This is a genomic window from Pseudonocardia sp. N23, assembly GCF_002583555.1.
In the GTDB taxonomy this organism is placed as follows: Bacteria; Actinomycetota; Actinomycetes; order Mycobacteriales; family Pseudonocardiaceae; genus Pseudonocardia.
Genome location: NZ_BEGX01000077.1, coordinates 1 through 55,820 on the forward strand (window position 1 = coordinate 1; position 55,820 = coordinate 55,820).

Below are 55,820 nucleotides of genomic sequence, written 5' to 3' on the forward strand. Positions count from 1 at the left end.
TGAAATTCAGGGGAATGGTTTCGGACTTCGGTCCGGAACCATTCCCCTTTTTTTGTGCCCATTTTCAGGGCTACTGATCATTCGCGGCGGTCCGAGATCGGCGGCCGGGGACCTCGCCGGTGCTGTCCAGCGTGGGCCTGCAGGGCTCTCCAGGGCCGCGCAACGTGGTGGGCGGCGGGACGCCAACAGCGAATTGTATTCTGAACGGCATGAGTATCGCGGATGGTTCCGACGATAACCGTCCGCGACGCGAGCGTCGGGACGACGGCCGGACAGGTTCCGGGCGAACGTCGGGTAGTGATCGTCGAGAAGGTTCCAAGCAGGGGCGCGGGCAGAGCCGCGTCGGGTCGGGCTGGGGTGGTCGCGACGACCGCCGCGACAAGGGGAGCGACGGCGCCCGCCGGGACGACCGGCCCCGCAGTGACCGTCCCCGTGGCGACGACCGGCCTCGCAGTGACGACCGGCCTCGCAGTGACTCCCGCGGCCGCGACGGTGACCGTCGCGACGACCGCCGCACCGGTACCGACCGGCCGGCGCGTGACGACCGCGGCAGCGGCAGCTGGTCGAAGGACCGCCCCAGCCGCGGCTCCGACGACCGCGGCTCCAGCCGCTCCGGCGGATACGGTGGGGGCCAACGGGATCGCGATGGCGGTCGTGGACGTCCGGACCGTGCCGGCAGCGGCGGCGGTCGCTGGGAGGACCGCAAGCGCGACAGCGCCTCGGGCCCCCGGCGCGACGACCGCGACTCCCGCGGCGATTCGCGTGGCACCCGCAGCGATGCGCCGCGCTACCGGCGCGACAACGACGACCGCGGCCCGCAGCGTGACCGCCCGCAGACCGGCGGATGGCGCCGTGACGACCGGGACGGCGACCGGGGTGGGTCCTCGAGCGGCGGCTGGCGTGGCAACGACCGCGGCGACCGCACCGACCGCGGCGGCGACCGTCGCGGCGGTTACTCCGGTGACCGCCGCAGCGGTGGTACCGGCACGGGTGGACCCCGCCGCGACGACCGCGACTCCCGCGGACCGCGCCAGGGTGGCTACCGCGACGACCGCGGCGGAGAACGACGCACCTACAGCGGCGACCGCGGCACCGACCGTCCGCGCGATGACCGTGGAGGTGAGCGCCGCACGTACGGCGGGGACCGGGCACGCGACGGCGGATGGCGTCGTGACGACCGTGACCGCAAGGACGACGGCGCCCGCCGCGACGACCGTGGAAGCCGGGACGACCGTGGAACGCGGGACGACCGTGGCTCCCGTGACACCCGGCCCTCCAGGGACGACCGCGGTTCCCGTGACGAGGGTGCTCGTGGGGGCTGGGAGCGGCGTGACCGCTCCGACGACCGTCGCCCGCAGTCCGGTGGCGGGTTCCGCGACCGCGACCGGCAGGACGGTCGTGGGCGCTACGAACGCCGCGACGACCGCAGCGGCTCCGACCGCAGCAGCTCCGCGCGTGGTGATGAGGGCTGGAAGCGTCGCGACGACCGGGACTCCCGTCCCCAGCGCAGTGACGGCGACCGTCGCCCGGCCCGCCGCGACGACACCGCAGGTGGCCGCGGCCGAGGACCGATGGGTGGCGCCGACTTCGCCCGCCGCGAGTCGGACAGCGCCTCGACGTCGTCGGAGCACCCCGACGCCCGCCCCGGTACGGACGAAGTCCCGACGCCCGGCACGCCCACGACCGACGCCGCCTCGACGGCCGACGCCACCGGCGACGCCTCCGAGGCGGCTGTGCGCACGACCGGTTCCCGAAACACCGGCTCCCGGGACATGGGTTCCCGGGACACCGGCTCCCGGGACACCGGGGACCGTCGCGAGTACCGCCCGCGGCAGGACCGTCCGAGTGAAGGTGGGTTCCGTCGTGACCAGGGCTCGTCCCGGCGTGACGGCGACCGCCGCGACTCGGGTGGATCGTGGGACCGTGACGGCGCTCGTCCGGGCCGCGGCCGGGACGACAAGCGCGACGTCCACCGCACGGGCCGGCGTGACGACCGTCGTGACGAGGAGCGCGTGCACGTCACCGCGCCGCCGCTGACCGACGAGATCTCGGCGTCGGACCTCGACTCAGAGGTCCGCCGCGACCTGCGCGGCCTCCAGAAGGACACCGCCGAGACGGTGGCCCGTCACCTCGTCGCGGCCGGATCCCTCCTCGACGACGACCCCCAGCGTGCCCTCGAACACGCCCGCTACGCGCGCCGCAGGGCGTCGCGGATCGCGGTCGTGCGTGAGGCATCGGGCATCGTCGCCTACCACGCGGGGGAGTGGGCGGAGGCGCTCGGGGAGCTGCGTGCCGCCCGCCGCATGGGCGGCGGCCCCGGCCACCTGGCTGTCATGGCCGACATCGAACGAGCGCTCGGGCGCCCGGAGCGGGCCATCGAGATCGCGCGTGGCCCCGAGGTCGCCGACCTCGACGCCGCCGACAAGATCGAGCTGTCGATCGTCGCGGCGGGAGCCCGTCGTGACCTCGGCGAGCTCGACGCCGCGATCGTGGGCCTGCAGATCGCCGACCTCGACCCGGCGCGCCGCGACCCGTGGAGCGCACGGCTGTTCTACGCCTACGCCGACAACCTGCTGGCCGCGGGCCGTGAGGCCGACGCCGTGCAGTGGTTCGTCCACGCCCACGACGCGGACTCCGAGGAGGAGACCGACGCCGCGGCGCGCGTCGCCGAGCTGACCGGCGACGAGCTCGGTACCGAGGACGACGTCACATTCGGCGAGGAGGAATACCCCCTCGACGCCCACTCCACGGGTGACGCCGAGCCCGCGTCCGCCGGTGATGATCGCGGCGGCGCCGAACCCGAGGACGGGGCCGGCGACAACACCCACGGCGACACGAACGCCGAAGACGCCGCCGACGAGGCCGACGCCGACGAGTCCGACGCCGACGAGTCCGACGCCGACGAGGCCGACGCCGACGAGGCCGACGACGAGGCCGACGACGAGGCCGACGACGAGGCGCAGGATTCGGACGCGCAGGATTCAGCGGAGAGCCCTGCCGGCGAGACGAAGACGTCCGCCGCCTCCGGGTCCGGTCCCGCGGCGGAGGACGCCGCGACGACAGGAGACACCGACGTGAACCCGGCACCGACCATCGACGAGCAGCAGGACGGCGACGCCCGATGACCTCGCTGCTCGACCGGCACGACGTGCTGCTCGCCGACCTCGACGGCACCCTCTACGCCGGCCACGACGCCATCCCGCACGCGGTCGACGCGGTCGTCGACGCAGCCGCCCGCGGCGTGCGGACGGCCTACGTCACGAACAACGCGTCCCGGCGCCCGGCCGAGGTCGCGGCGCACCTGACCGAGATCGGCTTCCCGGCGACGACCGACGACGTCATGACCAGCTCGCAGGCCGGCGCGGCCCTGCTCGCCGAACAGGTCGCGGCGGGCGCGACGGTCCTCGTCGTCGGCACGGAGGCGCTCGCCGAGGAGGTCACGCTCGTCGGCTTGAAGCCGGTCCGCGAGGCGCCGGGTGCGGTCGCCGTCGTGCAGGGCCACAACCCCGACACCGGATGGCGGATCCTCGCCGAGGCATCGATCGTGCTGCGTGCAGGCGGGGTCTGGGTCGCGACCAACACCGACCTCACCCTGCCGACCGAGCGTGGCCCGTTGCCGGGCAACGGCGCGATGGTCACGGCGCTGAAGGTGGCCACGGGCCGGGAGCCGCAGGTCGCGGGCAAGCCCGGGCTGCGGCTCATGCAGCAGGCCGTCGAACGAACCGGGGCCACGGCGCCGCTCGTGGTCGGCGACCGCCTCGACACCGACATCCAGGGCGGGTACACGGCCGGGCTGCCGACGCTGCACGTCCTCACCGGCATCAGCCGGCCCGCCGAGGTACTGGCGGCCGTCCCGGACCAGCGCCCGACCTACGTCGCGGCCGACCTGACCGCGCTGCCCCGCGACGCCGACGAGCTCTCGACAGCGGCGGCCCGGCCGGGCTGGAGCGTCGAGGTCACCGGCGACGGCGGGCTCGTCCTGTCCGGCGACGGGCACGGCTCACCCGAACCGGGTCTCGACGCGCTGCGGTCGCTGTGCGCGGCGCACTGGGCGGCCGGGGGTGGGCCGTTCCGGCTCCGCACCGTCGGCGACGCCGCCGGTGCGGCGGCCGCCGAGCTGGGCCTGGCCACCACGGGCGCCGACAGCGTGGCCGTGAGCACGGGGGCCTGACGGCGGCACCGCCGACCACCCGGCCGGACGCACGGTCCGGACGGGTCCGGTCACCGGCTACCGTGACGGCATCCGTTGCCGTCCCGGGAGCCAGACAGACATGACACACCCGTCGCCGGAGCGACCGCGGCCCGTGCCGGGGCCGCCGCCCGGTGATCCACGTCCGGTTCCACAGGCCCACCCGGCCGGCGCCCGACCGCTCGACGCGGTCCGGGCATCGGTCGGTGCCGCGATGGCCGCACTCGGCGACGTGGCCGCCCGGCCCGTCGCCGACCACGTCGCGGCCTTCGAGGCCGTGCACACCGCGCTGGGCGACGCGCTGGCCGCCGGCAACCCCGCCGGTCCCGCGTCCCCCGAGCGGCGGTGACCCGGGTGGCAGGCCGGTTCCGGCTCGACGCCGAGATGGTGCGTCGTGGCCTCGCCCGTTCCCGCGGCCAGGCCGCGGAGATGATCGAGCAGGGGCGCGTCGTCGTCCGGGGGGTGCCCGCGGGAAAACCCGCCACGCAGATCGACCGGGACACCCCCGTGCTGGTCGCGGAGACCACCGGACGTGAGTGGGCCTCCAGGGGTGCCGCGAAGCTGCTCGGCGCGCTCGACGCATTCGACGTCGCCGTCGACGGGCTGCGCTGCCTCGACGCGGGCGCGTCGACGGGCGGGTTCACCGACGTCCTGCTCGACCGCGGCGCCGCGCAGGTCGTCGCCGTCGACGTCGGTTACGGGCAGCTGATCTGGCGGCTGCGCAACGACGACCGCGTGCAGGTCCACGACCGTACGAACGTCCGTGCGCTCACCGCCGACGACATCGACGGTCCGGCGGCGCTCACCGTCGCCGACCTGTCGTTCATCTCGCTGCGGACGGTGCTGCCCGCCCTGGTCGCCTGCACGGAGCCCGGCGGCACGCTGCTGCCCATGGTGAAGCCCCAGTTCGAGGTGGGCCGGGCGCGGCTCGGCGCCGGCGGGGTCGTGCGCGACGAAGGCCTGCGTCTCGCGGCGCTGACCGACGTCGCGGAGACGGCCCGCGGGCTCGGCCTGGTCGTCGTCGACGCCACGGCGAGCCCCCTGCCGGGCCCGTCGGGCAACGTCGAGTACTTCCTGCGGCTGCACGCCCCGGCCGGTGCCGGGACGGCGGCCGCGGATGCGGGCGACGACGTGCTCGCCCGCGCGGTCGAGGAGGGACCCCGATGACGGGCACGTCGCGCGAGGTGCTGCTCGTCATGCACACCGGACGCCCCACGACGCGTCGCACGGCCGCAGCGGTGGCCAAGCGGTTCGCGGCCGAGGGCATCAGGCTGCGCATGCTCGAGGACGAGCGCGACCGCCTCGAGCTCGACCTGCCACCGGGCTTCGAACCCGTCCTCGTCCCCGAGGAACCGGGCCGGGCCGAGGGCTGCGAGGTCATCCTCGTCCTCGGCGGCGACGGGACGCTGCTGCGCGGCGCGGCGATCGGCCGGATGTGCGGGGTCCCGGTGCTCGGGGTCAACCTCGGGCACGTCGGCTTCCTGTCCGAGGCCGAGGAGGACTCGCTCGACATGGCGGTGGACGCGATCATCGCGCGCGACTACAACGTCGAGGAGCGCATGACGATCGACGCCGTCGCCCGCATGGGTGATGTCGAGCTGGGCCGGACGTGGGCGCTCAACGAGGTGTGCGTCGAGAAGGCCAGCCGGGAACGGATCCTCGAGGTCACCCTGGAGGTCGACGGTCGGCCGGTGTCGAGCTTCGGCTGCGACGGCGTGCTGTTCGCGACGCCCACCGGGTCGACGGCGTATGCGTTCTCGGCGGGCGGGCCGGTGGTGTGGCCGCAGGTCGAGGCGCTGCTGCTGGTGCCGAGCAACGCGCACGCGCTGTTCGCGCGGCCGATGGTCGTCGCCCCGGACTCGAAGCTGGCCGTCGAGGTGCATCCGCACGGCTCCGAGGCGATCCTCGACTGCGACGGCCGGCGCACGATCGCATTGCCGCCCGGTGCGCGCGTCGAGCTGTGCCGCGGCGAGCTGCCGGTGCTGATGGTCCGCCTGGACGGGCGCCCGTTCGCCGACCGGCTCGTCCGCAAGTTCGACCTGCCGGTACGGGGCTGGCGCGGTTCCCGGCTGCCCGGCGACGACCGCGGCGACGACGACTGACCCGGTTCTGTCCACAGGCGGACGTTGCGGAACGTTCCGCGGGGTGCGACGCGCCGACCTGTGGATGGCCGCGCACGCCGCGTCGGTGGTCGGCCGTACGCTTCGCCCCATGCTGGCCGAGATGCGGATCCAGGGCCTCGGCGTGATCGACGACGCCACGCTGGAGCTCGACCCGGGCCTGACCGTGCTCACCGGGGAGACGGGCGCGGGCAAGACGATGGTGGTCACGGGGCTGACCCTGTTGGGCGGCGGCCGCGCCGAGGCGTCGCGGGTGTCGGAGGGCGCGAAGCGCGCGGTCGTCGAGGGCCGGTTCGCGGCCGGGCCGGCTGCGCTCGCGCTGGCCGAGGAGGTCGGCGCCGAGTCCGACGAGGGCGAGCTCATCGCCGTGCGCACCGTCTCCGCCGACGGGCGCTCACGCGCGCACCTGGGCGGACGATCCGTCCCGATCGGGGTGCTGGGCCGGCTCGCCGAGGCGTCGCTGGCGGTGCACGGCCAGAACGACCAGCTGCGCCTGTTGCGCCAGGCCGACCAGCGCGCCCTGCTCGACCGTTACGCCGGTGACGCCGTGGCGGGCCCGTTGCAGGCCTACCGGTCGGTGCGCGCGGAATGGCTGAAGGTGGCGGCCGAGCTGGTCGAGCGCCGCGACGGTGCCCGCAGGCTCGCCCAGGAGGCCGACCTGCTGCGCCACGGCGTCGCCGAGATCGAGGCGGCCGCACCGCTGCCGGGGGAGGACCGCGAGCTCGTCTCCCAGGCCCGCCGCCTCGCCGCCGCCGACGACCTGCGGGAGGCCGCGTCCGCCGCCCGCGCCGTCCTCGCCGGCGCCGACGACGCGGCCGACGCGATGGACACGCCCGGCGCGGTCGGCCTGGTGGGCGAGGCGCGGCACCGGATCGCCGCGGCGGGCGATCCCGAGCTCACCGCGCTCGACCCGCGGCTCGGCGAGGCGCTCGCCGTCCTCGACGACGTCGCCGCCGAGCTCACCGGCTACCTCGACCGGCTCGACGCCGACCCCGAGCGGCTCGCTGCGGTGCTGTCGCGGCAGGCCGAGCTGAAGTCGCTGACCCGCAAGTACGCCGCCGACACCGACGGCGTCCTGGCCTGGGCGGCCGATGCGCGCTCACGCCTGGACAACCTCGACACCTCCGACGAGGCCCTCGCCGCGCTGGCCGTCCGCCGCGACGAGCTCGGCGCCGAGCTGGCCGGGCACGCCGCCGCCCTCACCGCCGCCCGCACGGAGGCGGCGGGCCGGCTCGCCGCGGAGACCACGGCCGAGCTCGCGGGCCTCGCGATGCGCGACGCGTCGCTGACCGTCGGGGTCGCGCCGCGCGCGGCGACACCCGAGGCGGTCGAGGCGGGGGAGGCGATCGTCGTCGGCGGCAGCCCCCGTGTCGCGGGCGGCTCGGGCACCGACGAGGTCGAGCTTCGGCTGACCCCGCACGCGGGCGCGTCGCCGCAGCCACTGCACAAGGGCGCCTCCGGCGGCGAGCTCTCCCGCGTCATGCTCGCGCTCGAGGTCGCCCTCGCCGACGCCGACCCCGTGCCGACGATGGTGTTCGACGAGGTCGATGCCGGCATCGGTGGTCGGGCCGGCGTCGAGATCGGGCGCAGGCTGGCCCGGCTCGCGCGCAGCCACCAGGTCGTCGTCGTGACGCACCTGGCGCAGGTCGCGGCCTACGCCGACCGGCACCTGGTGGTGCACAAGGCGGGCACCGGCGGGGTGACCCGCAGCTCGGTGCGCACCCTCGACGACGACGAGCGGGTCGTCGAGCTCGCCCGGATGCTCGCGGGTCTCGACGACACCTCGTCGGGCCGCGCGCACGCCGAGGAGCTGCTGACGACCGCCGCGACCGACAAGACGGCGGCCGGCAGGACCGCCTCAGGCGAAGGACAGGCAGCGAAGCCGGCCGCCAGGAGCCGCCGGAAGGCGCGCTGACCCACACACCCCGACCCACACACCCCGACCCACACACCCCGACTCACACACCCCGACTCACACGCCCCGACCCACACGCCCCGACCCGCGTCCGGCGACCAAGCGTCACCGTGGCGCGGCCGCAGGCCCTCGTGCACCCGGCGCCGACACGCCACGGAGTGCCCCGGGACACCCCTGCGACCCGGACGTCACCGGTCGCGCCGTCCCGAACGGGTGACGATCACCGACCGGCGCCCACGGCGTGCCTGCGTCGCAACATCCGTCCCGGATGTCACAGTGCGTGCATGAAGCTGTCCGGCCTGCTGAACCGCTCGCGACCCGAGCTGCCAGGGCTCGCCGCGACCGCCCGCGTCGATCGGCGCACCGACGCCCTGCTGCGGCGGGTACGCCCGGGTGAGATCGCCGTCATCGACCAGATCGACATCGACCGCGCGACCGCGGACGCGCTCGTCGCCGCGCAGGTCGCGGCCGTGGTGAACGCGTCGCCGTCGATCTCGGGGCGGTTCCCCAACCTCGGCCCGGAGGTTCTCGTCGGGGCCGGCATCACCCTCGTCGACCGTGTCGGCGAGGAGGTGCTGCGCGCTGCGAAGGACGGCAGCAGGCTGCGGCTGCACGACGGCGTCCTGTACTCCGGGGACACCGAGATCGCCCGCGGCGACGTGCAGGACGCCGACTCGGTCGCCGACGCGCTCGTCGAGGCCAAGTCGGGCCTGACCCACCAGCTCGAGGCGTTCGCCTCCAACACCACCGAGTTCATGCGCCAGGAGCGGTCCCTGCTGCTCGACGGGCACGGCGTCCCCGAGGTGGAGGTCGACCTCGCCGGCCGGCAGGTACTCGTCGTCGGCACCGGGTTCGACCACACCAAGGAGCTGACGCGGCTCAAGGACTACATCCGCGAGTACCAGCCGGTGCTCCTCGGTGTCGGCGCGGGCGCCGACGAGCTGCTGGCGGCCGGGCACCGTCCGCACCTGATCGTCGGCGACCCGGCCGAGGTGTCGACCGAGGCGCTGACCTGTGGTGCCGACGTCGTCGTCCCCGCCTACGCCGACGGGCACGCCCCCGGCCTGCACCGGGTTCAGGACCTCGGTGCGAGCGCGGTGACGTTCCCCAGCACCGCGAACCCCGAGGACCTCGCGCTGCTGCTGGCCCACCACCGCGGCGCGTCGATGATCGTGACGGTCGGGCTCGGCGCCAGCATGGCCGAGTTCCTCGACCGCGGCCGGTCGGGCAGCAACGCCTCGACGTTCCTGACGCGGCTGCAGGTGGGCGGCATCCTCGTCGACGGGCGGGTGATCGCGGCGCTCTACCGCAGCCGCATCTCCGCCGGGGCGATCGTGCTCATGATCGTGGCCGCCGCCGTCGCGGTCGTCGCGGCGCTGGTCGTCTCCCAGGCGGGGGAGGCCGTGCTCGACACGCTCGTGCAGGCGTGGCGGTCCGTCGTCGGTTGGGTCAAGGACGTGTTCGGGTGATCTCCCTGCGGTACCACGCGGTGTCCATCGCCGCGGTCTTCCTCGCGCTCGCCGTAGGGGTCTTCCTCGGCGCGAGCGGACTGTCCGACCGGGTGCTGTCGGCGGTGTCGACGACCCGCGACGACCTCGGCTCGCAGGTCGACCAGCTGACCGCGCAGCGGGACTCGCTGTTGGCGGAGCAGGCGTCGGCCGACCAGTTCGCGTCGCGGATCGGCCCGTCGGTCGTGAAGGGGCTGCTGCCCGGCCAGACCGTGGCACTGGTGACCATCGGCGCCACCGCCGCGGACCGCGACGCCGTCGCCGCGCTGATCGGGCAGGCGGGGGGCACGGCGACGGGCACCCTCGCGCTGACCGACGCCGTCACCGATCCCGCGCGCGCCGACCAGCTGCGCGAGCTCACCGCCCAGTTGCTGCCCGCGGGTGCGCAGCTGCCGGCGGCGTCGGACCCGGGGAGCCTCGCCGGTGGCCTCCTGAGCTCGGTCGTGGCGCTGCGCGACGGCAAGCCGCAGGCCGACCCGACCCAGATCCAGGCCGTGGTGTCGGGACTTGCCTCGGCGGGCTTCGTGACGCCCGGCCCGGTGCCGGCGCCCGCGAACCTCGTCATGGTCGTCACCGGCTCCACGTTCAGCGGTCCCGACGCCGGTGACGCGGCCGCCGTACCGGCCCGGATGGCCACCGAGCTCGACCGCGGCGCGGCGGGCGCGGTCCTCGTCGGCCGGTCCGGCTCCGCGGCCGCGACGGGCGCGGTGGGGGTGGCCCGCGCCGACCGCGCGGCGACGGCTGGCCTCTCGACCGTCGACGACGTCGACACCGGTTCCGGACGGGTCGCCGCGGTGCTCGCGCTGCGCGAACAGCTCGACGGGAAGGCCGGTGCGTACGGGTCGGGCCCGAAGGCCGACGCGAGCGTCCCGGCCTGACCCCGGAAGCGACCCGGTAGGGCTCCCACCAGGGGACGCGCCGCGGTGGCGGGGCTGCCGTCGACGAACCGGACGATCCCGGTAAGCTGAAACTCCGTGCAGCCTCGCGCCACGCGTCATCTTTTCGTCACCGGTGGGGTCGCCTCCTCACTCGGGAAGGGCCTCACGGCCTCCAGCCTCGGTCAGCTTCTGACCGCCCGCGGTCTGCGGGTCACCATGCAGAAGCTCGACCCCTACCTCAACGTCGATCCCGGGACGATGAACCCGTTCCAGCACGGCGAGGTGTTCGTCACCGAGGACGGCGCCGAGACCGACCTCGACATCGGGCACTACGAGCGGTTCCTCGACCGCAACCTCCACGGCCGCGCCAACGTCACGACGGGGCAGGTCTACTCCGAGGTCATCGCCAAGGAGCGCCGCGGCGAGTACCTGGGCGACACCGTCCAGGTCATCCCGCACATCACCAACGAGATCAAGGACCGCATCCTCGCGATGGCGGACCCGGACACCGACGGTGTCGTCCCCGACGTCGTCATCACCGAGGTCGGCGGCACGGTCGGTGACATCGAGTCGCTGCCGTTCCTCGAGGCGGCCCGCCAGGTCCGCCACGAGGTCGGTCGCGACAACTGCTTCTTCCTGCACGTCTCCCTGGTGCCGTTCCTGGCGCCGTCGGGCGAGCTGAAGACGAAGCCGACCCAGCACTCGGTCGCAGCCCTGCGCAACATCGGTATCCAGCCCGACGCGCTGGTCCTGCGTGCCGACCGGGACATCCCGGACGGGATGAAACGCAAGATCTCGCTGATGTGCGACGTCGAGCTCGACGGTGTCGCTGCGGCCGCGGACGCACCGTCGATCTACGACATCCCGAAGGTGCTGCACCGCGAGGGCCTCGACGCCTACGTGGTGCGCCGGCTCGGGCTGCCGTTCCGCGACGTCGACTGGACGGTGTGGGGCGGTCTGCTCGACCGCGTCCACCACCCGCGGGAGACCGTGCGGATCGCGCTCGTCGGCAAGTACGTCGACCTGCCCGACGCGTACCTGTCGGTCACCGAGGCGTTGCGCGCCGGCGGTTTCGCGCACCGTTCCCGGGTCGAGGTCGTCTGGGTGCCCTCCGACGAGTGCGACACCCCGCCGGGTGCCGCCGCGGCGCTGGAGGGCGTCGACGGCATCCTCGTGCCCGGCGGGTTCGGCATCCGCGGCATCGAGGGCAAGCTGGGGGCACTGACCCACGCCCGCACCCGCGGCATCCCGACGTTCGGCCTGTGCCTGGGCCTGCAGTGCATGGTGATCGAGACGGCGCGCAACGTCGCCGGCCTCGACGGCGCCAGCTCGACGGAGTTCGATCCCGAGACCCCGCACCCCGTGATCTCGACGATGGCTGAGCAGGTCGACGTCGTCGCCGGTGAGCGGGACATGGGCGGCACGATGCGCCTGGGCGCCTACCCGGCCACGCTGGTCGAGGGCGGTGTCATCGCCAGGGCGTACGGGACGACGCAGGTGTCCGAGCGGCACCGGCACCGTTTCGAGGTCAACAACGCCTACCGCGACCGGCTGGCGAAGGCCGGGCTGCGGTTCGGCACGTCGCCCGACGGCGGGCTCGTCGAGTTCGTGGAGCTGTCGGTCGACGAGCACCCGTTCTACGTGGGGACGCAGGCGCACCCCGAGCTGAAGAGCCGGCCGACGCGCCCGCACCCCCTGTTCGCGGCGTTCGTGCGGGCGGCGCTGGACTACCGGGCGGCCGAGCGCCTGCCCGTCGAGGTGCACGCGCCCGACGAGTCCGCCGCGCGGAACACTGCCGCACAGGACGCCGCCGCACAGGGCGCCGCCGCACAGGACGGCGCTGTGCAGGACGCCGCTGGGCAGGTCCCGGGCGGCGACGCGGTGACGGCGTGACCGACCGGCACGTCTTTCCCGTCGAGTCGTCGTCCGACGTCTACACCGGACGCGTCATGGCGCTGCGCACCGACCGGGTCGTGATGCCGGGCGGGCGCGTCGCGACCCGGGAGATCATGGAGCACCCGGGTGCCGTCGCGGTCGCCGCCGTCGACGACGAGGACCGCATCGTGCTGATCCTGCAGTACCGGCACGCCGTCGGCCGCCGGTTGTGGGAGCTGCCCGCGGGCCTGCTCGACATCGCGGGGGAGGACCCGGCGCTCACCGCGCCCCGTGAGCTCGCCGAGGAGGCGGGCCTGTCGGCGCGGGACTGGTCGGTGCTGGTCGACACGACTCCGTCGCCCGGGTTCTCCGACGAGGCGGTCCGCGTCTACCTGGCCCGCGGGCTCACCGACGTCGGCCGCCCCGACATGGGCGACGACGAGGAGTCCGACATCCAGGTGCGGCGGTTCCCGCTCGCCGAGGCGCTCGCGATGGTGCTCGACGGCACGATCGTCAACGCTGCCACCGTCGCAGGGGTGCTCGCTGTGCAGGCTCTGGGCGGCAGGGCGGGGCGTCCCGTCGACGCGCCGTGGCTCGACCGGCCGACCCGTTTCGCCGCCCGCGCGGACGGCTGAGACCGGCCGTCCGGAGGTCCGCGCCCCGACCGCCCCGACACCCCGCCGAGTTCGGCGTGGGACTGCTTCGACCATGATCGGAGCCAGTCCCACGCCGGACTCGGCGCGGGGTGTGATGCCCCGACGCCTCCGGCGGGCGGGTGCAGGCGGGATCAGGCCAGCGCGGGGACGACCTCGCGCTCGAACAGCTCGATGCCCGAGCGGTCGTAGGCGGCCTCGGGGAAGTAGAAGATGCCGTAGCCGAGGCCGCGCTTCTGCAGCCCCTGCAGGTTCTCGACGATCTGCTCCGGCGTCCCGTGGCCGGGCATGCCCTCGACGGCACGCATCTCCTTGGCGGCGCCGTCCTCACCCGCGGTCGCGACCAGCCGCTCCCGCAGGCGCGCGAGGCGGTCGGCGACCTCCTTCTCGTCCGCGCCGATCGTCACCATGTAGTTGGACGAGCGTGTGATCGCGTCGAAGTCGGTGCCGACGGCCGTGCAGTGCGCAGCGAGCAGCTCGGACTTTCGGGTGAAGCCCTCGGGTGTGCCGCCGAAGTTCGTGTAGTCCGCGTACCTCGCGGCGATCTTGAGCGTGACCTTCTCGCCGCCGCCGGCGATCCAGAGCGGGATCCCGCCGTCCTGCAACGGCTTCGGGAACACGAGCGCGCCGTCGACGGTGTACTCGCGCCCGGCGAGGTCGACCTTCCCGTCCGCCCACGCCTGCTTGAAGATCTGGACACCCTCGTCGAGCTGTCGCAGCCGCTGGGGCGCGTCGGGGAAGTCGTAGCCGTAGGCACGGAACTCGTGCTCGTACCAGCCCCCGCCGATGCCCATCTCGACCCGGCCGCCCGAGACGTGGTCGACGGTCGCGGCGATCTTCGCCAGGTGGACGGGGTTGCGATAGCCGATGCACGTGCACATCTGGCCGAGCCGTACCCGCTCGGTGATCGCGCCGAACGCGCCCGTCAGCGTCCAGGCCTCGTGCGTCGCCTCCTCGGTGGCGACGGGCGTGGTGTGGAAGTGGTCGTAGACCCAGATCGACTCCCACGCGCCGGCGTCGGCGTGCTGCGCCAGGCCCTTCATCACACCCCACTGGTCGGCGGGGTCGACACCGACGAGGTCGAGCCGCCAGCCCTGGGGAACGAACATGCCGAAGCGGAAACCAGACATGGCTCGACCCTATGTCCGACGACCGGGGTGCGCGGCGTGGTGCCGTCACCCCCGGGGGCGGGCAGGGCAGGATGGGCCGATGGCAGTGGCGACGGACCGGCTGGACGCGGTGGTGGACGCCTACCTGGCGCACCTCGCCGTCGAACGGGGAAGCTCGCCGAACACGTTGCGCGCCTACGGCAACGACCTGCGTCGCTACACCGGGCACCTGCGCGGGAGCGGCGTCGCGGACCTGGCGGCGGCCCGGGAGGCCGACGTCAGCGGGTTCGTCGTCGCCCTCCGCAGCGGGGAGACGCCGCTGGCGGCGTCGTCGACGGCCCGGGCGCTGGCGGCGGTACGTGGGCTGCACCGGTTCGCGGCCCGCGACGGCCTCGTCCCCGACGACGTGTCCCGCGCCGTCACCCCGCCCGCGGCGGCGAAACGGCTGCCGCGCACGCTGAGCGTCGACGAGGTCGAGCAGCTGCTCGCCGGCTGCATCGGCGACGGCCCGACCGGGCTGCGCGACCGCGCCCTGCTGGAGCTGCTGTACTCGACGGGCGCCCGCATCTCCGAGGCCGTCGGGATCGACGTCGACGACCTCGACACCTCGACACGGACGGTCCTGTTGCGCGGCAAGGGCGGCAAACAGCGCATCGTGCCCGTCGGCAGGCCCGCGCTCGCCGCCGTCGACGCCTGGCTGGTCCGCGGCCGCCCCGCGCTGTCGGCCCGCAGCCACGGCACCCCGGCGCTGCTGCTCAACGCCCGCGGCCGGCGGCTCTCCCGGCAGAGCGCGTGGCACGTGCTGCGCGGCGCCGCGGAGGTCGCCGGGGTGCGCACCGAGGTGTCGCCGCACACGCTGCGGCACTGCTTCGCGACGCACCTGCTCTCCGGCGGGGCCGACGTCCGGGTGGTGCAGGAGTTGCTGGGGCACGCGTCGGTGGCGACGACCCAGGTCTACACCCACGTCAGCGTCGACGCGCTCCGCGAGGTCTACGCGACGGCGCACCCGCGCGCCAGGGCGTGACCGGGCCCGGATCTCCAGTACCTTCCGGCGTCATGCACCGGAGCCGTCTGCTGCCGATCGTCGCGTTCGCGCTGGTCCTCGCCGGCTGCGGGAACGTGCAGTTCACCGGCAGCGGCTCCGGCGCGGGCGACACGAGTGCGCCGGGAGAGACCAGCACGCAGCGTCACGACGTCGCGGTCACCCGGGTCGACGTCGACTCGGACTCGGGAACCGTGCGGGTCGAGGCCGGGGCGGACGGGTCGGCCAGGGTCGACCGCACGCTGCGCTGGAGCGGCGACCGCAAGCCCGTCGTCACGGAGACGGTGGAGGGCTCGGTGCTGCGGATCACGGCGCGGTGCCCGGGCAGCGGCTCGGACCGGTGCGAAGCGGGACTCGTCGTGACGGTGCCGGCCGCCGCGGCGGCGACGGTGCAGCTCCGGGCCGGTGGCGTCACGGTCACCGGGCTGTCGGGCGACCTGGACCTGACCTCGAACGCCGGTGGGGTGACGGGGGAGCGGCTCGGCGCCACGACGGTGAAGGCCGAGACGTCGGCGGGCGGGGTCGACCTGGGCTTCGCGACCGCGCCACGCCAGGTGGACGCCCGTTCGAGCGCCGGGTCGGTGACGGTCACGGTCCCGGGCGGCCCTTACGCCGTCACGGCGGACTCGTCGGCCGGCGACGCCCGGGTGACGGTGCCCACGGACCCGGCAGCCCGGTCGCGGATCACGGCACGCAGCAGCGCGGGCGACGTGACGGTCACCGCGGGCTGACCGGCGCCCCAGCAGCCCCATCAGCCACCCCGGACCGTGAGGGTTGCTCCGGACGGCGTAGCGTGGCCGAACCGTCTCGCCCGCGCACGGCGAGCCGCGTTGCCGCACGTCGCACGGTTTTCCTACGCTGCGGCGAGGACCACCCCGACAGGGGCGCTCACGAGGAGACCGGAGCCCGCATGGACACACCGCGGCCCCTCGAACCCCGTCGTGACCCCGGCGACGACGAGGACTTCGACGTCGACGACGGCGCCTCGGTGGACGAGCCGGTGGCCGCACCGGGCCGCGGAGGGAGACACCGTTTGAGCCCGCCCGTCCCCGAGCCGTTGACCGAGCACGGTCCGGCGCGCGTCATCGCCGTCGCGAACCAGAAGGGCGGCGTCGGCAAGACGACGTCGACCATCAACCTGGGCGCGGCGCTGGCGGAGTACGGGCGGCGGGTGCTGCTGGTGGACTTCGACCCGCAGGGCGCGCTGTCGGTCGGGCTGGGCGTGCAGCCCCATCAGCTGGAGACGACGATCTACAACCTCCTCATGGAGCGCGGCGTCGAGGCCGAGGACGTGATCATGGAGACGTCGGTCGAGGGCCTGGACCTGTTGCCCAGCAACATCGACCTGTCCGCGGCCGAGGTGCAGCTGGTCACCGAGGTGGGGCGGGAGCAGGTGCTGGGCCGGGCGCTCAAGCGCGTCCTCGACCGCTACGACGTGGTGCTGATCGACTGCCAGCCGTCGCTCGGCCTGCTCACGATCAACGCGCTCGCCTGTGCCGACTCGGTGCTCATCCCGCTGGCCTGCGAGTTCTTCAGCCTTCGCGGCGTCGCGCTGCTGATGGACACGATCGACAAGGTCACCGACCGGCTCAACCCCGACCTCACCCTGCTCGGCGTGCTGCCGACGATGTTCGACCCGCGCACCCTGCACACCCGCGAGGTGCACCAGCGCGTCGTGGAAGCCTTCGGGGACAAGGTGTTCGAGGCCGTCATCAACCGGACGATCAAGTTCCCGGAGACGACGGTGGCGGGCGAGCCGATCACCAGCTGGGCGCCCACCTCGAACGGCGCCGAGGCCTACCGGCTGCTGGCTCGCGAGGTCATCGCCCGGTGACGGTGGTCGAGAACGACCCGATGCTCGGCCCGCCCGAGCGGCCCGGCAGGTTCCAGGTCCGGCTCCACAACTTCGAGGGCCCGTTCGACCTGCTGCTGCAGCTGATCGGCAAGCACGAGCTCGACATCACCGAGATGGCACTGCACCAGGTCACCGACGACTTCATCGCCCACCTCACCGCGCTCGGCGACGACGCGGACCTCGACGAGACGACGGAGTTCCTCGTTGTCGCCGCGACCCTGCTCGACCTGAAGGCGGCCCGGCTGCTGCCGGGCGGCGACGTCGAGGACGCCGAGGACCTCGCCCTGCTCGAGGCCCGTGACCTGCTGTTCGCGCGGCTGCTGCAGTACCGGGCCTACAAGCAGGTCGCGGCGATGTTCGTCGAGCTGGAGTCCACGGCGCTGCGCCGCTTCCCGCGTTCGGTGGCGCTGGAGGAACGGTTCTCGGCGCTGCTGCCGGAGGTGCTGCTCGGCGTCGAGCCGGAGGCGTTCGCGGAGCTCGCCGCGTCGGTGTTCCGGCCGAAGCCGCCACCGACCGTCGGGGTGGAGCACCTGCACGCCCCGCAGGTCTCGGTACCCGAGCACGCGGCGCTGCTGCGCGAACGGCTCGCGGAGCTGGGGGTCGCGTCGTTCGCCGAGCTCACGGCCGACTGTGTGGCGCCGTTGGAGGTGGTCGCCCGCTTCCTCGCGGTGCTGGAGCTGTACCGTGAACGCAGCGTGTGGCTGGAGCAGCCGGAGGCGTTCGGCGAGCTGACGGTCCGCTGGATCGCCGAGGGTTCCGGCGACGCGGCCATTCCACCGACGGCCGACCCCGAAGACGAGACGTGACCCAGTCCCACCCCCACACCACCGCAGGCGATGCGCCGGGCGGTGCGGCGGCCTACGGCGGCGACGGGGAACCGGACCGCGTCGGCGGGCGCCACGGGGTCGACGGTCCGGACGGCCCGGCCCCGGCGGACCGGCCCGAGGACCTCCCGGTCCTCGACACCGACACCGAGCTCGACGCGGCGCTCGAGGCGTTGTTGCTCGTCGTCGACGACCCGACCGAGGACGACGCGCTCGCCTCGGCGTTGGGGGAGCCCGTCGCCCGGATCCGCGGTGCGCTGCAACGGCTCTCGGCCGCCTACACCGCGGCGGGGCGGGGTATCGACCTGCGCCGCGTCGGTGGGGGATGGCGCTTCTACACCCGTGACCGGCACGCCCCGTTCGTCGAGCGCATGCTGCTCGACGGGCAGCGTGCCCGGCTCACCCGGGCCGCGCTGGAGACCCTCGCGATCGTCGCCTACCGCCAACCCGTCACCCGGGCCCGGGTGGCGGCGGTGCGCGGCGTGAACTGCGACGGTGTGCTGCGCACGCTGCTGACCCGCGGCCTCGTCGAGGAGGCCGGGGTCGACACGCAGACCCAGGGCACGCTGTTCCGCACCACCGAGCTGTTCCTGGAACGGCTCGGCCTCGACGCCGTCACCGACCTGCCGCCGCTGGCACCGTTGCTGCCGGACATCGACAGCATCGACGCCCTCGTCGACGGCATCGACGACCCCTGAAACCCCGATCCGGCTTCCCGAGATCGGTTCCCCGAGAACAGATCACAGAGCAACAGACGTGAGTGTGATGAGTACCCAGAGTCCCGACGGTGTCCGCCTGCAGAAGGTGCTGGCCCAGGCCGGTATCGCCTCCCGGCGGGCGGCCGAGAACCTGATCGCCGCAGGGCGCGTCAGCGTCGACGGCGAGGTCGTCCGTGAGATGGGCCGCCGTGTCGACCCCGACACCGCTGTCGTGCACGTCGACGGGGCGCGGGTCGTGCTGCGCGACGACCTCGTGTACCTGGCCCTCAACAAGCCGCAAGGCATGCTGTCGACGATGGCCGACGACCGTGGCCGTCTCTGTGTGGGCGACCTCATCGCCGACCGCGCCGAGCTGCTCAACCAGGCCGGCAGGCTGTTCCACGTCGGCAGGCTCGACGCCGACACCGAGGGCCTGCTGCTGCTCACCAACGACGGCGAGCTGGGCCACCGGCTCATGCACCCGTCGTTCGAGGTGGAGAAGACCTACGTCGCGGAGGTCGCGGGCCAGGTCGCGCGCGACCTCGGCAAGCGGATGCGGGCCGGGATCCAGCTCGAGGACGGGCCGGTCGCCGTGCACTCGTTCAAGCTCGTCGACTCCTCGGCCGGCCGCTCGATGGTCGAGATCGTGCTGCACGAGGGCCGCAAGCACGTCGTCCGCCGGCTGATGGACGAGGTGGGCTACCCGGTGCTGCGGCTGGTCCGCACCGGCATCGGCGACGTGCGCCTGGGCGAGCAGCGGCCGGGCAAGCTGCGACCGCTCAACCAGGTCGAGGTCGGTGCGCTCTACCGCGCGGTGGGTCTGTGACCGGGCCCTCGATCACGGGGTAATAGGGTGCGTGACATGGCTGTACGTGCGGTGCGGGGCGCCATCCAGGTCGATTCGGACACCAGGGACGACATCCTGGAGGGCTCCGCCGAGCTGGTGACGGCGGTGCTCGAGCGCAACGGGCTGGTGTCCGACGACATCATCTCGATCGTGTTCACCGCGACGCCGGACCTGACGGCCGAGTTCCCCGCGTACGCCGCCCGGCTGCTGGGCCTGACCGACGTGCCGCTCATGTGCGCGTCGGAGATCGCGGTGCCGGGTGCGATGCCGCGGGTGCTGCGGCTGCTGGCCCACGTCGAGACCACGCGGACGCGGGCCGACCTGCGGCACGTGTACCTGGGCGGAGCTGCGGCGCTGCGCACCGACCTGCCCCAGTAGCCGGGGGATCCCAGCAGCCGGCGCGAACCGGGCGCACGGCACAATGGTCGACGGCCCCGCGAGATGCGCCGGGTCCGGCCGGTCGAGCGGCGCGTGAGGCCGCGTCCCGACGGACGTGGCCCGGGGGAGGAGTCGGTGGCGGTGACCGGTCCGGGAACGCTGCGCGGTGTCGTGGCGATGGACGGCCCGTCGGGCACCGGCAAGTCGACGGTGTCGCGGCGGCTGGCCGCCGCCGTGGGCGCGGCCTACCTCGACACCGGGGCCACCTATCGCGCGGCCACGCTGGCGGCGCTGCGTGCGGGCCTCGACGGGTCCGCATCCGCCGAGCAGCTCGTCGCTGCCGCCAACGGTGCCTGTATCGAGTCCGGCACCGACCCGGACGGCCCCACGATCCGTCTCGACGGCGATGACGTCGCGGCCGAGATCCGCGGCGGCGCCGTGACGGCGTTCGTGAGTGCGGTGTCGGCGCTGCCCGAGGTCCGCGACCGGCTCGTGGCGGCCCAACGGGCCGTCATCACCGCCGCACTGGCCACGCACGGCGGCATCGTCGTGGAGGGCCGCGACATCGGCACGGTCGTCGCGCCCGACGCGCCGCTGAAGGTCTACCTGACCGCGTCCGACGAGGTCAGGGCCGCGCGCCGGGGCCGTCAGGACGCGCGCGCGGGCCGCGGCGGCGACGTCGCGACCGTCCTGGCCGACGTCCGGCGCCGCGACCGCCTCGACTCGACGCGCGCGGTGTCGCCGCTGCACAGGGCGACCGACGCGCTGCTCGTCGACACCGACGAGCTGTCCGCCGAGGCCGTCCTCGCCGAGCTGCTGCGGCTCGTGTCGGAGCGCGGGCTGCTGTCGTGACCGCCGCCCGCCAGTCGGCGCAGGCCGTCGCCGAGGGTGATCTCCCGGCGGGCGCGTCGCCACGGCTGACCGACGTCGCGCGGTGGGTCGGGACGTGGTGGTTCCGTCCGGTGTTCCGCGTGTACGTGCACCATCGCGAGCGGGTCCCGGCCTCCGGGCCGGTGGTGCTCGTCGCCAACCACAGCTCGATGGTCGACGGGCCGCTGTTGTACGGACTACTGGGGCGCCGCGCGGTGTTCCTGGTCAAACAGGAGATGTTCCGCGGCCCGATGGGCGCGGTGCTGCCACGGATCGGTCAGCTGGCCGTCCGCCGCGGCGAGGCCGACCGGAAGCCGCTGACCGCGGCGCTGGGCGTGCTCCGCGGCGGCGGGCTCGTCGGGGTGTTCCCCGAGGGCACCCGTGGCAGTGGCGAGGTCGCCGCCGCGCAGCAGGGTGCGGCGTGGCTGGCGCGGGCGTCGGGGGCGGTGGTGCTGCCGGTGGTGTGCCGGGGGACCTACCGCGCGCCGGGCGCGCCGCGACGGTGGCGGCCGCGGGTTGACCTGTGGGTCGGCGAGCCGATGGCGGCGCCGACCGGGAAGGGTCGCGCCGAACTGGCTGCGGCCACCGAGACGATCCGTGCCGCGCTCGCCGCGCTGGTGGCGGAGGTAGACGAAGTTCGGAGCAGGACGTGAACGAGACAGGGACCGACCGGGGAGACCGCGCGGCGATGGCCGCGCTGGGTATCGACCCCCAGGAGTTCGTCGCCGCCGACGACGAGTGGTCGGGCGGAGGGGCCGACGGGATCGAGGCCGCGCCGCCCGCGCCGACGCTCGCCGTCGTCGGCCGACCGAACGTCGGCAAGTCGACGCTGGTCAACCGGCTGATCGGGCGTCGCGAGGCGGTGGTCCAGGACATCCCGGGCGTCACCCGTGACCGCATCGCCTACGACGCGCTGTGGAACGGCCGCCGGTTCACCCTCGTCGACACCGGCGGGTGGGAGCCCGACGCGACCGGTCTGCAGGCGGCCGTCGCGGCGCAGGCCGAGATGGCCATCCGCTCGGCCGACGCGGTGATGCTCGTCGTCGACGCGTCGGTCGGCGCCACGAGCACCGACGAGGCCGTCGCCCGCGTGCTGCGCCGGGGCGACGTGCCGGTGCTGCTGTGCGCGACCAAGGTCGACGACGACCGGCTCACCTCCGACACCGCCGCGCTGTGGCGGCTCGGCCTCGGCGAGCCCTATCCGGTGTCGGGCCTGCACGGCCGCGGCTCCGGCGACCTGCTCGACAAGATCCTCGAGATCCTGCCCGAGTCGCCGCGCGACGACGCCGGCTACGGCACGGGCGGGCCCCGCCGGGTCGCGCTCGTCGGCAAGCCGAACGTCGGCAAGTCGAGCCTGCTCAACCGGGTGTCGGGGGAGGTCCGCTCGGTCGTGCACGAGGTCGCCGGGACGACCGTCGACCCTGTCGACTCCCTCGTCGACCTCGACGGCGAGGTCTGGCGCTTCGTCGACACCGCGGGCCTTCGCAAGCGGGTGAAGACGGCCAGCGGCATGGAGTTCTACGCCAGCCTGCGCACCCAGGCCGCGATCGAGGCGGCCGAGGTCGCCGTCGTCCTCATCGACGCGGGCGAGCCCATCGCCGAGCAGGACCAGCGCGTCATCACCATGGTCGAGGAAGCCGGCCGGGCGCTCGTGCTCGTGTTCAACAAATGGGACCTCGTCGACGAGGACCGCCGGCTCGCGATGAAGCGCGAGCTCGAGCGCGACCTGGTGCGGGTGCAGTGGGCGGAGCGGGTCAACGTCTCGGCGCTCACGGGGCGTTCCGTCACGAAGATCGCGCCCGCGCTGCGCACAGCACTGGCGTCGTGGGACCAGCGGATCCCGACGGGCCGGCTCAACGGCTGGCTGTCCGACGTCATCGCCGCGACCCCGCCACCGGTGCGCGGCGGCAAGCAGCCCAAGGTGCTGTTCGCAACGCAGGCCCAGACCCGCCCGCCGACGTTCGTGCTGTTCACGACGGGGTTCCTCGAGGCGGGCTACCGACGCTTCATCGAGCGCCGACTGCGTGAGGAGTTCGGGTTCGCCGGCTCGCCGGTGCGGCTGTCGGTGCGTGTCCGGGAGAAGCGTCAGCGCAAGCGCTGACCGCGCCCGGCCCGGAGCCGGCGTCAGGTCAGGCGGTGCGCGAGGCGCTCGAGCATCGCCCGCACGACGGGGGCGTCGTCGCCGAGCGCGGCGGTGACGTCCTGCTCGGCCTGCCCGACGGCGAGCGCGAGCCGCGTGTGCAGGTCCCGGCCGTGGTCGGCGAGCAGCACGAGCACCCGGCGCCGGTCCACATCGTCGGCTCGGCGGTGCACCAGCCCGGCGTCGACCATGCGGTCGACGATCTTCGTCAGTGTCGGGGCGGGGACCGCGACATGCGCGGCGATCTCGCTCATCGGGTGGCCGGCGTCGTCGGAGAGCAGGTCGAGCACCCGCCACTGGTCGAGGCTCGCCTCGCCGGCGAGTGCCGACTCGATGCGCCGGGAGACCGCACGCTCCAGCCGGTGCAGGAGCTGGCCGAACGCCAGCGCGCTGTGCACCTCCGATGCCGCCATCGCGAGTTCCCCTCTCCTCCACGCCGGACCGCGCACGTGCGCGTCGGTGACCGGCGGCCGTGTCGCTCGTGCCGGCGGCCGTCGCGTCGATCATGCCGTCGAACAGTGTCATCGTAAACACTGTCGTTCGGAAGGATCGCGGGTTCCGGCGACTTTCGGCCGTCGAGGTCTGGCGCCGGGCGAGTTCTGCGGGAACGCTGTGCGTCGCGGTCGGGAACACGGCCGTGCGGTTCCGAAGACCGCGGCGGTGATCAGGGGGTGGGGGTGTGGTCGCGTTCGTCCGCCGACGCCCCGCCCTCGACATCGCCTTCGTCGTGCCACGCAGTGGCCCGGCCGGAATCTTCGGACCGTCCTGCGAGGCGTGCGGCATCCTCGCCGTCGAGGAGATCAACGCCGCGGGCGGCCTGCTCGGCCGTGAGGTGCGGCTGCGCGTCGTCGACGGCGGGCGTGCGCCCGGCGAGGTCGCCGCCGAGGTCGGTGCGCTCGTCGACGCGGGGCTCGTCCAGGCCGTGACCGGCTGGCACATCTCGGCGGTCCGCCAGGAGATCGCGCCGCTCGTGTCGGGCCGGGTGCCCTACGTCTACACCCCGCTCTACGAGGGCGGCGAGCGCACGCCGGGGGTCTTCCTCGCAGGCGAGACGCCCGACCGGCAGGTCCGCCCCGCGCTCGACTGGATGGTCCGCGAGCGCGGTATCCGCAGTTGGTGCGTCGTCGGCGACGACTACGTGTGGCCGCGGGTCTCGGCCGCCGCGGCACGCCGCTACGCCCGCACGATGCCCGACGTCACGATCGTCGACGAGATGTACGTGCCGCTGGGCACCGAGAACTTCGCACCGGTGCTGCGTCGCATCGAGCGCAGCGGGGCCCGCGGCGTGCTGATGTTCCTCGTCGGGTCCGACGCGATCCGGTTCAACCGCGCGTTCGCCCGAGCCGGGCTCGACGCGCACCTCACCCGGCTGAGCCCGCTGATGGAGGAGAACATGCTGCTGGGGTCGGGCGCCGACGCCACCCGCGACCTCTATGCCTCCGCCGGCTACTTCGAGGCGCTGCCGACGGCGTCCGGGCTGGACTTCTCGGGCCGCTACGCCGACCGGTTCGGTGCTCGGGCACCGGCGTTGAACTCGCTGGGGGAGTCCTGCTACGAGGGGCTCGTGCTGCTGGGGCGGCTCGTCGGCGGCGCCGGTGAGCTGTCGACGGGCTCCCTCGAGCACGTCGGCCGGTCCCTGGTCTACGACAGCCCGCGGGGTGTCGTCCGGCTGTCGGACAACCACCTGCTCCAGAGCGTGCACCTGGCGGTGGCCGATGGGCTGGGGTTCGACGTCGTGGCCCGTCTCGTCGACGCTCCCGCTTGACCGGAACTTCCTGAGTGAATAGTTTCTGAGGACAGTATTTCGGAGCCCGGTCCTCGGGGAGGCCTCGTGCCCACGTACTCCTACCGCTGCCCTGTCTGCGGACCCTTCGACCTCGTGCGCCGCATGGCCGAGGTCGCCGGCGCCGCGGACTGTCCCGACTGCGGCCGCGCCGGCCCCCGCGTCTGGGGCGCACCCGCTCTGCGCGGACTCGACGACCGCCTGCGCCGGGCCCTCGACGCCGGCGAACGCAGCGCCGACCGGCCCGACGTCGTCGGCGCCGTCCCCGGCCGCTCCCGCAAGGCCACACCCGTCACCCGCGACCCACGTCACGCGAAGCTCCCCCGGCCCTGACCTCCACCGCACGACCCCCGACCGCACGACCCTGCTCGTACGACGAACGACCGTTCCCAACCGAGTGAGGTGCGCCATGCCCGACGTCGTGTTCAGTGTCGACCAGGCTCGATCCATGCGCGACCAGGCGGTCCCCGGCCACAACCGCTGGCATCCCGACATCCCGCCCGCCGCCACCGTCCGGCCGGGATCGTCGATCCGGATCGAATGCCGCGAATGGACCGACGGCCAGATCGGCAACAACGACTCCGCCAACGACGTCCGCGACGTCGACCTGTCCGGGGCGCACATGCTCTCCGGGCCGATCGCGATCGAGGGGGCCGAACCCGGCGACCTGCTCGTCGTCGACATCCTCGATCTCGGCCCCGTCCCGCAGGAGACCGGCGACGCGCCCGGCCAGGGCTGGGGCTACACCGGCATCTTCTCGACGTCCAACGGCGGCGGGTTCCTCACCGAGCACTTCCCCGACGCCTACAAGGCGATCTGGGACTTCTCCGGCCAGGCCTGCACCTCCCGGCACATCCCCGGTGTGAAGTTCACCGGCATCACCCACCCCGGCCTGTTCGGCACCGCGCCCTCACCCGAGCTGCTGGCCCGGTGGAACGCCCGCGAACGCGCCCTGATCGCCACCGACCCCGACCGCGTCCCGCCGCTCGCGCTCCCGCCCCTGGAGGAGTCCGTCCTCGGCGGCACCGCGTCCGGCGACGTCCTCGCCGGTATCGGCCGCGACGGCGCCCGCACTGTCCCGCCCCGCGAGAACGGCGGCAACCACGACATCAAGAACTTCACCCGCGGCAGCCGCGTCTTCTACCCCGTCCATGTGAACGGAGCCCTGTTCTCCGGCGGTGACCTGCATTTCTCCCAGGGCGACGGCGAGATCACCTTCTGCGGCGCCATCGAGATGGGCGGGTTCATCGACTTCCACGTCGACCTCATCAAGGGCGGCATGGAGACCTACGGCGTCACCACCAACCCGATCCTGATGCCCGGCAACGTCGAACCCCGCTACTCGGAGTTCCTCACCTTCATCGGGATCAGCGTCGACCACGCCACCGACACCAACCACTACAACGACGCCACGCTCGCCTACGAGAACGCCTGCATGAACGCCATCCGCTACCTCGAGAAGTTCGGCTACAGCGGGCCGCAGGCCTACCTGCTGCTCGGCGCCGCACCGATCGAGGGCCGCATCTCCGGCGTCGTCGACATCCCCAACGCCTGCTGCTCGCTCTACCTGCCCGCCGCGATATTCGACGACGACATCCGCCCGTCGGTGTCCGGGCCGGTGCACAGGGACCGGGGCTCGTGCGCGGTGTCCTCGTGACCGCCGACCGCGGGCCGGACGCAGCCTACGAGATCTTCGAGATCCCCGACTTCACGCTCGTCTGCGGCCAGACGCTGCGGCCCGCCCGCATCGCCTACCGCACCTACGGCACACTCAACGCCGACAAGAGCAACGCCATCGTCTACCCGACCTGGTACTCGGGGCGGCACTGGGACAACGAGTGGCTCATCGGCAACGGCAGCGACGGCATGGCGCTCGACCCGTCGACGTGGTTCATCATCGTGCCGAACATGCTCGGCAACGGGCTGTCGTCGTCGGCGTCGAACACCCCGCAGCCGTTCGACGGGCCGCGGTTCCCGCGGATCACGGTGCGCGACAACGTCGAGTCGCAGTACCGGCTCGTCACCGAGAAGTTCGGCATCGAGACGCTGGCCCTGGTGCTCGGCTGGTCGATGGGGGCGGGACAGACCTACCAGTGGGCCGTCGAGCACCCCGAGATGGTGCAGCGGATCCTGCCGTTCTGCGGCTCGCCCCGCACCGCCCCGCACAACCAGGTCTTCCTCGACTCCCTGCGTGCGGCGCTGACCGCCTCGGTCGGCTTCGACGCCGGCTGGTACCCGCCCGACCGCTGGCCCGTCGGCGGCCTGCGCGCCTTCGCCCGCATCTACGCGGGCTGGGGCTTCTCGCAGGCCTTCTACCTGGAGGAGGCCTGGCGGACGCTGGGCCACACGTCGCTGGAGGACTTCGTCGTCGACTTCTGGGAGGGCTTCTTCCTCGACGGCCGTGACCCCAACAACCTGCTGACGATGCTCGACACCTGGTGGAGCGGCGACGTCGGCCTCACCCCGGGCTTCGGCTCCACGGAGGAGGCGCTGGCTTCGATCAAGGCCCGCGCCATCGTCATGCCCGCGGAGAAGGACCTCTACTTCCCGCCCGAGGACGAGGCCTGGGCCGTGTCGCAGATGACCGGCTGCAGCGTCGAGCACCGCGTCATCCCCGGCGTGTGGGGGCACTTCGCGGGCGGCGGCAAGTACGACGTCGACACCGCGTTCATCAACGCGGCCGTCGCCGAGCTGCTGGCGTCGGACCCCGGCATCTGACCGACCTCTCGCGCGCAACCCACCGTCGTCCTGGGGCGAGCAGGCCGGCAGTGGGGTTGCGGCCGCCGCCCGGCGCACAACCTCACGGCTGTGTCCCGGCCGGCGGGCGACCGTGACGTTGCGCACGGAGCGGGGGAGGGGTCGCGGCACGAGGTCGTTCGTGGGGTCGGCCTCGTGCCGTGCCCGCGCGCGTTCGTCCGGCGCGCGCGATGCCCGGTCGGCGCGTGGGATCCGTGGTCGTCGCGACGTCTGCAACCCTGGGAGGGGCAGGGACCTGCGCGTCAGGACCGGGGAACGCGTGCGGTCGCCTGGGCGGTGCCGGGGGAGCGGGGCGGTGGCGAGTGCCGGAAAGCCTGTGCGCTAAGCTGATCGAGCCCTCAACGGGGCGGCTCGGGACGTGGCGCAGCTTGGTAGCGCACTTGACTGGGGGTCAAGGGGTCGCAGGTTCAAATCCTGTCGTCCCGACGGTCGAAACGGGCGGTTCCTCTCGACGGGGGAACCGCCCGTTTCGCTTCTGACCAGCGCAAACGCCGAGTCGATGCACTTGTTGGTGGATCCTTGCCGAAGCGACAACTGCGCTGTGCCGGCACACCGTCGACGGTTGACAGCGATAGTTGACAGCAACGGGGTCGAGTTCGGCGCGTTCTGTACGGACGGTGTCGGACCACTCGGTGCCGCGCGTCCCCGCTGGACCTGCCCCTGCCGCCCCGAGGCCGTAAGCTGACTCGGAGCGGTTGGCCGGTCACCCAAGTGGAAGCCGCTCACCGCGAAGGGCTAGCCCATTGGCTCCCGCCGGCCTGGATGTCGCACTGTGTGCATGGTCTCCAGGTTGGTACGAGCCACGATGGGGGAGTGAGCGAAGAAGCCGACTCGGCGGAAGACATCGCCAACGTCATCGATAGGCGGATGACCAACGCCGGCGGCAAAACGCATGCTCCCGAGGTGGTCTTGCGCGGCACCAGCCAGTCATCGATACACGCTCATGTCACATTCCTTCCGAGCAGACTTCTTCGGGCATGCGGATCGGCTGGCCTGAGGGCCAGATGACGCTCAAGCACGACGAGGCCGTTCATCTGCGCAGTCTGCTCTCTCAGTGGCTCGCTGTTGGCACCGAGCCTGATCCGGGTGAGTACATCGTGATTCGGCTCGATGAGACCGACGAGCGGGGAGACGGGGCGCAGGTCGCACAGCGCATCGCCGGGGTGTTGTGTCGCCTGGAGCTGGTCGATCATCTGACGGGCGACGAGTTCAGCGAAGAGTTGCTCGGGCGCCCTGTAGAGCCACGTCAGGCTGCGCGAGCGCCGCACTGCCGTCGACGAGCTGCTTCCGACCACGGCCAACGGACTGCGGGATGTGCTGGAGATCAAGCGACCGAGTCACGGTGTCCAGGGAGTGATCTGGTGCCGTGGCTCGAATAATCCCTCGTCACCCCAGATCGAGGGCTCTCTCGACAGAGGACTGCGCACCGTCAGTGCTCGACCAGATCCAGGACGATGCGAGGGGGACCGGCGCCCGTCCGGCCGCGTGACGTACGTACGGCCGGCCGAGCCGAACGGCACACGCGCGGCTGACCCCGGCACGGCGCGTGCCCGAGGAGGGGTAGGGCGTCCTCGCGCGGCGGGACGCCTGCGGCCTGCCGCTCGTCACGGTGATGGCGTCCAGCAGTCGTTCAACTAGAAAGATCGTCATCCAAGTCGTCGAGCGCCTGTCGCTGTGTTTCGAGGTTCACGTGGCCATATACGTTCATGGTCATCTCGATGGCACTATGGCCGACGATCTCCATGACAACGCGCGGGTGCACGCCTTGGGCGAGCAGCAGGCTCACACACGTATGGCGGAGATCATGAAGGCGGACGACGCGGATCCCGTTGGCCTCGCAGATCTCCCGGAACATACGCGTCACGTTCCGAGGTTCGAGCGGAGTGCCGTGCCGGGTGCCGAACACGAACCCAGTCGGCTGCGCCGGTCGGCCGATCGAGCCACCCTGTCGCTGAAGTTGCACATGATGGTCGGCGAGCGCGAAGCGGCAGCGGGCCGGAAGCGGAACGGTGCGGTTCGAGCGGCGAGTCTTGGTCGGCATCTCCCGTAGCTTTCCGTCCACACGCTGAACGGTTTGGGCAATCCGGAGGCTCCCGGTAGCGAAGTCCACGTGCTCCCACCGGAGTCCGCAGACCTCGCTTCGGCGTAGACCCAGCATGAGCGCGATCGTCCACATCGAGCAGAGCCGGTGATCGCGGACGGCGGCGAGGAACTTCCTCGCCTCCTCGACAGTCATCGGCTCGGTCGGATTCAACTTGACTGGCTGCTCGATCCGCACCATCCGGGCGACGTTCCGGGTCACCAGCTCCTCGCGATACGCATGTTCGAGCGCATTGCGCAATGTCGCGTGGATGTACTGGATCGACCGGGGCTTGAGTCCGTCGGCTCGCATGTCGTCGATCATCTTCCGTACGTCTCGGGGCCCGAGTTGGGTGAGCTTCCGGCGGCCGATCCGCGGCAGGATGTGAAGCCGAGTGTTGCTCTCGTAGCCGGCGTAGGTGGTGGGCCGCACATGTTGGCGGACGTGAGTGAGCCACTCGGTGAGGTAGGTGGCCACGGTGAGGGTTGCCGGCGTGACTGGGACGTGCGTGTCGGCGCGGTTGAGGAGGTCGCGGAGCTTGCGGTGGGCGTCTGCGCGCGTCCGTCCGTAGGCGTAGACGCGACGAACGCCGCCTCCGACGGCGGGCACGTACGCCGCGGCGCACCAGCGGCCGTCCTTTCGCTGCCAGATGCTGCCCTCGCCGTTGGCCCGGCCGCTCATGTCCGGGCTTCCTCGATGAGCTTGTCGGCGAATCTGCGAATGTTGTCGACCGGGATGCGCCGCAGCCTGCCGATCTTGATCGACTCGAGCTCGCCTGTGCGCATCAGGTCGTAGACCTTGCAGCGGCCGATGTTGAGGAGCTCAGCCGCTTCTTCGGCCGTCAGGAGCAGTCGTTCCATCGCGAGGACCTCCCGGACCTGGTTGGGCGCTGCGGCGGCGGCCCGATCGCGAGAAGTAGACGCCGTCGCGTCTGGACTGGGCTGCCCAGGCGCTGCGATACAGAGTCCGAACCAGCGTGTCCTGGGTTGTTCCCCATCGTTGCCCCGGTTCGGACAGTGGCGATGGCCGAGTCGAACAACGAGCGGCTCCGACATGTCGGTGAGAGCGTTCACGGCATCCAGCATTCAGATGATTTGTGCTCGCGGCATAGTGCGCAGCCGGTTCTGGGGGTGACGAGGGTGCCCTGTGGATCTACATGGATCACGGTTGCTGTGTCGAGGTTCAGTGTGTGTCTCTGAGCAAACCTCTGGTGGAGCCAGTTTGTGGCTGTTGACCTGCGGAGACGGCCATTCCCCCTGGCGGAGCAAGATATGCGCTAAGTAGACCTTCGGTCTACTCATGCGCTGTGTGACGTCCGGAACCGGGGGGTTCCGGACGTTCCTGTCCACAGCGAACACGACAGTGCAGACCTGTCCACAGATCCCTCGGTTCTGACCCGCGCGAAGGCCGCCTCTTGTTGCAATCGAGGCTTCGAGGCGCATCGGAAAGGACGAGGGTTTGTGGCAGAAGTGGGGGAGCGGACTGTGTCGACGCGGCACGCGTCGCAAGGACGGGTGTCGTTCGATGCCCACGGGTGACGAGATCGATCCGCTCTCGATCACTTGGTTGCGTGATGCGCGGGACCGGCTCTTCCATGCGGTGCCGGCGGATCAGCTCCCGGCGCGGCAGGATCCACCCGGGCCTGTCGCGGTTTGCGGACGGTTGGTGCTGTTGACGTCGCTGCTCGACGATCCGGCCGGCACGGCGTGCAGGCTGTGCCGACGGAGGCTGTCGCTGCAGTGAGGTAGGACGTCGGTGCTGTGGGCGACGCCGGGGAACCGCGGGGCACGGCCGCGGCCGTCTCGGCGAGCAGCCTCGGCCCGGTGAGCAGTGGCAATCATTCTCGGCCAGGGCGACGTCGACGTCGCCCGCCAGCCGACGCTCCCCGGCGGCACGAGGTACGGGTGCGTCTGAGTCCCACCGAAGCTGATGCTGTCGGCGCGGCCGCGAGGCGTGAGGGGTTGTCGGTCGGGGCCTGGGTCGGGCAGCTCGCGGTGGGGCGCGCGCAGGGCCAGGCGGACCCGGTGCCGGTGACGTGGCAGGAGCTCGTTGCCGAGCTGGTCCGGTTCCGCGCCGATGTCCGCCGGGCCGTGGACATGATCGAGCAGGTCACGTCCGGCGCACAGAGGACGAGTGCCGCGGATCTGGCTGGTGAGCTTCTGGGCCGGGTCGACGCTGCGACGGCCGTAGCCCTCGCTGCCGGCACGAGGGGCCGGCGGGCGGGAGCCCGCGGCGGGCGCCAGGGCCGGTGATCACGAAGGTCGTTCACGGCTGGCGGCCGGCCGGTTTGCTGGCCTACCTGCTGGGCCCGGGCACGTCCGAGGTGCATCGTTCACCTCGGGTCATCGCAAGCTGGGACGGCCTCGACGCGGGCTGGCAGCCGGAACGGACGGGACCCTCCGAGTACGACCTGCAGCTCGGCCCGCTGGTGGACGCGCTGCACGCGCCGGCGATCGCGGCGGGCCTACCGACCCGCGCGCCGCAGAACGGGTCGAAGCGCGGGTACGTGTGGCACTGCTCGGCCCGGGTCGCCGCGTCGGACCGCACCCTGGATGACCGGCAGTGGGCGGACATCGCTCGGGAACTGCTTGATGGTGCGGGCATCGCCGAGCGCGGCGATCCGGGTGGGCCGCGTTGGGTGGCGATCCGGCACGCGGAGGACCACATCCACATCGCGGCCATCCTGGTGCGCCAGGACACCGGCCGTCGGATCTGGCCGCATCACGACTACCCGAAGCTGCGTGCGACCGCGCGGGCCATCGAGCAGCGTCTCGGCCTGACCATCACCGCCGTGGCCGACGACACGGCGGCCCGGCGGCCGGGTCGGGGCGAGATCGAGAAGGCGGCACGGCAGGGGCGCGGTCCGGCGAGACCGGAGCTGCGCCGCGCCGCGCACGAGGCGGCGATCCGGGCGGTCGGGCCGGAGGAGTTCGTCGCGGAGCTGCGGGCGATGGGCTATCGGGCGGAGCTGCGGCGCGGTCCGTCGGGTGACGCTCTGGGCTACCGGATCGGGAGGGCGGGTGACGTCACGACGGCGGGCCAGCAGGTCTTCTTCAGCGGCAGCAAGCTCGCCCCGGACTTGTCGTTGCCGCAGTTGTGCCGCCGCTGGGCCCAGAACGCGGACCGGCCCGGATCGGCTGAACGGCCGTCGTCCGCGGAGGCCGAGGACGTCGTCGTCCGCGCCCGTGTGGCCGTCGGCACGCCGGACCCGCGAGAAGGTGTCGACGGCATCGTCCATGCCACCGGCGACGTGCTGACCGCCCTCGGCGCGAACGACCGAGGTCACAAGCAGGGCTGGTCGGATGCCGCAGAACGGTACGAGCGAGCCTCGCGGGCGCCGGGTGGGCGGGTTCCCGACGTCGGCCCCGTGGGGGCGGAACTGAGATCGCTCGCACGGCGACTGCTCGCCGCCCGCGGCTTCCGCGGGAAGGACGCGGCCGGCTCGGTGGCCCTGGCGATCGCCGTGGCCGGGCTCCTGCACGAAATCGCGGCCTGGCAACGCGAACGGGACCGCGCGCATCAGGCCGCCGCGGCCGACGCCGCAGGCGCCAGCCTGCAGGCCCGCCACCTGGCGCGGCGCGATCCCCACCCCGGCTCGAGAGCGGCGCGGGGGAGCGGGAGGGAACGCGCCGGATTCCCCCGGGAGCCAGGCTCGGCGACACAGGTGGTGCCGGAGAGCGAGGCGAGGATGACGCGACGATCAACAGGCCCGCGGCCGTGACGCGCGGCAGTGACCAGGCCGTACTGGCGATCGTGCGGCTGGTCGGAGCCCAGGACACGGCCGTCACCGTGCAGCATCCGGGCACGGACGAGGCGGCGGTGGCGGTGCGGATCGGCCGGACCCTGCTGTATCTGCATCAGGAGACGACGGCGGAGCACTTCCTCAACGTCTGGCTGGAGAGCCACGAGGCGGCCAAGGCGCTGCCGGTCAATGCCGATCGCAGGAGCATCCGGGGCTTGCGGGGGATGCCCGAACCGGGTGTCGTCGTCAACGCCATCGGCCGTCCGGCGTCCAGCGTGACCATCGTCGGGGAGGGGGAGCAGGCGAATCGCCCGTACCTGCGGGTTCAGCTCGGTCGTGTCGCGTTCGAGGTGCGGGACCATGGCGCCTTCCACAGCTGTACCAACGCGTTCCGCGATGCCTACAACCTCGCTCGGCACGTCTTCGTGCCGCCGGGCTCCGAGCGGGTGCTGCGGGGTGCCGTCGACATCGCGTCGGACGCCTTCTTCCCGGCGCTGGTCAAGCGGGATCTGCGGGCGACGCCGTCGCTGCGCGCGGCGCCGTCGGCGAGCGCCGCCAGCCCCACCCGGTTCCGGGTCTACCGGGTCCTGGCGCACGGCCGGACGGTCACCACCGCGATCCCGGGTCCGGGTGCGATCTTCGGCGAGATGGATCTGCTCGGGATGCGGATGGGCGGCACGTGGGCGCAGGCGTTGGAGCCTGGCGACCTGTGCCTGATGAGCCGCGGCGACGTCCGCTCGATGTTGCTCGGCGACCCGCGGATCGCGACGCGGATCGCCGAGCAGCTCGGCGCCCGGATCGCCGACCTGGAGCAGCGACTGGCCGACCTGGTGGGCAAGTCGGTGGTCGAGCGCACGGCCCACACGCTGGGCGTCCTCGTCGCCGCGACGGCGGCTGGCCGCGATCCGGGGCCGGTTCGGCTGACCCACGAGCAACTGGCCGGGCTGGTGGGGGCCACCCGCGAGCGCACCACGACCGCGCTCGGCGAGCTCGCCGAGCGCGGGCTGGTGTCGTTGCACCGCGGCCGGATCCGGATCCGGAACCGGGTGGGGCTGGCGGCGCTCGCCGACGGCGCCGCGCGCAGCGACGCGTCCGGTGGCCGATCGGAGGGAAGCAATGATGGAGACGAGGGGTTCCCGCGTTCGTGACCATGTTCTCGAGATCGACCCGCGGCGGGTTTGTCCTGCTCGCCGCGCTCATGTTGGGCCTGTCGGGGTGTTCCTCGGGTGTTCCCGTTCCGGCTCCCGGCGCCGGGAGCGCGCAGGAGGCGACGGCGGTCGGCCCGCTCGCCTTCACCGGGGCCACCCTCGACGGCTCGACGCTGGATGCGGCCACGCTGGCCGGGACGCCGGTGGTGTTGTGGTTCTGGGCCCCGTTTTGACCCTCGTGTCGGGTCGAGGGACCCGGCGTGGCGGCGGTCGCTGCCGAGTACGAGGGACGCGTCACCTTCCTGGGCATGCCCGGACGGGGCGCGGTGGGGGAGATGCGGGAGTTCGTGGCCGACACCGGCACCGGTGGCCTGACCCACGTCGTGGACGACGACGGCGCGCTGTGGCAGCGCTTCGAGGTCTTCTCCCAACCTGCGTTTGCGTTCATCGGTGCGGACGGGACGGCGCGGACATTCACCGGGAGCCTCGATCCGGAGTCGCTGCGCCAGGCCGTCGACGAATTGCTGGCCGGGTGAGGCGGTGAGCACCGCAGCGCTGGCGTTCGCCCTGGTCGCGGGTGCGGTGGCGGCGTTCAACCCGTGCGGGTTCGCGCTGTTGCCCGCCTATCTGGGGCTGCTGGTCTCCGACGAGGCGCCCGGTGGGCGGGCGGCGGCGATACGTCGGGCTGCTCGGTTCGCCGCAGGGATGACTGTGGGTTTCGTGGCGGTGTTCGGGCTCGTCGGGGCCGTACTGGCTCCGCTGGCGCTGTCGATCGAGCGCTACCTGCCGATCGTCACGGTCGTGATGGGCGTGGTACTGGTCGGGTTGGGCGGCTGGTTGCTGGCCGGGCGGCAGCTGGGGATCCGGGGACTTGCCGGGCACGGGTCGGCGCCGACGGCGGCGAGCTGGTGGTCCCAGATCGGGTACGGGGTGTCGTTCGCGCTGGCCTCGCTGTCCTGCACGATCGCGCCGTTCCTGGCCGTCACGGCGGGGGCGCTGAGCACCGGCGGTGCGCTGGGGGTGGCCTCGGCGTTCCTGGCCTACGCGCTGGGCATGGGGATCGTGGTGCTGGTGCTGGCCCTGGCCGTGGTCACCGCGCGGACCTCGCTGGTCGGGTCCATGCGCCGGGTGGGGGCGCTGATCAGCCGCGGGAGCGGGGTCCTGCTGGTCGTGGCGGGTGCCTACGTCGCGTGGTACGGCTGGTTCGAGATCCGGGTGCTCGCCGGGGCCACCACGTCGGACCCGGTGATCTCCGCGGCGGTGTCGGTGCAGTCTGCGGTGGCGCGCTGGGTGAGCGGGTTCGGACCCGCCGGGCTGCTCGGTGTCGCCGCCGTGCTGGCCGCGATCGGGGCGGCGGCGGTGCTCGCGCGCCGGTCCCGTGCGGCGCATCGGGAGGAGCGGGTCGGATGAGGACGGCGGCGGTCCGATGAGGGCGGCACTGGTGTCGACGGCCCTGGCGGTGGTCGTCCTGCTGGCGGCCTGCGCGGCGCCGGAGCCGGCGCCGCCCCCCGGGTCCGCCCCGGCCGCGGTGACCCTGGAGCCGGTGACCGGATCGCCCCGCGAGGAGGTGCCGTCGGCACTGGACCGGATCGACGACCCGGCGCTGCCGGCACCGCTGGTGGACCCGGCCCGGGTGATCTCCGGCGGGCCGCCGCCCGACGGCATTCCGCCGATCGACGAGCCCACCTTCGAGCGGGCCGCCGACGTGGACTGGCTGACCGACGACGAGCCGGTGCTGGCACCCGCTATCGGCGTCCCTGCCCGGGCCTACCCGGTACAGATCCTGGTCTGGCACGAGATCGTCAACGACACCGTCGACGGGCGCCCGGTGGCGATCACCTACTGCCCGCTGTGCAACTCCGCGCTGGGCTTCGACCGGCGCCTGGGTGAGCGGCTGCTGACCTTCGGCACCTCGGGCAGCCTCTACCAGTCCGACCTGGTGATGTACGACCGGCAGACCGAGTCGCTGTTCTCCCAGCTCGAGGGCCGCGCGATCGCCGGCGTGCTCGCGGGGGAGGAACTCGACCGGGTCCCGGTGCAGACCATCACCTGGGCACAGTTCCGCGACGCGAACCCGGACGGGTTCGCGCTTAGCCGCGACACCGGCGTCGACCGGGACTACGGCGCCAACCCCTACACCGGCTACGACGACCCGTCGTCGCAGCCGTTCCTGTTCGACGGCGAACCCGATCCCCGGCTGCCGCCCAAGGAGCGTGTCGCAGGGCTGGGCGGGGACACCGACCCGGTCGCCGTGCCGCTGCCGGCCCTCGTCGCGGCCGGTGTCGTCGAGCTGGAGGTGGCCGGGCGGCCGGTTGTCGTGTGGTCGGTCGAGGGGCTGCGGTCCGCGCTGGACACCCGGGAGATCACGCGGGGCCGCACCATCGGGGCGACCGGGGCGTTCGACCCGGTGCTCGACGGGCGGCGCCTGAGCTTCACCCGGACCGCGAGCGGGGAGTTCACCGACGCGGAGACCGGTTCGACATGGAACGTGCTCGGCCAGGCCGTCGACGGCCCGCTGACCGGAGCGCGGCTCGACCCGGTCGAGCACGTGGACACGTTCTGGTTCGCCTGGGCGGCCTTCCACCCCGGCACCCGCATCACCGACATCCCCTGACCCTGGAGGCACCTGTGACCGGCCCCGACGTCGACGGCCTACGCGCGCTGTTAGTCAACTGCACCCTCACCCCGTCCCCGGGCCGCTCGCACACCGCCGGGCTGATGGCGATGAGCACCGCGATCATGGCGGCGAACGGGGTGCACGTCGACGAGGTCCGGGCGGTCGACCACCACCTGGCCCCCGGGGTGCAGCCGGACATGACCGAGCACGGAGCCGACCGCGACGACTGGCCGGCGCTCTACGAGCGGGTCCGCGCCGCGGACATCCTGGTGCTCGGCACACCGATCTGGCTGGGGGAGAAGTCCAGCGTGTGCACCCGGGTGGTCGAGCGGCACTATGGCAACTCCGGCGAGCTCAACGACGCCGGGCAGTCGTCGTACTACGGCAAGGTCGGTGGGGTGATCGTGACCGGCAACGAGGACGGCATCAAGCATGTCGCGATGAACGTCCTGTACTCGCTGCAGCACCTGGGCTACGTGATACCGCCGCAGGCCGACGCCGGCTGGATCGGCGAGGCCGGGCCGGGCCCGAGCTACCTCGACGAGGGCTCCGGTGGCCCGCAGAACGACTTCACCCGGCGCAACACCACGATCATGTCCTGGAACCTGATACACCTGGCCGCGATGCTGCGCGCGGCCGGCGGGATCCCGTCGCACGGCAACGACCGGAACGCCTGGGCGTCGGGTGCCCGGTTCGACCACCCCAACCCCGAGTACCGGTGAGCCCGTCCGGCCCGCCGCGTTACCGCGCCGAGAACGGCGAGGACGCCGCGGCGTCGCGCCCGTCGAGGGCCTGTGTGCAGCGCACCATGTCGATGGTGACGTCGAGGATGAAGCGCTGGAACAGGAACAGCAGCCCGGTTATCGCCGCGACCTCGGTCTCGGTGCAGACCGCGAGCGCCTGTTCGGGGGAGAGCCCCGCAGAGGCCGGGAACCGCCGGACGTGGCTGCGGGCGCGTTCCAGGAGGGCGAGGGCGGTGGTCTCGTAGGGGGCGCTGCGGACCACCGGGCCCAGGACGTCGTCCAGGGCCACCTCCAGGAAGTCCGGCCAGCCGGCGAGCACCCGGAAGTCGCTGGACGGGCCGTGGTGCAGGTGCAGGTCGGTGACCCTGGTGAGCAGCCGGCGCACCCGTTCGTCCGCGTCGCGGGGGTCCACCAGGTGCAGCGCTGCCATCGACTCCGGCGGGCCCGCCGGCAGCGTCGCGGGCGCGGGTCGGTCGGGCGTGGTGCCTCCGCTGGAGCGTCCCTGGATGCCCTCGCACCACGCGGTGATCAGCAGCAGGTACTTGACGTTGCCGTAGTTCAGGGCGTCCAGTGCGCGGCGGACCTCGCCGATCCCGGCCTCGTCGAACCCGAGCTCGGCCAGCCGCGGGCGCGGGTCGGGCGGGTCGGCGACCGGCAGCACGGCCAGGGCGCGCAGGTCGTCGGCGGCGCGCTCGAGCCGGTCGGTGCCGAAGACGGGTGCGGCCGCCTGCCAGGCGGCCGGGACGAACCCGCCGAACACGGCGAGGCTGCGCGCGGCGAACATCACCCACGGCACCCGCAGGACCGACTGCATGTCGTCGTAGCACCGCCGCAGCGCGCCGCTCGACTCGGCGTACTCGACCTGCGGGAACTTCGGTCCGGCGCTCATCGCGGTCCGCTGGAGGTCATGTTCTGATCATGCCAGCAGGGGTTGTCGGATGGTGAGCGGTGGTGTCCACTTCCGGTCGCTTCACGGTCTGCTCAGCGTGGACCGTCGACGCTGGTACTCGTCGTCGTCGATCTCGCCGGCGGCGTAGCGCCGCTGCAGGATGTCCGCGGCGTCGGCGCCGTCCCGGAGCATCGTCCGGTCGTGGCGCAGTTGGCGGACGAGCCAGATGCTGGCGAGCACCGCGGCGACCAGTACGGCCAGCACGGTGGCGATCAGGACGACGGCCCAGATCCCCATGGCCGCCATCATCCCGCCGCCCATCATGTCCCCGCCCATCATGTTCATTTCTGGCATGCCCGTTCTCCGTTCCTCGTTCTCGACCCGTTGCGGATTCGGTCCTTCCCGTGGCCGGATCAGCCCTTGAGTTCCTGGACCGCATCCTGGGTGGTGAGCACGGCGCCGGCCAAGAAGCCGAAGTTCGTCATGGCGGCGGCGTAGCCGTCGCCGAGCTCGGGGTGGTTGGCCGCGGCGGTGGCGTCGGACACCACCGTCACATCGAAGCCCATCTCGAGCAGGTCGCGCAGGTGGCTCTCGACGCACAGGTTGGCCGACATCCCGGCGAGGACGACCTTGGAGACGCCGCGCTTGCGCAGCTGCAGGGCCAGGTCGTTGTTCTGCGGTCCGTAGACCTTGTGCGGGCTGGTGATGACGGTCGCGCCGTCGTCGAGGTAGGGCTTGTAGCGCTCGAGCCAGTCCGCGCCCGAGCCGGGAAGTCCCTCGCCGGTGAGCGGGCTGGTGCGGTCGAACATCCCGATCTCGTGCATCATCTTCTCGAGCGTGCCGCCGAACATCCACTCGTGGTCGGTGGGGTAGTAGAAGTGCGGGGAGACGAAGACCGGGTAGCCGCCGTTCTTGGCCGCGACCAGCAGTTGCTCGATGTGCTCCACGGTGCCGTTGTCCTCGACGCTGGCGCCGACGAGCTGCCAGGTGGCGCCGTCGGGGCTGAGGAAGTCGTTCTGCGGGTCGGTCAGGACGAGGGCGGTGTCGGTCGGGTTCACGTCGATCTCCTCGGTGGTCGGGGCCGCGGGGCGCGGCCTGCTCACCTGCAGGTGCCCGGCCTGGCATGCGTCAACCGCCATGTGTCAGTGTGCTGACACGATCGGCGGCGTGGTCGGTCAGATGTATCCGCCGGGCCGGGTCTCGATGTCGGTCGGTGCGTGCTCGATGATTCGGCAGACCACGGCCTCGCAGCCCTCGCGTTGGGCGGTGTCGGCGGCGCGGCGGGCCGTCAACAGCGCGCGACGCAGCCGGCGGAGGTCGGCGAGCTTGCGGTCGATTGCGGCGAGATGCTCGTCGAGCAGGCCGGTGACGCGCGCACAGGTCTGCTCCCCGCCCCGTTGCAGGTCCAGCACGTCCTTGATCTCGTCCAGGGTCAGGTCGAGGGCCTTGGCCTGCCGGATGAAGTGCAGCACATCGAGGTCGTCGGCGGTGAACAGTCGGTACCCCGATTCGGTGCGCTCCGCGGTGGGGAGCAATCCCCTGCGTTCGTAGAGCCGCACGGCCTTCGGACTGAGCCCGGCCAGTGCGGCGGCTCGGCCGACGGTCATCGGCTGCATGTTGTCTCCCTGTCCGGATTGGTGGCCTCGACTTGACCTTACCCTCGGGGCAAGGTTCTACGGTGGCGGTGTCTGCGCCGCACGGCCTGATGATCGCTCCGGGAGGTCACCGATCGTGACGATGATGACGGTGAGGTCGAGGTGACGGGGGACAGTCCCCGGGCCGTCGCAGATCGCCACCGGGCTGGGGAATCGACGACGTTGACGCCGGGCCCGCACCGTGCAGGGGCAGGCATGATCGGGGAGGGACCGACGGTGCGGCGCGACGTGGTCGAGCATGACCCGGCGGCCGCGGAGCCCGGGCAACCCGACCGCGGCGTGACCCCCGAGGTCCGGTCGGTCGGCCGCGCGGTGTGGGTGCGGCTCGCTGTGCTCGCCGTGGTCGTCGCAGCGGCGGTTGTCGTCGCGCTCGTCGTGGGGTTGCCCGACGTGGAGTCGCTGCGAGCCGGCATCGCGGCGGCCGGGCCCGCGGCGCCGGTGCTGTTCGTGCTGCTCTACGCGGTCGCCACGCTGGCCCCGCTGCCCAAGAACGTGTTGTCCACCGTGGCCGGGGTGCTGTTCGGACTGGTGCCGGGCGTGGCCCTGGTCCTGCTTGCGGCCCTGCTCGGCGCGGCGGGTGCGTTCGGGTTGGGTCGCCTGCTGGGGCGCGGCGCCGTCGAACGGTTCACCGGCGCGCGGGTGGCCCGGGTCGACGAGCTGTTACGGCGGCGCGGGCTGCTCGCCGTGATCGGGGTGCGGCTGGTGCCAGTGGTGCCGTTCACCGCGGTCAACTACGCCGCCGGGCTGACCGCGGTCCGGATCCGCGACTACGCCCTGGGCACCGCGCTGGGCATCATCCCCGGCACGATCGCGTTCGTGGCGCTGGGGGCCTATGGCACGTCGCCCGGTTCGTGGCCGTTCGTCGTCGCGGTCGTCGCGCTCGTCGGTCTCACCGCCGGCGGCGCGGTCGTCGCTCGACGGTCGCGGCGCCGCGGTGCGGTCGGGCCCGGCCCTGGGGCGACGTGAACGTGGCCGGGCCGGCCGCCTCAGGCACAGTAGGAGGTGGGCATCTGGCTGCGGAAGAGGCCGGCAACCAGGCGCAGGCTCTTGGCCATGGTCAGGGGCAGACGTGGCTACCTACCGCCGCTCGCCCGGTCGCGGTCAACAGCAGGTAGGTCCGTTCGGCCCGCGATCCGGTGCCGCGCCCGGGTGGGCACGACGAGGTCGAGCGGCGGCACCGGGTAGTCCGAGGCCAGCTCGACCACCGACTCGGGCTGGGCCCGGTCGGGCACCAGGAACGCCACCAGCAGCACGACCCCGAGGACGATGCCGATGACGAACAGCAGCGCGGTGAGGTCTCCGCCCTCGCTGTTGCGCCAGGTGCGGATCGCGAAGATCGTGAGGATCCAGAGCAGGCTGCCGGGGACCAGCACCTTCCAGCCCAGCCGCATGAACTGGTCGTAGCGCAGCCGGGGAAGCGTGCCGCGCAGGTCGTCGGCGAGCAGCTGTTGTGTGCGGGTCACCGCGATGGTCCTCCGTCGTCTCATTGCGATGCGGCCCATGGGCGAAGCAGTGATACGGCTCCGGGCCGCCCGTCAGGGTCTGCCTGTGATCAGCCGGCGTCGTCGGTGTCGGCCAGAGACCGGCTGAAGGCGTGCAGCCGGCGCAGGGCGAGGTCGTCGACGTCGCGGGAACCGGAGCGCAGCGCCTCTTTGATGGCCTGGTAGGTCCGGGCCTGCAGGCCGCAGCGGCGGCACGTCTCGAGGTGCTCGGCGACCCGGGCGGCGGTGAGGTCGTCGGCCTCGCCGTCGAGGTAGCGCTGCAGCACTCGGGAGGTGCGCAGGCAGCGGGCCATCTCGGACAACGACATCATGGTCACGGTCGGCTCCGGTGGGGGACGAGCCCGGTGGCCACCAGGCGGGTGCGGATGCGGGCGCGGGCGCGGTGCAGTCGGCTCATCACGGTGCCCCGCGGGATTCCGAGGGCGAGGGCGGCCTCGGCGTAGGTGAGGCCGTCGACGTCGACGAGTTGGACCACCGTGCGGTGCATGGGTGGCAGCGCGGCGAGTGCGTCGGCGACGACGGCCTCGAACTGGGCGTCGACCACGATGTCCTCGGCGCTGCGGGTGTCACCGCCGCGGTCGAGGCGCCCGGCGGGGTCCTCGTCGTCGTGCAGGAGTGCCGGGATGCGGGTGCGGGCCCGGTTGCGGTGGGTGTTGCGCAGGATGGTCAGCAGCCAGGCGCGGGGGTGGGCGCCGTCGAAGCGGTCGATGGCGCGGTAGGCGCGAACGAGGGTGTCCTGGACGAGGTCCTCGGCGTCGGCGGGCTGGCCCGCCATGGTCAGAGCCACCCGGTAGAGGACCGGGACCTCCGGCTCGACGTAGCGGGCGAACGCGGCCGCGGAGGAGCGACGGCCCGGGTCGGGCGTCGTGGCCACATGGTCGTTCACGGGTTCGGAACCCCGCACGGCCCGCCGCGATTCCCTCCCCGGGAATCCGATGCCGGATCAGCGGGTTCCCGACGCATGAGCGCAGAGCACCGACATCCCGGGGGGATGACCTGGTCACATCCCGCGCAGGCGCTCGGGCTGGTCCTGCGGGGCCGCACCGTCCGCACGGCCGCCCCGGTGGCGGCGGTCGTCGGGACGATCCTGTCGGCGGTGAACCAGGGCGACGTGCTGCTCGGCGGTGCGGCCGGGACCGGGACGTGGGTCCGGGTCGCGGTCAACTTCCTGGTGCCGTTCTGCGTGGCGAGCATCGGGTTCCTCTCCGCCTGCCGGGTCCGACCCGATGACGGTCCCCCACGATGACGATGCCGGGTGGAATCGGTCGTCACCCGGCCCGGGTTCCCTGGCCGGTTGCATTCGATCGACCGGCGGCGAGCCGGACCGGAGGAACAGATGGACACGACGTCGGTACCCAGGGTCGAAGTGCTGTGGCGGCCCGGGTGCCCGTTCTGCTCAAGATTGCGTCGGGGCCTGGACCGGGCAGGCGTCGCGACCGTCGAGCACGACATCTGGGCGGACCCGTCCGCCGCGGCCCGGGTCCGCGAGGCCACCGGAGGGGACGAGACGGTGCCGACGGTGGTGATCGGCGGGCGGGCACTGGTGAACCCGTCGGTCGCGCAGGTGCACGCCGCGGTGCGGGAGGAGTTCCCCGACGATCCCGCGCCGACTGCGGCGCGAGCCGCCTCGTCGGGCTGGACCGGGGCCGGGTGGACCGCGGTGGTCCTGCTGGCCTGGGTCCTACTCGCCCTGTGGCGGCCCACGACAACCTGGCACCTCGCGCCGGCCCTGCTCGCGGCGGCGTGGCCCTGGGTGGCGGGGCAGGACGTCCGTTCCGGTGACCGCCGCGGCGCCGTCCGCATCGGGTGGGCGGGGCTGGCAGGCTTCGCGGTAACCGGGATCGCGGCGCTCGGGCTGGCGCGCGCGGATCTGCTGCGCGGGCCGACGTACTGGGGTTTTCCGGACGTGGTGACCGAGGCGGTGGTGCTCGGCGGCGGGGCCGCGCTGCTGGCCGTGCTGATCGGGCTGTACCGGGCGTTGCGGACCACCGCGGCACGGTCGGCCTGGGTCGGCGAGGAGCGGATCGCGGTGTCCGACGACGTGGTGATGGTCGAGGGCAACGCCTACTTCCCGGCCTCGGCGGTCCGGCCGGGGGTGCTGACCCCGAGCGCCACGACGTCGGTGTGCCCGTGGAAAGGGCGTGCCCGGTATTTCACGGTGACCGTCGACGGTGTCGAGCTGCCCGACGGGGCGTGGACCTACCCGCGACCGCTGCCCCTGGCCCGGCGGGTGAAGGGCCGGATCGCGTTCTGGGGTGGGGTGGCGGTCCGGCAGGAGTGACCCCGCGCCGGCTCGGGTCGGAGCCGGCGCGGGCTCCCGCCGGTCAGGACACCCCGCGCTCGGCCTCCAGCAGCCGCAGCCACACCTCGCTCAGGGTCGGGAAAGCGGGTACGGCGTGCCACAGCGTGTCCAGCGGCACCTGCCCGACGATGGCGATGGTGGCCGCGTGCAGCAGCTCACCGACGCCTGGGCCGACGAAGGTGGCGCCGACGACCACCCGGCGGGTGGTGTCGATGACCAGCTGCGCGGTGCCGTGCACGCCCTTGCCCGCCAGCGCGCCGGCCGCGGTGGAGCCGAGGTCGTAGCGCACGGTGCGGATGTCGAGGCCGGCGTCGCGGGCCTGCTGCTCGGTGCGGCCGACGGCGGCGACCTGCGGGTCGGTGAAGCTCACCCGGGGCACGGCGACATGGTCGGCCCAGGCGGCCCGGTCGTGCCCGGCGATGATGTCGCCGACCAGGCGGGCCTGGTACTTGCCCTGGTGGGTGAGCAGCGCGCGCCCGTTGACGTCGCCCGCGGCGTAGAGCCAGCCGCCGTCGACGCCGCGCACGCGGAGCTGGTCGTCGGTGTCGAGGTAGCCGCCCGCGGTCAACCCGACGGTCTCCAGGCCGATGTCGTCGGTGTTGGCCCTACGGCCCGCGGCGACGAGCAGCTCGTCGGCGGTGAGCTCGGTGCCGTCATCGAGGACCAGGGTGACCGGGCCGTCCGGGGCAGGGCGGGCGGCGCGTTGCGCCCGGGCCCCGGTTCGCACGATGATCCCCTGCGCGGTGAGCGCGTCGGCCAGCTCGGCGCCGACGAACGGCTCCTCCTGGGACAGCAGCCGGTCGGCCTGCTCGACGATCGTGACCTCCTCGGCGCCCAGCCACCGGTAGGCCTGCGCCATCTCGGTGCCGACCACGCCACCGCCGAGCACGAGCAGCCGGCGCGGGATCTGCTTGGCCGCGGTCACGTCGCGGTTGTCCCACACCGCGATGTCACGCAGCCCGTCGACCGGGGGGATCGCGGCGGCGGTGCCGGTCGCGACGACGACGGCCTTGCGAGCGGTGAGCGCGGTCGTGGTCCCGTCCGCAGCGGTGACCTCGACGGCCCGCTCGCCGGTGAGCCGGCCGCGCCCGCGGACGATGTCGACGTCGATGTTCGCGAGCCAGTCGGCCTGCGGACCGTCGTCCCAGCCGCTGCTGAACGCGTCCCGGGTGGACAGCGCCTTCGCCACGTCGACTCCGCCGGTGACCGCGTTCGCGGCGGCTGGTACCCGCCGGGCGGCAGCGAGCGCCTCGCCGGGGCGCAGCAGCGCCTTGCTGGGCATGCACGCCCAGTAGGAGCACTCGCCACCGATCAGCTCGCTCTCCACCACCGCCGCGGTCAACCCGTTGTGCCGGGCGTACCAGGCCGCATTCTCCCCGGTCGACCCGCCACCGATCACGATGACGTCGTACTCCTGCCGGTCCATCTTCTGTCCCATCGCTGTAGTTCCCGCCGCTCGTCGTTCCGCGGTTTGCCTATGGAGAACCCACCCCACCCCGTGACGAGGCACCTTCTGTCAGTGCGCTGACACCTTCCGCGTTCGGTCGGCGTCCCGTCGTCGAGCACCCGAGCGCGAGCCCGCGGGGCCGGCCCGGTCCCCCGGACCGGACCGGGACTGCCGGCGCGGTGGCCGGGGACAGTGCGGTGGGGCTCACCGTTCCCGGCCGGTGTGCACCCGGGGTGACTCATCGGCCGCGGGCGCAGCGGGAGGGGTCGGCGGGAAGCGGAGTGCACCGCGGGCCGCACCGCCGGCGGTGGCGCGGCGGCGCGATTGCCAGCCGACCACGCCAAGCGCGAGCAGCACGGCAGCGCCGATCAGCCATGGGTTGATCAGCCACACCCCGAGCCCGCCGAGGACACCGGCGGCGAGCAGGGCTGGCCCGGCGCAACACAGCACCGCCAGTCCGGCGATCGCGGCGATACCGACCGAGTCGCGCATCGAGTGGTCAGTGGGGTCACCAGACATGGCGGGAGAGGGCCCTTCCCTTCTCAGGTGCGGGGGGCGATGCGCTCGCAGGCGGCCAGCGCGGCGCAGTTGTCCGCGGCCAGCGACCGGGCCAGCACGATCAGGTCGGCCACCCGCGGGTCGACCACCCGGTAGTGGGCGAACCGCCCCTCGCGGCGGGCGGCGACGTAGCCGCAGTCGGCCAGACACGCCAGGTGCACCGACACCCGCCCCTGGGACAGCCCGACGTGGGCGATGCACTCGCTGACGGTGTGCTCGCCGGCGAGCAGGAACTCCAGCAGCCGCAGCCGGGTCGGGTCCCCCAGCGCACGGAAGAACTTTGCGACCATCCCCACCTGTTCGCCGCCCCCGCCGAGCAACGGCGACGTGGCAGCTGTCGCCGAGCCTGGCCGGGCGGTCGTGCCCGAGCTACCGGACATGCCTCGGTCCTCCCGTAGATGCATCCGCTTTGACGAATATCAGACGCTAACATACATTCGGGTAAGCGCATGGAACGGTGCCGTGTTCGCCCCATCCGCCGAACCCGACCGGGCACCACGCACCGGCTCGGCACACCGCATGGACTGCCGGAGGTCCCACATGATCGACACCTCATTGCTCGACCTGGCCGTGATCGGGTCCGGTGGGGCCGCGATGGCCGCGGCGATCACCGCCCGGAAGGCCGGCAAGTCCGTGGTGCTCGTCGAGCAGGGCATGCTGGGCGGGACGTGCGTGAACGTCGGGTGTGTGCCGTCGAAGACGCTGCTGGCCGCGGCCGGGGCCCGGCACGGAGCGCTGGTCAACCCGTTCCCCGGCACGCCGACCTCGGCCGGTGAGGTGGACTTCGCGGCGCTGGTCGGGCAGAAGGACGAGCTGGTCGGGCGGCTGCGCCAGGCCAAGTACGCCGACGTGGCCGACGCGTACGGGTTCGAGGTCCGGCCCGGTCGCGCGCGTTTCCTCGACGCCGACACCCTCGCGGTCGACGGGACACCGCTGTCGGCGCGGGCGTATCTGGTCGCGACCGGCGCCGAGCCGGCGCCTCCGGACCTGCCCGGCCTCGACGAGGTCGACTGGTTGACCTCGACCACAGCGATGGAGCAGACCGGGTTGCCCGAGTCGCTGGTGGTGATCGGCGGCGGCTACGTGGGGATGGAGCAGGCGCAGCTGTTCGCCCACCTCGGCGCCCGCGTCACCCTGATCGGGCGGCTCGCCCCGGCTGCGGAGCCCGAGGTCGCCGATGCGCTGCGCGGCGTGTTCGCCGACGACGGGATCACCGTGATCGAGGACCGCGCCGTCGCGGTCGAGACCATGAACGGCCAGGTCGACGTCCTCACCCGCGGCGGGCGACGGGCGCGCGGGGCCCGGTTGCTGGTGGCGACCGGGCGCGCCCCGCGCACCGCCGCGCTGGACCTGGACGCGGGCGGGGTGAAGACCGACGACCGCGGCTTCGTCGTGGTCGACGCCCAACAGGCCACCTCCAACCCACGGATCTACGCCGCCGGTGACGTGTCCGGGGCCCCGCAGTACGTCTACGTCGCTGCCGCGACCGGGCGGGTGGCCGCGCTCAACGCCACCGGCGCGGCCGGGTCGCGCCCGGCCACGGTCGATTTCACCGGGATGCCGGGGGTGGTGTTCACCCGACCGCAGCTCGGCTCGGTCGGGCTGACCGAGGCCCAGGCGTTGGTCGCCGGGCATCGCTGCGAGTGCCGGGTGCTGGGCCTGGCCGATGTGCCTCGCGCGCTGGCCAACCGCGACACCCGCGGTGTGGTGAAGCTGGTCGCCGACGCCGACACCGGCAGGTTGCTCGGGGTGCACGCCGCCGCCGACAGCGCCGGGGAGTTCATGCTCGCCGCCACCTATGCGATCAAGGCTCGCATGACCGTCGACGAGATCGCGAACACCTGGGCGCCGTATCTGACCATGGCCGAGAGCCTGCGCATCGCGGCCGGGTTGTTCCGCAACGAGATGCCGACCTCCTGCTGCGCCTGACCCCGCCGCTCACTCTCCCCGATCCTCAGAAGGGACGTTCGTGTGATGAGTATCGACGCCGATCACCTCGCGACCAGGCTCGGCGAGACCGTCAGGTCCACCACTGGGGCGGACGTGATGGGCCAGCTGTGGCCGGTGCTGCTGCGCGAGCTCGCCGCAGGCCACCCGGTCACCGTCGAGGGCCTCGGCCGGGTGAGCGGTCGCGGCGTCGTCGAGGTGCGCGACGGGCTGGGCGGGCTATCAGACACCGAGTACGACGAGACCGGCGCGGTGCTCGGGCACAGGATCACGCTGCGCGAGACCCCACACCGGTTCACCGTGGACGGCCAGGCGCTCTACACGTGGTGCGCGCTGGACACCCTGATCTTCCCCACCGAAACATCCCGTCTCACATCCAGGAAGGTCCCACCATGACACCGGTTCTCTACCCGGCGCTGCGCCGGCTGCTCGACGACGGCGCCCAGCTAATCGAGGTCCTACCCGTGGGCGAGTACACCGAGATGCACCTGCCCGGCGCGGTCAACATCCCGCTCAAGACCCTCGACGCCACCACCACCGCCGGTCTGCACCTCGCGCGGCCGGTGATCGTGTACTGCTGGGACGGCCTTTGAGACATGAGCCCACGAGCCGCGTGCCGGCTCGCCACGCTCGGATTCACCCAGGTCTACGACTACGTGCCGGGCAAGGTCGACTGGCTCGCCCGCAACCAGCCGGTCGAGGGAACCGCCGCCGACACCCCGACGATCGGGCGCCACCTGCGCCAGGAGGTGACCACCGCCCGGCCGGACGAGATCATCTCGCAGGTCCGTGCCCGCGTCGCCCGATCCGCACACCGCTTCGCGCTGGTCACCACAGCCGACGACATCCTGCTCGGGCGGCTGCGCGCCGCCGCCCTCGACGACACCGATCCCACCCAGGCGGTCGGTGAGGTGATGGAGGCCGGGCCGTCCACGCTGCGACCACACGAACCCGCCGCCGCGATCAAGGACCGGCTCATCAACAAGGGGTTGACCTACGCGATCGTCGCCGACCCGGACGGGCGCCTGCTGGGCACGGTCCATCCCTCCGACCTGTGATCGAACCTGCACCCGGATGGCGTCGAGACGGAACCGGGCGCGACGGGACCCGGCGACACAGAACTCGGGCTGAGTCGAGCCCCGGACCGCTCCGCGGTTGGTCGTGGGCGGCGGCGACATGACCGGTGGCTCGCCGGCCCGGGTCGGGCTGCGCGCGGTGTTCGCCCGGCCGGGCTACCGGCGACTCTGGTCGGCCCGCACGGCCTCGCAGGCGGGGGACGTGTTCGCGTCGGTGGCGCTGATGTTGCTGGTGTTCGACCTGACCGGATCGGCGTTGGGGGTCAGCGCGGTCGTGTTCGCCGAGATCGTGCCGGTGCTGCTGCTCGCCCCGCTGGCCGGCACGCTGGTCGACCGGCTCCCGCGGGTCGCGGTGATGGTCGCCGCGGACCTGTGGCGCGGCGTGCTGGCCGCGGCGCTGATCGTCGTCGGGGACAACGTGGTCGCCGTGTACGTGATCGCGTTCGGGCTCTCGGTCGGTGCGGTGCTGTTCAACCCGGCCGCGAACAGCGCACTGCCGACCCTGGTCCGCGACCACGAGCTGGTGGCCGCGAACAGTGGGATCTGGACCGCCGCGGTGCTGTCGCAGATCGCGCTCGCCCCGGCCGCGGGGGTCCTCTACGCCGCGTTCGGCGCCGGGCCGGCGTTCGGGATCAACGCCGCCAGCTTCGTCGTCAGCGCCGTCCTGCTCATCGGGCTGCGCCTGCCCGCACCACCACCCTCGACCGAGCGGCGCGGGTTCTTCGCCGCCGCCGTCGCCGGGCTGCGGGTCCTCACCGGCGACCGGCTGCTGCGGGTGCTGGCGGCCGGGCAGCTGCTCGCGGCGCTGTCCGCCGGCGCGACCAGCGCGCTGCTGGTGGTGCTCGCCCGCGACCACCTCGCCGTCGCCCCCTCGGGGTACGGGCTGCTGCTCGGCGCCATCGGTGTCGGCGCGGCGCTCGGACCGTTCCTACTGACCCGGCTGGTCGACGATCCCCGCCGCCCGGTGTTCGTGTTCGGCCCCTACGTCCTGCGCGGCGTGGTCGACGTCGTCCTGGCCGTCTTCACCGCGCTGCCCCTAGCGCTGGTCGCGCTCGCCGCCTACGGGCTGGGCACCTCGACCGGCGCGGTCACCTTCAACTCCCTGCTCCAGTCCCACACCCCCGACGCCCTCCGCGGACGGATCTTCGCCGGCTTCGACATGCTCTGGCAGCTCGGACGGCTGGTCTCGCTGCTCGTCGGCGGACTGCTCGCCGCCGCCATCGGCATCCAGGCCGTCTACGCCCTCGGCGGCGCCCTGCTGCTGCTCGCCGCCGCCATCGGATGGGCCGGGGTCCGCCCGGCCGCGGCGCGACCACATCTCACTGATCCTGCAGAGGGGGAAGACGAGACCGGCAGTGCGTGACAAATCGAAGCTGGGTATCGGAGAACGGCGCATCTCCGGTTGTCGGTCGTGCTCGACGGCTGTCGGAGCCGATCACACCGCGTCGGTCTCGACGACGATCTCGGAGTGCAGGGTGCGGTGCACCGGGCAGCGGTCGGCGATCGTCAGCAGCGCCGCGCGCTGGGTGTCGTCGAGGTCTCCGTCGAGGTGGATCTCGCGGACGATCCGGTCGAGCCGGCCGGTGTCGGTCTCGCAGGTGACGCAGTCCGCGGCGTGCAGCTTGTCGTGGGTGAGGGTCACGGTGCTGCGCCGCAGGTCCCACCCCTTGCGTTCGGCGTACATCCGCATGGTCATGGTCGTGCAGGCGCCGAGGGCGGAGAGCAGCAGCTGGTAGGGGTCGGGGGCGCTGCCGAGACCACCGGCGGACGGCGGTTCGTCGGCCGACCACTCGTGCTGCGCGGTGCGGATGCGCTGGGTGAACCGGCCGGCTCCGTTCTCGCTCACCTCGACGGTGCCCGGCTCCGGGGCCGTCGGGTCGGGCTGCGTCTGGTCGAGTTGGGCCTGGTCGAGGTAGGGCGCGGCCCAGGCGGCGATGAGTGCGGCGACCCGGTCGGCGTCGGTGGCCCGGGTGAGCAGGTGGTTGGCGCCGTCGAGGGCGACGAACGATGCCGTCGGCCCGGCGGCGTCGAGGATCGCCCGGGCGTTGCCGACGTCGATGATGTCGTCGTCGGGGGCGTGCAGCACCAGCAGCGGGCGGTCGAGCGCGGCGAGGCGGCTGTGTTGGGGCTGGTCGGCGATGTCGTCGAGGAAGGCGCGCCGGACCTGGAACGGACGTCCGCCGATGTGCACCACGGCGGTCCCGCCGACTTCGATCTCCGGACGGGCCCCATCGAACGGGTGTGGGTCGAACAGGTGCGTCACGTGGTCGGGGGAGAACGGGGCGCCGATCGTCGCCACGGCCCGCACCTCCGGGATCCGGGCGGCCGCGGCGATGACGGCGGCGCCGCCCAGCGAGTGCCCGACAAGCAGGGTCGGTGCGCCGATCTCGGCCCGCAGCCAGTCAGCGGCTCGTACGAGGTCCTCGACGTTCATCGAGAACGTCGAGTCGCCGAACTCCCCACCGGACTCGCCCAGCCCGGTGAAGTCCAGGCGGAGCACCCCGATGCCGCGGGCGGTGAGGCCGCGGGCGGTCCGCGTCGTGGCCCGGTGGTCCTTGCTGCAGGTGAAGCAGTGCGCCAGCAGGGCGAGCCCCAGCGGTGGTCGCGCCGGCAGGTCGAGGTGGGCGGCGAGCGGGGCTCCGGCGCCGCCGATGGTGTGTCGGACACGTGTCACGTGATCGGAACCCGGTAGCCCTCGTGGCCATTCCGACACCGGGCCCCGGCCGTCCGTGCGGACGACCGGGGCCGCGCTGATGGTCGGGCTCAGGCGGCCGGGGCCTGGGGGACGTCGAGTTCGGTGCCGACGTAGTGGTTGAAGTAGTTGGTGTAGAGGTTGGCGCCGATGTGGGCGAACGCCTCGGTGAGCTCCTCGTCGCTCCAGCCTGCGGCCTGGGCCTGCTTCCAGGTGCCGTCCTGCACGGCGCCCACGTCGAGGGTGGCCTCGCGGACGACGGCGAGCAGTGTGTCGAGCCGGTCGTCACCGGTCGGGCGTCCGGCCCGGGCCGCCAGCATGGTGTCGTCCTCGAGGCCCGCGGCCTTGCCGCCGAGGGTGTGCGCGGACTGGCAGTAGTCGCAGTTGTCGGCTGCGCCGACGGCGAGGGCGATGGCCTCGCGGGTCTTGGCGTCGAAGGTGCCGTGGGTGGCGATGGCCTCCTGCATGGCGGCGTAGGTGGCGAGGACGACGGGGGAGTGCGCCATCAGGCCGTGGATGTTGAGCAGCTTGCCCATCTTCTTGTTCAGCGTGTCGAGCGTGGGTCGGGTCTGCTCGGGGGCGTCGTCGAGGGTGTGGACGGGAACGCGGGGCATGGTGCCTCCTGATGGTCGGGTGTCGTGCTCGGACTCCCGGGGTAACCGGGCGGGGCCGAGGTTCACACCGGCACTGTCAGCGAGACGACAGGGTCCGGCCGCGAGACGACAGGATCAGGCCGATCGGATCCGCTGCAGGGCCGCGATGTCGATCAGTCGCACCGCGGAGTAGCCGACCTCGACGTGCCCGTGCCGTTCGAAGTCCTTGAGGATCTTGTTGAGTGAGGGTCGGGCGACGCCGAGCATCGCGGCCAGGGTGCGCTGCGGCAGCCGGACGACCCCGCCGCCGTCGGGGTCGCCGTCGGCCTCGTCGAGCAGTAGCCCGGCGAGCTGGGCGGGCAGCGGCCTGCCGAGCAGCGCGATGAGCCGTTCGTGGCTGGCGGCGAGGCGTTGCGCGACGCTGGAGAGCCACCGGCGGGCGATCGCGGGGTGCCGGGCGAGCAGCTCCTCGAAGTCCGCGGGGCGCAGGTGCAGGCAGGTGACGGCGTCGACGGCGCGGGCCGCGTAGGGCAGGGCCAGGCCGAGCAGCAGCGGGATGTCGCCCTCGACGTCGCCGGGACGCAGCACCCCGACGACGACCCGGTTGCGGCCGGAGGCGACGCTGAGCTCGACGTGGCCCGAACGGATGATCCACACCCCGGGGTCGGACCCGGTCGACGCCCCGAACAGCGGCGCCCCGGCGGCCAGGTCGACCGGTTGCAGGGTCGCGGCCAACGCGGCCACGTCGGCCGGGGCGAGCGGCGCGTTGGTGCCGCGCCCGACGCAGCGCGCGACCCACGCGGCGTCGCGGACGGTGGCGTCGGCGGTGACCGATCCGGCGCGGGCGGTCCGCAGTGCTTCCGACCACCGGCTGAGCTCCACCCACCGATGGTGTCACCTCGCTGACAGTCCCCGGTTGGGGGATGGCAGCGGCGGGTTCCCTGCTCGGGTCAGCGGAGCCCGTGGTCGGGGTGGATCCTCGGTCCGCCCGACTTCCCCTGCAGAAGGAGCCCCCCATGGTCCACCGCCCGCACACCGTCGCCTTCGACGTCGTGGAGACCCTGATCTCGCTGGAGCCGCTGCGCGCGCGGTTCGTCGAGATCGGGCTGCACGCGTCGACGCTGGAGCGGTGGTTCGACCGGATGCTGCGCGATGGCATGGCCCTGACCCTGGCCGGGGACTACGAGCCGTTCCCCGCGGTCGGCAAGGCCGCGCTGCGGGTGATCGGCGGTGGGCGGCTGAGCGATGAGGACGTGGCCCACGTGATGGACGGGTTCGCGACGCTGCCCGCGCAGCCCGACGCCGAGCAGGCCATGCGGGTGCTCACCGAGGCGGGGATCGGCGTGGTGTGCCTGAGCAACGGCGCCCGGGAGTCCACCGAGGCGTTCCTGGAGCGCAGCGGCCTGGACCGGTTCGTCGACCAGGTGATCAGCGTGGCCGACGTGCGGATGTGGAAGCCGCCGCGCGCGGTCTACGACCACGCGCTGTCCCGGATCGGCCGCCCCGCCGAGGAGGTGGCGTTGGTGGCGGTGCACGCCTTCGACTGCCACGGCGCCCACGCGGCCGGGCTGACCACCGGGTGGGCCGGGCGGCTGGAGCGGCACTACGCGGAGATCTTCACCCGGGCCGATGTGCTCGGTGACGACCTGGTGGACGTGGCCAAGGCTCTGACGGCTCTGTCCGCTCGCTGAACGAGACGCAACACCCGACAAAGAAGGAGCAGTATCTGATGGCAACCCTGCGTACCCACCTGACGATCGACCGTCCGGCCGACGAGGTGTGGTCGGTGGTGAGCGATGCCGGCAACATCTCGGCGTGGTTCCCGATGGTGAAGACCTCGGAGGCAGGTGGCGGCGAGCGGCACTGCATGCTCGACGGCGACGTCCCGCTCGACGAGGAGATCGTCACCAACGACGCCGACCTGCGCCGCTTCCAGTACCGGATCGTCGGCGGCGGGGTCCCGGTGGAGTCGCACCTCGGCACGGTCGACGTGCTCGAGCAGGGCGGCGTCAGCCTGGTCGTCTACAGCACCGAGGTCACTCCCGACGAGGTCGCGGGCACCCTCGGTCCGGCGATCGAGGACGGCCTTCAGGGGCTGAAGTCCTACTGCGAGTCGCGCGGCTGACAGTTCGTGGAAGATCCGTGACCCGGCCCGGGTTCCCTGCGCGACCACCACCGTCGGCGCAGGGAAGGGATCACGACGTGCTCGATCGGCTACGCGAGTGGGAGCGGCGGACCCGGCCCGCCGACCCCGCGTTCGCCGCGGCGCTGGCGCACCGCTGGGCGGAGCTGCCCGACGTGGTGAAGACCCCGGGGCAGGTCCTGGGCCGGTTCGGGGTGGGGTGCGAGGGCACGCACGGCGTGTTCCCGGCCTGTGACCTGGCCTGCACGCCCTGCTACCACTCCCGGGACGCCAAGCGGGTCCGCGTCGACGGCGCGCACACCCGCGAGCAGGTCGAGCGGCAGATGGCGACGCTGCTGCGGCTGCGTGGGCCGCGGGCGCACGCGCAGCTGATCGGCGGCGAGGTGACGCTGCTGCCGCCCGATGACCACGCCGAGTCTCTGCTGATCATGCGGCGGCACGGGCGGGAGCCGATGAGCATGACCCACGGGGACGTCGACGACGACTACCTCGACCGGCTGGTGTTGGGCCCGGACGGGCGCAGGCGGCTGGACCGGGTGTCGTTCGCGGGGCACTTCGACTCGTTGATGTTCGGCCGCCGCGGCATCCCGCGCCCGCCCGACGAGACGTCGCTGCACCCGTACCGGCGCCAGTTCGTCGCGCGGTTCGCCCGGCTGCGCCGTGTGCACGGGGTGCGGTCGTTCCTGGCGCACAACATGACGGTCACCCCGGCCAATGTGGGGCAGGTGGCCGACGTCGTCCGGGAGGTAGGGGCGATGGGGTTCGGCATGCTGTCGTTCCAGCCCGCCGCCTTCGTCGGCGACGACCGGCGCTGGCGCGAGGAGTACCGCGGCGGGGACGTGAGCGCCGACGCGGTGTGGGCGCAGATCGAGCGCGGGGCCGGCACCCGGCTCGATCACCGGGTGTTCGAGAACGGCGACGTGCGCTGCAACCGGACCGCGTACGGCTTCTCCGTCGGGCCGCGCTGGTACCCGGTGCTCGACGGCGCCGATCCCCGCGACCTGCGCGTCCGGGACGAGGTCTTCCGCCGGCTCTCTGGGATCGGGTTCGCCGCCACACCCCGGCCGCTGCTGGCGGTGAAGCTGGCGCGGCTGGTGGCGCGGCACCCGCGCATCCTGGCCGTGGCGCTCGGCTGGGCGGTGCGCACGGTGCGCAGGGTCGGGCTACGGCCGCTGCTGCGCCACGGCGCCCGCCCGGTGACGTTCGTGATGCACCGGTTCATGGACGCCGTCGACGTCGCACCCG

At 73.0% G+C, this 55,820-nt stretch carries 61 protein-coding genes and 1 tRNA gene (1 of these 62 running past the window's edge); 44 read left to right on the forward strand and 18 right to left on the reverse strand.

Annotated elements, in window-relative coordinates; genetic code table 11:
- The first annotated feature begins 209 nt into the window (after positions 1–209).
- The 10 genes from TOK_RS34305 to TOK_RS21605 all read left to right on the forward strand — a co-directional run bounded on the left by TOK_RS34305 (position 210) and on the right by TOK_RS21605 (position 13,120).
- Complete coding sequence (locus TOK_RS34305) at positions 210–3,125, forward strand: hypothetical protein (protein ID WP_253258546.1); 2,916 nt, start codon at positions 210–212, stop codon at positions 3,123–3,125.
- Entirely contained in the window at positions 3,122–4,171 is a 1,050-nt protein-coding gene (locus TOK_RS21565) for an HAD hydrolase-like protein (RefSeq protein WP_098959825.1), read from the forward strand. Before TOK_RS34305 ends, TOK_RS21565 begins: the two co-directional genes overlap by 4 nt.
- Positions 4,172–4,403: 232 nt before the next feature.
- A complete protein-coding gene (locus TOK_RS34760) occupies positions 4,404–4,538 on the forward strand; it encodes a hypothetical protein (protein WP_256387996.1) in 135 nt (44 codons plus the stop codon).
- Positions 4,539–4,543: 5 nt separating this feature from the next.
- Positions 4,544–5,356, forward strand: a complete 813-nt coding sequence (locus TOK_RS21575; RefSeq protein ID WP_098960031.1) for a TlyA family RNA methyltransferase — start codon at positions 4,544–4,546, stop codon at positions 5,354–5,356.
- Positions 5,353–6,291 (forward strand): NAD kinase, encoded by a 939-nt coding sequence (locus TOK_RS21580; RefSeq protein ID WP_098959827.1) that lies wholly within the window; start codon positions 5,353–5,355, stop codon positions 6,289–6,291. The genes TOK_RS21575 and TOK_RS21580 overlap by 4 nt, the downstream gene beginning before the upstream one ends.
- Positions 6,292–6,400: 109 nt before the next feature.
- On the forward strand, positions 6,401–8,224 hold the full coding sequence (gene recN, locus TOK_RS21585; protein ID WP_098960032.1) for a DNA repair protein RecN: 1,824 nt from the start codon (positions 6,401–6,403) through the stop codon (positions 8,222–8,224).
- A 284-nt stretch (positions 8,225–8,508) separates the two neighbouring features.
- Complete coding sequence (steA, locus tag TOK_RS21590) at positions 8,509–9,693, forward strand: putative cytokinetic ring protein SteA (protein ID WP_098959828.1); 1,185 nt, start codon at positions 8,509–8,511, stop codon at positions 9,691–9,693.
- On the forward strand, positions 9,690–10,610 hold the full coding sequence (locus tag TOK_RS21595; RefSeq protein WP_098959829.1) for a copper transporter: 921 nt from the start codon (positions 9,690–9,692) through the stop codon (positions 10,608–10,610). Before steA ends, TOK_RS21595 begins: the two co-directional genes overlap by 4 nt.
- A gap of 96 nt (positions 10,611–10,706) precedes the next feature.
- Positions 10,707–12,503, forward strand: coding sequence for a CTP synthase (locus TOK_RS21600; protein WP_253258547.1), 1,797 nt, complete (start codon positions 10,707–10,709; stop codon positions 12,501–12,503).
- Positions 12,500–13,120, forward strand: coding sequence for an NUDIX hydrolase (locus tag TOK_RS21605; protein WP_305775567.1), 621 nt, complete (start codon positions 12,500–12,502; stop codon positions 13,118–13,120). The genes TOK_RS21600 and TOK_RS21605 overlap by 4 nt, the downstream gene beginning before the upstream one ends.
- 152 nt (positions 13,121–13,272) lie before the next feature.
- Here TOK_RS21605 and TOK_RS21610 read toward each other — a convergent pair whose 3' ends face one another.
- A complete protein-coding gene (locus tag TOK_RS21610; RefSeq protein ID WP_098959830.1) occupies positions 13,273–14,268 on the reverse strand; it encodes a TIGR03560 family F420-dependent LLM class oxidoreductase in 996 nt (331 codons plus the stop codon).
- A 79-nt stretch (positions 14,269–14,347) separates the two neighbouring features.
- On the opposite strand from TOK_RS21610, the gene xerD reads away from it, so the two are divergent.
- From xerD to der, 10 genes are all read left to right on the forward strand, one after another.
- Positions 14,348–15,271 carry a site-specific tyrosine recombinase XerD gene (gene xerD, locus TOK_RS21615; protein ID WP_098959831.1) on the forward strand — a complete coding sequence of 308 codons (924 nt, stop codon included), beginning with the start codon at positions 14,348–14,350 and terminating at the stop codon, positions 15,269–15,271.
- Between the two features lie 32 nt (positions 15,272–15,303).
- Positions 15,304–16,020, forward strand: a complete 717-nt coding sequence (locus TOK_RS21620; protein WP_098959832.1) for a DUF4097 family beta strand repeat-containing protein — start codon at positions 15,304–15,306, stop codon at positions 16,018–16,020.
- A gap of 179 nt (positions 16,021–16,199) precedes the next feature.
- Positions 16,200–17,123: a ParA family protein gene (locus TOK_RS21625; RefSeq protein WP_098959833.1), complete on the forward strand. Its 924-nt coding sequence runs from the start codon at positions 16,200–16,202 to the stop codon at positions 17,121–17,123.
- Positions 17,124–17,143: 20 nt separating this feature from the next.
- Entirely contained in the window at positions 17,144–17,950 is an 807-nt protein-coding gene (locus TOK_RS21630; protein WP_098960034.1) for a ScpA family protein, read from the forward strand.
- Positions 17,947–18,666: an SMC-Scp complex subunit ScpB gene (gene scpB, locus TOK_RS21635; protein ID WP_098959834.1), complete on the forward strand. Its 720-nt coding sequence runs from the start codon at positions 17,947–17,949 to the stop codon at positions 18,664–18,666. Before TOK_RS21630 ends, scpB begins: the two co-directional genes overlap by 4 nt.
- Before the next feature lie 67 nt (positions 18,667–18,733).
- Complete coding sequence (locus TOK_RS21640; protein WP_098959835.1) at positions 18,734–19,492, forward strand: pseudouridine synthase; 759 nt, start codon at positions 18,734–18,736, stop codon at positions 19,490–19,492.
- Positions 19,493–19,528: 36 nt separating this feature from the next.
- The gene (aroH, locus tag TOK_RS21645; protein WP_098959836.1) at positions 19,529–19,891 is read left to right on the forward strand and encodes a chorismate mutase; all 363 of its coding nucleotides are present in this window, start codon (positions 19,529–19,531) and stop codon (positions 19,889–19,891) included.
- A 177-nt stretch (positions 19,892–20,068) separates the two neighbouring features.
- Positions 20,069–20,743, forward strand: a complete 675-nt coding sequence (gene cmk / locus TOK_RS21650; RefSeq protein WP_216362060.1) for a (d)CMP kinase — start codon at positions 20,069–20,071, stop codon at positions 20,741–20,743.
- A complete protein-coding gene (locus TOK_RS21655; RefSeq protein ID WP_098959837.1) occupies positions 20,740–21,414 on the forward strand; it encodes a 1-acyl-sn-glycerol-3-phosphate acyltransferase in 675 nt (224 codons plus the stop codon). Before cmk ends, TOK_RS21655 begins: the two co-directional genes overlap by 4 nt.
- A gap of 35 nt (positions 21,415–21,449) precedes the next feature.
- Positions 21,450–22,862, forward strand: a complete 1,413-nt coding sequence (gene der / locus TOK_RS21660; protein ID WP_098960036.1) for a ribosome biogenesis GTPase Der — start codon at positions 21,450–21,452, stop codon at positions 22,860–22,862.
- Positions 22,863–22,885: 23 nt separating this feature from the next.
- Here der and TOK_RS21665 read toward each other — a convergent pair whose 3' ends face one another.
- A complete protein-coding gene (locus TOK_RS21665) occupies positions 22,886–23,314 on the reverse strand; it encodes a MarR family winged helix-turn-helix transcriptional regulator (protein ID WP_098959838.1) in 429 nt (142 codons plus the stop codon).
- Between the two features lie 266 nt (positions 23,315–23,580).
- On the opposite strand from TOK_RS21665, the gene TOK_RS21670 reads away from it, so the two are divergent.
- The 5 genes from TOK_RS21670 (at position 23,581) to TOK_RS21690 (ending at position 27,867) form a co-directional block, all read left to right on the forward strand.
- A complete protein-coding gene (locus TOK_RS21670) occupies positions 23,581–24,666 on the forward strand; it encodes a substrate-binding domain-containing protein (protein ID WP_098959839.1) in 1,086 nt (361 codons plus the stop codon).
- A gap of 66 nt (positions 24,667–24,732) precedes the next feature.
- A complete protein-coding gene (locus TOK_RS21675; RefSeq protein ID WP_098959840.1) occupies positions 24,733–25,017 on the forward strand; it encodes an FmdB family zinc ribbon protein in 285 nt (94 codons plus the stop codon).
- A gap of 76 nt (positions 25,018–25,093) precedes the next feature.
- A complete protein-coding gene (gene fmdA / locus TOK_RS21680; protein ID WP_098959841.1) occupies positions 25,094–26,341 on the forward strand; it encodes a formamidase in 1,248 nt (415 codons plus the stop codon).
- Positions 26,338–27,402, forward strand: a complete 1,065-nt coding sequence (locus tag TOK_RS21685; protein WP_098960037.1) for an alpha/beta fold hydrolase — start codon at positions 26,338–26,340, stop codon at positions 27,400–27,402. The genes fmdA and TOK_RS21685 overlap by 4 nt, the downstream gene beginning before the upstream one ends.
- Before the next feature lie 391 nt (positions 27,403–27,793).
- Positions 27,794–27,867: transfer RNA gene (locus TOK_RS21690), tRNA-Pro, on the forward strand.
- A gap of 515 nt (positions 27,868–28,382) precedes the next feature.
- Here TOK_RS21690 and TOK_RS21695 read toward each other — a convergent pair.
- From TOK_RS21695 to TOK_RS21705, 3 genes are all read right to left on the reverse strand, one after another.
- On the reverse strand, positions 28,383–28,736 hold the full coding sequence (locus TOK_RS21695) for a hypothetical protein (protein WP_172457697.1): 354 nt from the start codon (positions 28,734–28,736) through the stop codon (positions 28,383–28,385).
- Positions 28,737–29,071: 335 nt separating this feature from the next.
- Positions 29,072–30,202: a site-specific integrase gene (locus TOK_RS21700; protein ID WP_098959843.1), complete on the reverse strand. Its 1,131-nt coding sequence runs from the start codon at positions 30,200–30,202 to the stop codon at positions 29,072–29,074.
- Complete coding sequence (locus TOK_RS21705; RefSeq protein WP_098959844.1) at positions 30,199–30,381, reverse strand: helix-turn-helix domain-containing protein; 183 nt, start codon at positions 30,379–30,381, stop codon at positions 30,199–30,201. Before TOK_RS21705 ends, TOK_RS21700 begins: the two co-directional genes overlap by 4 nt.
- Positions 30,382–31,045: 664 nt before the next feature.
- Here TOK_RS21705 and TOK_RS21710 point away from each other — a divergent pair.
- From TOK_RS21710 to TOK_RS21750, 8 genes are all read left to right on the forward strand, one after another.
- Positions 31,046–31,264: a hypothetical protein gene (locus tag TOK_RS21710; RefSeq protein WP_098959845.1), complete on the forward strand. Its 219-nt coding sequence runs from the start codon at positions 31,046–31,048 to the stop codon at positions 31,262–31,264.
- 505 nt (positions 31,265–31,769) lie between these two features.
- A complete protein-coding gene (locus TOK_RS21720) occupies positions 31,770–33,242 on the forward strand; it encodes a relaxase/mobilization nuclease domain-containing protein (protein ID WP_098959847.1) in 1,473 nt (490 codons plus the stop codon).
- Entirely contained in the window at positions 33,239–34,411 is a 1,173-nt protein-coding gene (locus TOK_RS21725) for a Crp/Fnr family transcriptional regulator (RefSeq protein ID WP_216362047.1), read from the forward strand. The genes TOK_RS21720 and TOK_RS21725 overlap by 4 nt, the downstream gene beginning before the upstream one ends.
- Positions 34,408–34,644: a hypothetical protein gene (locus tag TOK_RS21730; RefSeq protein ID WP_098959848.1), complete on the forward strand. Its 237-nt coding sequence runs from the start codon at positions 34,408–34,410 to the stop codon at positions 34,642–34,644. The genes TOK_RS21725 and TOK_RS21730 overlap by 4 nt, the downstream gene beginning before the upstream one ends.
- 27 nt (positions 34,645–34,671) lie before the next feature.
- Positions 34,672–34,947 carry a hypothetical protein gene (locus TOK_RS21735; RefSeq protein WP_098959849.1) on the forward strand — a complete coding sequence of 92 codons (276 nt, stop codon included), beginning with the start codon at positions 34,672–34,674 and terminating at the stop codon, positions 34,945–34,947.
- Between the two features lie 4 nt (positions 34,948–34,951).
- The gene (locus TOK_RS21740) at positions 34,952–35,821 is read left to right on the forward strand and encodes a cytochrome c biogenesis CcdA family protein (RefSeq protein WP_098959850.1); all 870 of its coding nucleotides are present in this window, start codon (positions 34,952–34,954) and stop codon (positions 35,819–35,821) included.
- 16 nt (positions 35,822–35,837) lie between these two features.
- The gene (locus tag TOK_RS34310) at positions 35,838–37,025 is read left to right on the forward strand and encodes a DUF3179 domain-containing protein (RefSeq protein ID WP_098959851.1); all 1,188 of its coding nucleotides are present in this window, start codon (positions 35,838–35,840) and stop codon (positions 37,023–37,025) included.
- Between the two features lie 14 nt (positions 37,026–37,039).
- Positions 37,040–37,750, forward strand: coding sequence for a flavodoxin family protein (locus TOK_RS21750; RefSeq protein ID WP_098959852.1), 711 nt, complete (start codon positions 37,040–37,042; stop codon positions 37,748–37,750).
- Positions 37,751–37,769: 19 nt separating this feature from the next.
- Here the strand turns inward: TOK_RS21750 and TOK_RS21755 are convergent, their stop codons facing one another.
- The 4 genes from TOK_RS21755 to TOK_RS21770 all read right to left on the reverse strand — a co-directional run bounded on the left by TOK_RS21755 (position 37,770) and on the right by TOK_RS21770 (position 40,267).
- A complete protein-coding gene (locus TOK_RS21755; RefSeq protein WP_098959853.1) occupies positions 37,770–38,660 on the reverse strand; it encodes a halocarboxylic acid dehydrogenase DehI family protein in 891 nt (296 codons plus the stop codon).
- Positions 38,661–38,741: 81 nt separating this feature from the next.
- Complete coding sequence (locus TOK_RS21760; RefSeq protein WP_141566486.1) at positions 38,742–39,014, reverse strand: SHOCT domain-containing protein; 273 nt, start codon at positions 39,012–39,014, stop codon at positions 38,742–38,744.
- A gap of 59 nt (positions 39,015–39,073) precedes the next feature.
- Positions 39,074–39,799, reverse strand: a complete 726-nt coding sequence (locus TOK_RS21765; protein WP_098959855.1) for a cysteine hydrolase — start codon at positions 39,797–39,799, stop codon at positions 39,074–39,076.
- Between the two features lie 36 nt (positions 39,800–39,835).
- A complete protein-coding gene (locus tag TOK_RS21770) occupies positions 39,836–40,267 on the reverse strand; it encodes a MerR family transcriptional regulator (RefSeq protein ID WP_098960039.1) in 432 nt (143 codons plus the stop codon).
- Positions 40,268–40,531: 264 nt separating this feature from the next.
- On the opposite strand from TOK_RS21770, the gene TOK_RS21775 reads away from it, so the two are divergent.
- The gene (locus TOK_RS21775) at positions 40,532–41,281 is read left to right on the forward strand and encodes a TVP38/TMEM64 family protein (protein WP_216362049.1); all 750 of its coding nucleotides are present in this window, start codon (positions 40,532–40,534) and stop codon (positions 41,279–41,281) included.
- Positions 41,282–41,388: 107 nt separating this feature from the next.
- On the opposite strand, the gene TOK_RS21780 is transcribed toward TOK_RS21775, so the two are convergent.
- From TOK_RS21780 to TOK_RS21790, 3 genes are all read right to left on the reverse strand, one after another.
- The gene (locus TOK_RS21780) at positions 41,389–41,778 is read right to left on the reverse strand and encodes an NADH-quinone oxidoreductase subunit H (protein WP_253258548.1); all 390 of its coding nucleotides are present in this window, start codon (positions 41,776–41,778) and stop codon (positions 41,389–41,391) included.
- A gap of 89 nt (positions 41,779–41,867) precedes the next feature.
- Entirely contained in the window at positions 41,868–42,128 is a 261-nt protein-coding gene (locus tag TOK_RS21785; RefSeq protein ID WP_098959857.1) for a zf-HC2 domain-containing protein, read from the reverse strand.
- A 2-nt stretch (positions 42,129–42,130) separates the two neighbouring features.
- Positions 42,131–42,703 (reverse strand): RNA polymerase sigma factor, encoded by a 573-nt coding sequence (locus tag TOK_RS21790; protein WP_253258549.1) that lies wholly within the window; start codon positions 42,701–42,703, stop codon positions 42,131–42,133.
- Positions 42,704–42,808: 105 nt separating this feature from the next.
- On the opposite strand from TOK_RS21790, the gene nrtS reads away from it, so the two are divergent.
- Entirely contained in the window at positions 42,809–43,063 is a 255-nt protein-coding gene (gene nrtS, locus TOK_RS21795) for a nitrate/nitrite transporter NrtS (protein WP_098959859.1), read from the forward strand.
- A gap of 90 nt (positions 43,064–43,153) precedes the next feature.
- A complete protein-coding gene (locus TOK_RS34315) occupies positions 43,154–44,098 on the forward strand; it encodes a DUF427 domain-containing protein (protein WP_256387997.1) in 945 nt (314 codons plus the stop codon).
- 43 nt (positions 44,099–44,141) lie between these two features.
- Here the strand turns inward: TOK_RS34315 and TOK_RS21810 are convergent, their stop codons facing one another.
- The 3 genes from TOK_RS21810 to TOK_RS21820 all read right to left on the reverse strand — a co-directional run bounded on the left by TOK_RS21810 (position 44,142) and on the right by TOK_RS21820 (position 46,414).
- Complete coding sequence (locus TOK_RS21810) at positions 44,142–45,557, reverse strand: NAD(P)/FAD-dependent oxidoreductase (RefSeq protein ID WP_098959860.1); 1,416 nt, start codon at positions 45,555–45,557, stop codon at positions 44,142–44,144.
- 213 nt (positions 45,558–45,770) lie between these two features.
- The gene (locus tag TOK_RS21815; RefSeq protein WP_098959861.1) at positions 45,771–46,058 is read right to left on the reverse strand and encodes a hypothetical protein; all 288 of its coding nucleotides are present in this window, start codon (positions 46,056–46,058) and stop codon (positions 45,771–45,773) included.
- Positions 46,059–46,108: 50 nt separating this feature from the next.
- Positions 46,109–46,414 carry an ArsR/SmtB family transcription factor gene (locus TOK_RS21820; RefSeq protein ID WP_374754924.1) on the reverse strand — a complete coding sequence of 102 codons (306 nt, stop codon included), beginning with the start codon at positions 46,412–46,414 and terminating at the stop codon, positions 46,109–46,111.
- Positions 46,415–46,664: 250 nt separating this feature from the next.
- Here TOK_RS21820 and merA point away from each other — a divergent pair, with 250 nt between their 5' ends.
- The 5 genes from merA (at position 46,665) to TOK_RS21845 (ending at position 50,510) form a co-directional block, all read left to right on the forward strand.
- On the forward strand, positions 46,665–48,053 hold the full coding sequence (merA, locus tag TOK_RS21825) for a mercury(II) reductase (RefSeq protein WP_098959863.1): 1,389 nt from the start codon (positions 46,665–46,667) through the stop codon (positions 48,051–48,053).
- A 45-nt stretch (positions 48,054–48,098) separates the two neighbouring features.
- Entirely contained in the window at positions 48,099–48,467 is a 369-nt protein-coding gene (merB, locus tag TOK_RS21830) for an organomercurial lyase (protein ID WP_141566489.1), read from the forward strand.
- The gene (locus TOK_RS21835) at positions 48,464–48,664 is read left to right on the forward strand and encodes a rhodanese-like domain-containing protein (protein ID WP_098959865.1); all 201 of its coding nucleotides are present in this window, start codon (positions 48,464–48,466) and stop codon (positions 48,662–48,664) included. Before merB ends, TOK_RS21835 begins: the two co-directional genes overlap by 4 nt.
- 3 nt (positions 48,665–48,667) lie before the next feature.
- A complete protein-coding gene (locus tag TOK_RS21840) occupies positions 48,668–49,129 on the forward strand; it encodes a CBS domain-containing protein (protein WP_098959866.1) in 462 nt (153 codons plus the stop codon).
- Between the two features lie 118 nt (positions 49,130–49,247).
- Complete coding sequence (locus TOK_RS21845) at positions 49,248–50,510, forward strand: MFS transporter (RefSeq protein WP_098960041.1); 1,263 nt, start codon at positions 49,248–49,250, stop codon at positions 50,508–50,510.
- 72 nt (positions 50,511–50,582) lie between these two features.
- Here TOK_RS21845 and TOK_RS21850 read toward each other — a convergent pair whose 3' ends face one another.
- The 3 genes from TOK_RS21850 to TOK_RS21860 form a co-directional block, all read right to left on the reverse strand.
- A complete protein-coding gene (locus TOK_RS21850; RefSeq protein WP_098959867.1) occupies positions 50,583–51,821 on the reverse strand; it encodes a bifunctional alpha/beta hydrolase/OsmC family protein in 1,239 nt (412 codons plus the stop codon).
- A gap of 89 nt (positions 51,822–51,910) precedes the next feature.
- Positions 51,911–52,453: a carboxymuconolactone decarboxylase family protein gene (locus TOK_RS21855; RefSeq protein ID WP_098959868.1), complete on the reverse strand. Its 543-nt coding sequence runs from the start codon at positions 52,451–52,453 to the stop codon at positions 51,911–51,913.
- Between the two features lie 114 nt (positions 52,454–52,567).
- Positions 52,568–53,314, reverse strand: a complete 747-nt coding sequence (locus TOK_RS21860; protein WP_098959869.1) for a Crp/Fnr family transcriptional regulator — start codon at positions 53,312–53,314, stop codon at positions 52,568–52,570.
- 134 nt (positions 53,315–53,448) lie between these two features.
- On the opposite strand from TOK_RS21860, the gene TOK_RS21865 reads away from it, so the two are divergent.
- The 3 genes from TOK_RS21865 to TOK_RS21875 all read left to right on the forward strand — a co-directional run.
- Positions 53,449–54,123, forward strand: a complete 675-nt coding sequence (locus tag TOK_RS21865) for a haloacid dehalogenase type II (RefSeq protein ID WP_098959870.1) — start codon at positions 53,449–53,451, stop codon at positions 54,121–54,123.
- A gap of 38 nt (positions 54,124–54,161) precedes the next feature.
- Positions 54,162–54,557: an SRPBCC family protein gene (locus TOK_RS21870; protein ID WP_098959871.1), complete on the forward strand. Its 396-nt coding sequence runs from the start codon at positions 54,162–54,164 to the stop codon at positions 54,555–54,557.
- A 77-nt stretch (positions 54,558–54,634) separates the two neighbouring features.
- Positions 54,635–55,820: the 5' portion of a radical SAM protein gene (locus TOK_RS21875; protein ID WP_098959872.1), read on the forward strand. Its footprint extends 215 nt past the window's final position; only the first 1,186 of its 1,401 coding nucleotides appear in the window; its start codon is at positions 54,635–54,637; its stop codon lies beyond the right edge, outside the window.

Coding starts and splice junctions, on each gene's coding strand:
- TOK_RS21665 (WP_098959838.1), bottom strand. CDS start 23,314: ATGGCGGCATCGGAGGTGCACAGCGCGCTGGCGTTCGGCCAGCTCCTG.
- TOK_RS21865 (WP_098959870.1), top strand. CDS start 53,449: ATGGTCCACCGCCCGCACACCGTCGCCTTCGACGTCGTGGAGACCCTG.
- xerD (WP_098959831.1), top strand. CDS start 14,348: ATGGCAGTGGCGACGGACCGGCTGGACGCGGTGGTGGACGCCTACCTG.
- TOK_RS21705 (WP_098959844.1), bottom strand. CDS start 30,381: ATGGAACGACTGCTCCTGACGGCCGAAGAAGCGGCTGAGCTCCTCAAC.
- TOK_RS21580 (WP_098959827.1), top strand. CDS start 5,353: ATGACGGGCACGTCGCGCGAGGTGCTGCTCGTCATGCACACCGGACGC.
- TOK_RS34310 (WP_098959851.1), top strand. CDS start 35,838: ATGAGGGCGGCACTGGTGTCGACGGCCCTGGCGGTGGTCGTCCTGCTG.
- der (WP_098960036.1), top strand. CDS start 21,450: ATGGCCGCGCTGGGTATCGACCCCCAGGAGTTCGTCGCCGCCGACGAC.
- TOK_RS21710 (WP_098959845.1), top strand. CDS start 31,046: ATGCCCACGGGTGACGAGATCGATCCGCTCTCGATCACTTGGTTGCGT.
- merB (WP_141566489.1), top strand. CDS start 48,099: ATGAGTATCGACGCCGATCACCTCGCGACCAGGCTCGGCGAGACCGTC.
- TOK_RS21770 (WP_098960039.1), bottom strand. CDS start 40,267: ATGACCGTCGGCCGAGCCGCCGCACTGGCCGGGCTCAGTCCGAAGGCC.
- TOK_RS21565 (WP_098959825.1), top strand. CDS start 3,122: ATGACCTCGCTGCTCGACCGGCACGACGTGCTGCTCGCCGACCTCGAC.
- TOK_RS34760 (WP_256387996.1), top strand. CDS start 4,404: ATGGCCGCACTCGGCGACGTGGCCGCCCGGCCCGTCGCCGACCACGTC.
- TOK_RS21785 (WP_098959857.1), bottom strand. CDS start 42,128: ATGATGTCGTTGTCCGAGATGGCCCGCTGCCTGCGCACCTCCCGAGTG.
- cmk (WP_216362060.1), top strand. CDS start 20,069: ATGGACGGCCCGTCGGGCACCGGCAAGTCGACGGTGTCGCGGCGGCTG.
- TOK_RS34305 (WP_253258546.1), top strand. CDS start 210: ATGAGTATCGCGGATGGTTCCGACGATAACCGTCCGCGACGCGAGCGT.
- TOK_RS21810 (WP_098959860.1), bottom strand. CDS start 45,557: ATGGGACAGAAGATGGACCGGCAGGAGTACGACGTCATCGTGATCGGT.
- TOK_RS21630 (WP_098960034.1), top strand. CDS start 17,144: ATGCTCGGCCCGCCCGAGCGGCCCGGCAGGTTCCAGGTCCGGCTCCAC.
- TOK_RS21610 (WP_098959830.1), bottom strand. CDS start 14,268: ATGTCTGGTTTCCGCTTCGGCATGTTCGTTCCCCAGGGCTGGCGGCTC.
- TOK_RS21620 (WP_098959832.1), top strand. CDS start 15,304: ATGCACCGGAGCCGTCTGCTGCCGATCGTCGCGTTCGCGCTGGTCCTC.
- TOK_RS21840 (WP_098959866.1), top strand. CDS start 48,668: ATGAGCCCACGAGCCGCGTGCCGGCTCGCCACGCTCGGATTCACCCAG.
- merA (WP_098959863.1), top strand. CDS start 46,665: ATGATCGACACCTCATTGCTCGACCTGGCCGTGATCGGGTCCGGTGGG.
- TOK_RS21845 (WP_098960041.1), top strand. CDS start 49,248: ATGACCGGTGGCTCGCCGGCCCGGGTCGGGCTGCGCGCGGTGTTCGCC.
- TOK_RS21765 (WP_098959855.1), bottom strand. CDS start 39,799: ATGGCGGTTGACGCATGCCAGGCCGGGCACCTGCAGGTGAGCAGGCCG.
- TOK_RS21815 (WP_098959861.1), bottom strand. CDS start 46,058: ATGCGCGACTCGGTCGGTATCGCCGCGATCGCCGGACTGGCGGTGCTG.
- TOK_RS34315 (WP_256387997.1), top strand. CDS start 43,154: ATGGACACGACGTCGGTACCCAGGGTCGAAGTGCTGTGGCGGCCCGGG.
- TOK_RS21640 (WP_098959835.1), top strand. CDS start 18,734: ATGAGTACCCAGAGTCCCGACGGTGTCCGCCTGCAGAAGGTGCTGGCC.
- aroH (WP_098959836.1), top strand. CDS start 19,529: ATGGCTGTACGTGCGGTGCGGGGCGCCATCCAGGTCGATTCGGACACC.
- fmdA (WP_098959841.1), top strand. CDS start 25,094: ATGCCCGACGTCGTGTTCAGTGTCGACCAGGCTCGATCCATGCGCGAC.
- TOK_RS21835 (WP_098959865.1), top strand. CDS start 48,464: ATGACACCGGTTCTCTACCCGGCGCTGCGCCGGCTGCTCGACGACGGC.
- TOK_RS21855 (WP_098959868.1), bottom strand. CDS start 52,453: ATGCCCCGCGTTCCCGTCCACACCCTCGACGACGCCCCCGAGCAGACC.
- TOK_RS21755 (WP_098959853.1), bottom strand. CDS start 38,660: ATGAGCGCCGGACCGAAGTTCCCGCAGGTCGAGTACGCCGAGTCGAGC.
- TOK_RS21625 (WP_098959833.1), top strand. CDS start 16,200: ATGGACACACCGCGGCCCCTCGAACCCCGTCGTGACCCCGGCGACGAC.
- recN (WP_098960032.1), top strand. CDS start 6,401: ATGCTGGCCGAGATGCGGATCCAGGGCCTCGGCGTGATCGACGACGCC.
- TOK_RS21760 (WP_141566486.1), bottom strand. CDS start 39,014: ATGCCAGAAATGAACATGATGGGCGGGGACATGATGGGCGGCGGGATG.
- TOK_RS21700 (WP_098959843.1), bottom strand. CDS start 30,202: ATGAGCGGCCGGGCCAACGGCGAGGGCAGCATCTGGCAGCGAAAGGAC.
- TOK_RS21820 (WP_374754924.1), bottom strand. CDS start 46,414: ATGGTCGCAAAGTTCTTCCGTGCGCTGGGGGACCCGACCCGGCTGCGG.
- steA (WP_098959828.1), top strand. CDS start 8,509: ATGAAGCTGTCCGGCCTGCTGAACCGCTCGCGACCCGAGCTGCCAGGG.
- nrtS (WP_098959859.1), top strand. CDS start 42,809: ATGACCTGGTCACATCCCGCGCAGGCGCTCGGGCTGGTCCTGCGGGGC.
- TOK_RS21870 (WP_098959871.1), top strand. CDS start 54,162: ATGGCAACCCTGCGTACCCACCTGACGATCGACCGTCCGGCCGACGAG.